40 protein-coding genes and 2 pseudogenes (1 of these 42 running past the window's edge) are annotated in these 47725 nt (G+C 40.5%); 19 read left to right on the top strand and 23 right to left on the bottom strand.

The genetic code is table 11. From position 1 onward, the window contains the following. Both H5182_RS12380 and H5182_RS12375 read right to left on the bottom strand, forming a co-directional pair. Window positions 1-185: pseudogene (locus H5182_RS12380) on the bottom strand (hypothetical protein); the annotation flags it as partial. Window positions 186-209: 24 nt separating this feature from the next. After that, window positions 210-1202 (bottom strand): hypothetical protein, encoded by a 993-nt coding sequence (locus tag H5182_RS12375; protein ID WP_182760113.1) that lies wholly within the window; start codon window positions 1200-1202, stop codon window positions 210-212. Window positions 1203-1753: 551 nt separating this feature from the next. On the opposite strand from H5182_RS12375, the gene H5182_RS12370 reads away from it, so the two are divergent. Both H5182_RS12370 and H5182_RS12365 read left to right on the top strand, forming a co-directional pair. After that, complete coding sequence (locus H5182_RS12370; protein WP_182735284.1) at window positions 1754-2134, top strand: VOC family protein; 381 nt, start codon at window positions 1754-1756, stop codon at window positions 2132-2134. A 106-nt stretch (window positions 2135-2240) separates the two neighbouring features. Continuing rightward, entirely contained in the window at window positions 2241-2477 is a 237-nt protein-coding gene (locus H5182_RS12365) for a hypothetical protein (protein WP_182760112.1), read from the top strand. A 279-nt stretch (window positions 2478-2756) separates the two neighbouring features. Here the strand turns inward: H5182_RS12365 and H5182_RS12360 are convergent. After that, window positions 2757-3161: pseudogene (locus tag H5182_RS12360) on the bottom strand (zf-TFIIB domain-containing protein); the annotation flags it as partial. A 41-nt stretch (window positions 3162-3202) separates the two neighbouring features. Continuing rightward, window positions 3203-3796, bottom strand: coding sequence for a DUF4202 domain-containing protein (locus H5182_RS12355; protein WP_182760110.1), 594 nt, complete (start codon window positions 3794-3796; stop codon window positions 3203-3205). A 137-nt stretch (window positions 3797-3933) separates the two neighbouring features. On the opposite strand from H5182_RS12355, the gene H5182_RS12350 reads away from it, so the two are divergent. Both H5182_RS12350 and H5182_RS12345 read left to right on the top strand, forming a co-directional pair. After that, a complete protein-coding gene (locus tag H5182_RS12350) occupies window positions 3934-4665 on the top strand; it encodes a winged helix-turn-helix domain-containing protein (protein WP_182760109.1) in 732 nt (243 codons plus the stop codon). 172 nt (window positions 4666-4837) lie between these two features. Beyond that, complete coding sequence (locus tag H5182_RS12345; protein WP_182760108.1) at window positions 4838-5170, top strand: hypothetical protein; 333 nt, start codon at window positions 4838-4840, stop codon at window positions 5168-5170. A gap of 35 nt (window positions 5171-5205) precedes the next feature. On the opposite strand, the gene H5182_RS12340 is transcribed toward H5182_RS12345, so the two are convergent. From H5182_RS12340 to H5182_RS12330, 3 genes are all read right to left on the bottom strand, one after another. Continuing rightward, window positions 5206-5670, bottom strand: a complete 465-nt coding sequence (locus H5182_RS12340) for a mechanosensitive ion channel family protein (RefSeq protein ID WP_182760107.1) — start codon at window positions 5668-5670, stop codon at window positions 5206-5208. 84 nt (window positions 5671-5754) lie between these two features. Further along, the gene (locus tag H5182_RS12335) at window positions 5755-6213 is read right to left on the bottom strand and encodes a thioredoxin (protein ID WP_182732410.1); all 459 of its coding nucleotides are present in this window, start codon (window positions 6211-6213) and stop codon (window positions 5755-5757) included. A gap of 122 nt (window positions 6214-6335) precedes the next feature. Then, window positions 6336-7214, bottom strand: a complete 879-nt coding sequence (locus H5182_RS12330; RefSeq protein ID WP_182732409.1) for a LysR family transcriptional regulator — start codon at window positions 7212-7214, stop codon at window positions 6336-6338. A 285-nt stretch (window positions 7215-7499) separates the two neighbouring features. Between H5182_RS12330 and H5182_RS12325 the strand changes: the two genes are divergently transcribed. The 5 genes from H5182_RS12325 (at window position 7500) to H5182_RS12305 (ending at window position 14287) form a co-directional block, all read left to right on the top strand. Beyond that, complete coding sequence (locus tag H5182_RS12325; RefSeq protein WP_182760106.1) at window positions 7500-9071, top strand: NADH-quinone oxidoreductase subunit L; 1572 nt, start codon at window positions 7500-7502, stop codon at window positions 9069-9071. Continuing rightward, on the top strand, window positions 9068-11491 hold the full coding sequence (locus H5182_RS12320; protein ID WP_182732407.1) for a YbcC family protein: 2424 nt from the start codon (window positions 9068-9070) through the stop codon (window positions 11489-11491). The genes H5182_RS12325 and H5182_RS12320 overlap by 4 nt, the downstream gene beginning before the upstream one ends. Before the next feature lie 5 nt (window positions 11492-11496). Then, on the top strand, window positions 11497-12294 hold the full coding sequence (locus H5182_RS12315; protein ID WP_182732406.1) for a DUF6671 family protein: 798 nt from the start codon (window positions 11497-11499) through the stop codon (window positions 12292-12294). A gap of 12 nt (window positions 12295-12306) precedes the next feature. Then, window positions 12307-13314, top strand: a complete 1008-nt coding sequence (locus H5182_RS12310) for an L-threonylcarbamoyladenylate synthase (RefSeq protein WP_182735289.1) — start codon at window positions 12307-12309, stop codon at window positions 13312-13314. Between the two features lie 478 nt (window positions 13315-13792). After that, the gene (locus H5182_RS12305) at window positions 13793-14287 is read left to right on the top strand and encodes a hypothetical protein (RefSeq protein WP_182757538.1); all 495 of its coding nucleotides are present in this window, start codon (window positions 13793-13795) and stop codon (window positions 14285-14287) included. Here H5182_RS12305 and H5182_RS12300 read toward each other — a convergent pair. Then, entirely contained in the window at window positions 14284-15489 is a 1206-nt protein-coding gene (locus H5182_RS12300; RefSeq protein WP_182735291.1) for an anhydro-N-acetylmuramic acid kinase, read from the bottom strand. The two genes, H5182_RS12305 and H5182_RS12300, sit on opposite strands and share 4 nt — an antisense overlap. A gap of 201 nt (window positions 15490-15690) precedes the next feature. Between H5182_RS12300 and H5182_RS12295 the strand changes: the two genes are divergently transcribed. Further along, window positions 15691-18435 carry a TonB-dependent receptor domain-containing protein gene (locus tag H5182_RS12295; RefSeq protein ID WP_182757540.1) on the top strand — a complete coding sequence of 915 codons (2745 nt, stop codon included), beginning with the start codon at window positions 15691-15693 and terminating at the stop codon, window positions 18433-18435. A gap of 353 nt (window positions 18436-18788) precedes the next feature. On the opposite strand, the gene H5182_RS12290 is transcribed toward H5182_RS12295, so the two are convergent. Together H5182_RS12290 and H5182_RS12285 are read right to left on the bottom strand one after the other, a co-directional pair. Continuing rightward, window positions 18789-19634 carry an SMP-30/gluconolactonase/LRE family protein gene (locus H5182_RS12290; RefSeq protein ID WP_182735293.1) on the bottom strand — a complete coding sequence of 282 codons (846 nt, stop codon included), beginning with the start codon at window positions 19632-19634 and terminating at the stop codon, window positions 18789-18791. Between the two features lie 13 nt (window positions 19635-19647). Next, window positions 19648-20073 carry a hypothetical protein gene (locus tag H5182_RS12285; protein ID WP_145239758.1) on the bottom strand — a complete coding sequence of 142 codons (426 nt, stop codon included), beginning with the start codon at window positions 20071-20073 and terminating at the stop codon, window positions 19648-19650. 259 nt (window positions 20074-20332) lie between these two features. Between H5182_RS12285 and H5182_RS12280 the strand changes: the two genes are divergently transcribed. The 3 genes from H5182_RS12280 (at window position 20333) to H5182_RS12270 (ending at window position 23928) form a co-directional block, all read left to right on the top strand. Continuing rightward, on the top strand, window positions 20333-21364 hold the full coding sequence (locus H5182_RS12280; RefSeq protein WP_182760105.1) for an NADP-dependent oxidoreductase: 1032 nt from the start codon (window positions 20333-20335) through the stop codon (window positions 21362-21364). Between the two features lie 46 nt (window positions 21365-21410). Further along, the gene (locus H5182_RS12275) at window positions 21411-22028 is read left to right on the top strand and encodes a glutathione S-transferase family protein (RefSeq protein WP_145239764.1); all 618 of its coding nucleotides are present in this window, start codon (window positions 21411-21413) and stop codon (window positions 22026-22028) included. A gap of 277 nt (window positions 22029-22305) precedes the next feature. Beyond that, on the top strand, window positions 22306-23928 hold the full coding sequence (locus tag H5182_RS12270) for a methyl-accepting chemotaxis protein (protein WP_145239767.1): 1623 nt from the start codon (window positions 22306-22308) through the stop codon (window positions 23926-23928). Between the two features lie 16 nt (window positions 23929-23944). Here the strand turns inward: H5182_RS12270 and H5182_RS12265 are convergent, their stop codons facing one another. Further along, window positions 23945-24613: a response regulator gene (locus H5182_RS12265; protein WP_149981938.1), complete on the bottom strand. Its 669-nt coding sequence runs from the start codon at window positions 24611-24613 to the stop codon at window positions 23945-23947. Further along, window positions 24606-25931 carry a DUF4118 domain-containing protein gene (locus tag H5182_RS12260; protein WP_182735294.1) on the bottom strand — a complete coding sequence of 442 codons (1326 nt, stop codon included), beginning with the start codon at window positions 25929-25931 and terminating at the stop codon, window positions 24606-24608. The genes H5182_RS12265 and H5182_RS12260 overlap by 8 nt, the downstream gene beginning before the upstream one ends. Window positions 25932-26136: 205 nt before the next feature. Between H5182_RS12260 and H5182_RS12255 the strand changes: the two genes are divergently transcribed. The 3 genes from H5182_RS12255 to H5182_RS12245 are packed head-to-tail and all read left to right on the top strand — an operon-like array spanning window position 26137 to window position 29624. Then, on the top strand, window positions 26137-27591 hold the full coding sequence (locus H5182_RS12255) for a TrkH family potassium uptake protein (protein ID WP_182760104.1): 1455 nt from the start codon (window positions 26137-26139) through the stop codon (window positions 27589-27591). A gap of 12 nt (window positions 27592-27603) precedes the next feature. Then, window positions 27604-28257 (top strand): TrkA family potassium uptake protein, encoded by a 654-nt coding sequence (locus H5182_RS12250; RefSeq protein WP_145239779.1) that lies wholly within the window; start codon window positions 27604-27606, stop codon window positions 28255-28257. Between the two features lie 2 nt (window positions 28258-28259). Next, window positions 28260-29624, top strand: coding sequence for a TrkH family potassium uptake protein (locus H5182_RS12245; protein WP_182760103.1), 1365 nt, complete (start codon window positions 28260-28262; stop codon window positions 29622-29624). A 497-nt stretch (window positions 29625-30121) separates the two neighbouring features. On the opposite strand, the gene H5182_RS12240 is transcribed toward H5182_RS12245, so the two are convergent. From H5182_RS12240 to H5182_RS12230, 3 genes are all read right to left on the bottom strand, one after another. Next, on the bottom strand, window positions 30122-30502 hold the full coding sequence (locus H5182_RS12240) for a VanZ family protein (RefSeq protein WP_182732393.1): 381 nt from the start codon (window positions 30500-30502) through the stop codon (window positions 30122-30124). Between the two features lie 88 nt (window positions 30503-30590). Continuing rightward, window positions 30591-30917 (bottom strand): YkgJ family cysteine cluster protein, encoded by a 327-nt coding sequence (locus H5182_RS12235; protein ID WP_089369063.1) that lies wholly within the window; start codon window positions 30915-30917, stop codon window positions 30591-30593. A gap of 45 nt (window positions 30918-30962) precedes the next feature. Beyond that, window positions 30963-32912: an ATP-dependent DNA helicase RecQ gene (locus H5182_RS12230; RefSeq protein WP_182732392.1), complete on the bottom strand. Its 1950-nt coding sequence runs from the start codon at window positions 32910-32912 to the stop codon at window positions 30963-30965. 267 nt (window positions 32913-33179) lie between these two features. Between H5182_RS12230 and H5182_RS12225 the strand changes: the two genes are divergently transcribed. Beyond that, window positions 33180-34484 (top strand): NAD(P)/FAD-dependent oxidoreductase, encoded by a 1305-nt coding sequence (locus tag H5182_RS12225; RefSeq protein WP_145239791.1) that lies wholly within the window; start codon window positions 33180-33182, stop codon window positions 34482-34484. A gap of 424 nt (window positions 34485-34908) precedes the next feature. Here the strand turns inward: H5182_RS12225 and H5182_RS12220 are convergent, their stop codons facing one another. Both H5182_RS12220 and H5182_RS12215 read right to left on the bottom strand, forming a co-directional pair. Continuing rightward, window positions 34909-35883 (bottom strand): transposase, encoded by a 975-nt coding sequence (locus H5182_RS12220; protein WP_182732391.1) that lies wholly within the window; start codon window positions 35881-35883, stop codon window positions 34909-34911. 165 nt (window positions 35884-36048) lie between these two features. After that, on the bottom strand, window positions 36049-36798 hold the full coding sequence (locus H5182_RS12215) for an ABC transporter substrate-binding protein (RefSeq protein ID WP_182760102.1): 750 nt from the start codon (window positions 36796-36798) through the stop codon (window positions 36049-36051). 298 nt (window positions 36799-37096) lie between these two features. On the opposite strand from H5182_RS12215, the gene H5182_RS12210 reads away from it, so the two are divergent. Then, window positions 37097-38602, top strand: a complete 1506-nt coding sequence (locus tag H5182_RS12210; protein WP_182760101.1) for a DUF2235 domain-containing protein — start codon at window positions 37097-37099, stop codon at window positions 38600-38602. A 52-nt stretch (window positions 38603-38654) separates the two neighbouring features. On the opposite strand, the gene eat is transcribed toward H5182_RS12210, so the two are convergent. Genes eat through H5182_RS12195 form a run of 3 tightly spaced genes read right to left on the bottom strand, consistent with a single transcriptional unit; the run spans window position 38655 to window position 42376 of the window. After that, window positions 38655-40052 carry an ethanolamine permease gene (gene eat, locus H5182_RS12205; RefSeq protein ID WP_220497091.1) on the bottom strand — a complete coding sequence of 466 codons (1398 nt, stop codon included), beginning with the start codon at window positions 40050-40052 and terminating at the stop codon, window positions 38655-38657. 51 nt (window positions 40053-40103) lie between these two features. Further along, window positions 40104-40973, bottom strand: a complete 870-nt coding sequence (gene eutC / locus H5182_RS12200; protein WP_182735301.1) for an ethanolamine ammonia-lyase subunit EutC — start codon at window positions 40971-40973, stop codon at window positions 40104-40106. After that, window positions 40970-42376 (bottom strand): ethanolamine ammonia-lyase subunit EutB, encoded by a 1407-nt coding sequence (locus tag H5182_RS12195; protein ID WP_182735302.1) that lies wholly within the window; start codon window positions 42374-42376, stop codon window positions 40970-40972. The genes eutC and H5182_RS12195 overlap by 4 nt, the downstream gene beginning before the upstream one ends. A 245-nt stretch (window positions 42377-42621) precedes the next feature. Between H5182_RS12195 and H5182_RS12190 the strand changes: the two genes are divergently transcribed. Continuing rightward, entirely contained in the window at window positions 42622-43572 is a 951-nt protein-coding gene (locus H5182_RS12190) for a helix-turn-helix domain-containing protein (RefSeq protein ID WP_182760100.1), read from the top strand. 23 nt (window positions 43573-43595) lie between these two features. Here H5182_RS12190 and H5182_RS12185 read toward each other — a convergent pair whose 3' ends face one another. The 3 genes from H5182_RS12185 to H5182_RS12175 form a co-directional block, all read right to left on the bottom strand. After that, window positions 43596-44306 (bottom strand): ABC transporter substrate-binding protein, encoded by a 711-nt coding sequence (locus H5182_RS12185; protein ID WP_182760099.1) that lies wholly within the window; start codon window positions 44304-44306, stop codon window positions 43596-43598. 173 nt (window positions 44307-44479) lie between these two features. Beyond that, window positions 44480-47107, bottom strand: a complete 2628-nt coding sequence (locus H5182_RS12180) for a glycosyl hydrolase family 18 protein (RefSeq protein WP_182735303.1) — start codon at window positions 47105-47107, stop codon at window positions 44480-44482. A gap of 67 nt (window positions 47108-47174) precedes the next feature. Then, window positions 47175-47725 carry the end of a lytic polysaccharide monooxygenase gene (locus H5182_RS12175; RefSeq protein ID WP_182732543.1) on the bottom strand. It continues 1045 nt past the right edge of the window, so only the last 551 of its 1596 coding nucleotides appear in the window; the start codon falls outside the window, past its right edge; it ends in the stop codon at window positions 47175-47177.

The following is a 47725-nucleotide window of genomic DNA, read 5'->3' as shown; positions in this document are numbered from 1 at the left end:
TGACCACACGACTCTGAATAGGCCGACTTTATCAAAAAAGGAAATTCTGGCACTGAGCCATCTTCTGTTTCAATCGTCACAACAATGGGCCCACGATAGCCATGAGCCTTATCGAATACCGTAGTGCAACTTGTTGTCAAAAAACACGCCAGTAGCACACTCATGTACATTACTAAATTTTTCACACTATTAACCTTCTATTTTAATAATTATTTAGCGCTAATAATGGGGTTGTCGGCACTGCCACTAATTTGGTAGCCATAAATAGTGGCAAGTTGCGCCAGCTCAGGCGATAAAACAAGGCCGTTGTCTGTATCAAACAATAGCCCTAACTCTTTTAATAAATCAGCTTTATTGTTTTTTAAAATATAACCAAGCGCTTCATCTCTTTCATAGCGAGTCATGCTTTTATTAAAGGTATTGCGAATAAGCTGGCTTTTATTTGTACCGCTTGCGCGCTTAAAATTGATGTAGCGTTCGCCTAGTTCGAGTAGGCTCTTATCAAGGCCAACATTGGAAAAGTTGGCCTTTAAATAACTCATATTTGCAACCTCAGCAAGCCCCAGCAGCGTAAGTAACTGCGTATCAAAACCATAATTGTCAATAATGGACTGATTAAGTGCAGCAGTTAGCTGCGCAATTGCTGCGCTATCATCAATGCTACTTAATTTGCCAAACACCCAGCTTGCAGGCCCTCTAAAAATAGGGTGCCCTTTTTCACTGGCAAAAAAGCTAACTCTGTCTTTAACTGCATTGTTAGGATGTAATGTAAAATACATCAGCGCTTCACGTAATCTAAGCCCACCTATTTCATCACTATTTAAATAGGTAACAAAAAACGATTCAGCGCCTGCATTCGGGCCTGCTGACAAAATATTTAAACTAATACTTTTATGGACAATGGCTGTTTTATCTGTGCCCGCTGCAAGTAACTGCATTTCATTTTGCAGATAGTTATACAGTTTATATTCGTAAATATGGTTTGTTAGACCCATTTTACTATTTAATATTGTACCCAGTACTTCATCTAATTCTGTTGTATTAGGATTCGGTTTTTCACGCTCAGTATTATTACTCGTTTCAGCCGCGTTTAACTGCTCAACTAAATTGGGGATTTGACTAAGCCCGTTATCGGACTGGCTGGAAAGTTGCTTGATTTGAGAGTCAACAGCACCAATATCTGACACTGTGACAGCTGCCAAATTGATACTTGTAATTAAAAGAAGAAGTGAAGTTAATTTTAAAATAAAACTAACACGAAATTGACTATTAAAACCAATCATCCTGAATGTACCATATTATTATTTCCGTATAATTAAAGAATAAAAAATATACTCGGTTAAATTTAGAGTAACAGTTCAATGTTACAATGAAAAACTATTCATTCACATAAAAACAAACAAACAAACAAAAAACCAACCTTAAATACTAGGTACATTCTAAAAAGAAATACTCAATCCGAATAGAATAAAAAACAAATCGATTAAAAAACTTTTCTAACAAATGAAGTGTGCTTAATTACCAAGAATATTAACCTAAGAGTTGAAGCCAGTTATTATTCTAAACTTATTAGTAAAAAAGTGTGATTATGAATAAATAGCAGCAGTACTAAATAGTACAGCTGTGTTGCAAATTGACCTAAATGATGGCTATTTTATTGACAACCCATTTTAAGTGTTTAGTTTTACCTGATGTCGCAAATCTCAGGAAACTGTGCTTTATTTAAAAGATGTAAACTTAAATAGAATCATCAATGGAATTAATCAATCAGGTTATCTATGTTGATAACGTTGAAGAAACCTTAGACTTTTATTATCAAGCGTTTGGTTTTGGCACCCATACTCTCAGCGATGATGCCGAATATGGTGAGCTTGCCACAGGCGATATAAAAATTGCTTTTGCGAATCACCCATCTGCTCAAGCCCATTTTAAACAAGGTTATATACGCGCTCACCCAAAGCAACCAGCGCTAGGTTTTGAGCTGCGCTTTAGCTGTACTAATCTCAGTGAAAGTTACGATAAAGCGGTGCTTGCTGGCGCAGAGCCTCTTTGCCCCCCTAGCTGTAGAGGAACTCAATATTATGCCTACGTAAGAGCCATTGAAGGTACTTTGATCTGCTTAGTACAAGCCTAGCCCTTCATCAAAACAGCATTAAAGTTTAACTTTGTAGCAATATAAGCCACACGCAACTGTCATCTAATTTCCTTATCTTAGCGGTAATTTAAATAAGGAGATTAATATGAATACATTACTACTAACATTGATGCTACTAAGCCCAACTGAAGCGCTAGTGACTGAACAAATCAAACTGCAAACCACTGAAACACTAAAAGTTATGCAAATTGAACAGCAGACACAGTTGAAAACACAAGTCATCGCCACATTAGAAAATATAGAATTGGTATTGCCTGTGGTTGTTGATAAGCAAACTTTAGCGAAAGTACAAAACGTAAAACAGCAACTTAATCAAGACTAAGTTGCTCTGCAGAGTTAGTCCAAAAACGAAGCTAAAGCGATTTCAACTAAACTCTCGGTATTTTTGTTGTGGTTTTTCTTAATACCTCGCTGGCTAAATCGATTAGTCGGTATTTCAAAATGTATAATACCAATCGACTTAAATATTTAACCATTCTAGTGAGCTAAATAAAGCGCTAACTGCGTTATAATTTTTTCAAGTAGAACAACTACATGTCAAAATTTACGCCTTGTTATCACTCCATTTATCTGTCGCTATAAATGGTCAGTAACTTAACACGATTGGTATAAAACCATGATTATTGGCTTGCTGGTTCACTAGTAATTGTTTTTCTTTCGCTGTTAAGTGATTGTCGTGAATTTTATTAAGTTCTTTTGGATCTAGCCAAATACCCGCACAACTTGGGCACTCATCAATTTCGACCAAATGAAGAGGTGTAAAAAAGCGCCGCATCATCACGATACTCGGGCACTTAGGGCAATTAATTCGTGCCGTTAAATCAACGTCTGTGTCAGGTAAAGCAGCCAAGTGCTCAGCAAGCACCAGCGCTCTTTTTAAAGATGGATCACTAAAATTAAAAATCTGGCGATTATCAAAAAATACCCCACCATTGGCGGATGAGAAAACCTCGATCCCCCCGACCATTAGTTTAGTGAGTTCTATATTTGTCCTTGGGCAGCGCATATCCAGCTCCTTTGCATTTTATTACTCATCGCAGTGAGATATTAACTCGGTGCAAGCGCCTTTTCAATTAGCGGTACTAACGGCGCTGGTAAAGTAATATTACCCGCCAACACAAAGTCATGTGCCTCAGTTGACATTTTTTGCCACGTACGTTGTAAAATACCGATCCATTTTTGCTCATCATAATCTGGTTTTGTTTGCGCAAATGCCAACATATAATGCTCAATAAACACCAGACTTGCGATATCTTCCACCAATTGGCTATCAAGGTTACGCTTGATTTGTTTTTTAGCAACAGCATCATAGACACGCTGCTGATCTTCGTCAGAATAACCAGCTTGTTGCATTAACTCAACAACCATTGACGCGTGAAAAACATACAACGCACTGCGCCACTGATGATAGCCTTGCTTATCCATAGGGAAATCACTACGCGGCGAACACCAACGCTTTATGTGCTGTGCTCTAACAGCAATATGCATTAGCTCATCTGCATCAGGTTTAAAACGGTTTAACATCTGCGTCATACGCTCTGAATATAAACGCTCTTTAGGCCAAACCGTATCTGCGAAATGTTCTTGATTTGGATCTTGGCTGTTTGCTTCATCAATTAACGCTATTACATGCTCAAACATTTGGGTAGCCACTACAATTAAATTTATAAGCTATTTTAATCAGCTCAATAGTAATTAGCTAGTTGAAAGAAAGACAAAAGCAAACCTAACTTGATACAATTAGCCAAAAATGCTCTCATAATAATAAAAGGACTTTTATGCTATACGCCCTTATAACTTTGCTACTCTTTTTTGGTTTTAGTTTTAACGCTGATGCCACCTGTTTTGACCTTGCATATTTCGTTGAAGGGGTTCGTATTGGCTCGTGCAGTGAAGATAACGCAAAGGATGTGCCCGTTACTCTTTACCTGCTAATATGGCTATTAATAAACACGGCTTTCGCTCAGCTAATATTAGCGCCGCGATGTCACCTTGTCGTGAAGTGTGTGCTTTTCATTTTAGCGCTTCCATTAAGCCCACTTGTGCTAGGGGTGACCTACCTAGGACTGGGTATTAATAAAGGAGTAGAAACGTTACGCGAACGCAATAAACCGGCGATACCCACTGCAGACACAACCACAGCGTTACCACCAACAATTGCATCAGCGCAAACATCGGCAGCATTACCACAATTATTCATCGGTCAATTTCAATTTAATCAAACAGAACACAGTTTGTGTAATGGCCAACACAGCACCATTTTAGAGCCCAAGTGCTTACAAGTTTTAAGCTATTTAATTGAGCAACAACCGCGCATTGTTAGCTTAGAGGAATTACACAACAATATTTGGCAAAATCAGATAGTAACTGATACGGCAGTGCGCCGGGTGATCAGCAAACTGCGTCTAGCGTTTGATGATACTGATACAAAAAACCCTAAATATATAAAATCAATTATGAAACGCGGTTATCAGCTTATTGCCGATGTTAAACAACAAGGCACTGAATAATAACAAATTATATTTTACACATTTAGTTATAATCATAGTTATAACCATGATTATAACTAAGTCATGATTAATGAATGACTTAGTTATCGTGCTTTTTCTCACTTAAACGTACTTTGAATTGGTCAGGTGCAAAGCGCCCTATTCAAACTTACAAACTTAAAAAGGAAAAACCATGAAACAATTAATTCTGATCAGCGTCGTTTTAATTTTAGTTATTTGTAGTGTATTACTGAGCCTAAATGAGCAGTGTATGATACTGGGTGAACAATTGGCATTTAGTTTACAAGTAGGACACTGTGATTTATCAACCGCAACTAATGTGCCTGTCCCATCTATAGCACTGATCTTTTGGATAATAATGAATGTGCTCTTTGCCTACCTTTACCCAAAACAAAATGTGGCAAATGGCTATAAAGTTGCCACGTTTGTACTTGGGTTTCCGGGCACTTTATTTGTTTATTTAATTGCGCAAGTAGCTCGTTCAACCCAAAAGCAAAAAGGTTAAAGGGCGCCCGTAGCGGGGTAATAATAATGAAACCGCTACGGGTTATTTATTGTGACTTTATTACTCAGGATTAACGAATTAGGTACTAAATGACGACAGCCTTCGGTCTGTAAAGTAATGTATCTGAGGTTTAAATCAACCACCTCACCTTTACAGCTAGCGACTTCGATGTTATCACCTAACTTAATAGGCCGATAAAGCACAATCATAATACCTGCTACTAAGTTAGATATTGCATCTTTAAGCGCAAACCCCAATGCAAAGCCCGTTAAGCCTAGACCTGCCACCAACCCTGTTACATCAAAGTCAAGTTTACCTAAAGCTAAAACCGTACCAATAAAAATCAAAATGGCTTTTTGCGAATTTGAAATCAGCCTAAATGATTCCGCGGCATGGCCATCAAAACGACGTTCAACCTTTTTCAGTGCAAAGTGAAAAACTAAGCTTAAAACAAAACAGCCAACAAATACCAAAATAGCAGCAATAATTTTTTCATTCATAGATAAGCGCCATATTAAATAAACCAGCTCTTTAGTTAATAGATTTACTAACAGATTAATTCATTGAGCAAAGCTGTGTCTAAATTAGTTAAACTGAGTGAGATCAACTGCTAATGAATGCTTGGGCTTTTCAATCATGCGGGCAAGTTCTATATCACCCTCTTTTACTATAATTGTCGCGGTGTACTTTAACTGATGTGCTTTTGCAATGCCTTTATCATCTTGCTTATCGAATCCTACCGCCACTAATTTTAAACTTTTTAATGTTAACTGAGATTGCTTAATCAGCTTTAACAATCTTGGTACTTCACGTTCGCTGTCATGGCACCAAGTACCAAACAGCACTAGTATATCTTTACCAGCTAGTTTCTTGATTGTATTTAATTCGTGTTGAGACGGTTTAAAACTATCGTACTGCTGCTCGAAGCCGTTGTAATTTTTTAATAAATTAGCAGCGCTGATCTGCCCGACCAAAGGCTCTTGTGCGGCAAAACTAACACTGCATAGCAACAAAAACCCTATCATTACAACCTGTTTCAACATACTTTTCTCTTATTGATTGAGCACTTAAAAATTGACTAAATTTTCAGAGATGTGGATAAATTAGCAACTAAGATGCCGTTATTGAAAACCTAATCACGCAGCATAACGATGCTTGAGTAATATTAGCACTTTACTGCGAGTAATTGCTTTAAACTATCGGGAACAAATTTACGCTGTGCTGTAATGGCATAAAAATGCTCGTAAGCATCAGGTAAGCGCTGGTACTCAATTAATACCCCTTGCTCTATTTCATCTTTTACGACCACCGATGGTAATACCGATAATGCCCCACTATCACGTGCCAGTAATCGCAGCATCGCCATATCATCGGCTTCTGCTTTAATTTCTGGTTTGTATTGCCAGCGAGCACACAATGCATTAAATGAGTCCCTTATTGCCGATGTTTTACTGGGTAATACCCATTGTGCGTTTTCATAGCCAATTGGAAACTCACTACTGATTTTACCATCAGCAGGCCCTACGATAGCCAACGGTTGACGCGAAACTAACTGGCTTTGCCATAACTCATTATGATGCTCTGTTCCTACGGGTTTATTTGTCAGTACTAAATCTAATTCATGCTCCGCCAAACCATTTAGCAAACCATCCATACGCCGTGCGGTTAAAGAAAAAGTGACCGAGGAAGAGCTTAACAATGGATTGATAAATTCTTCAATAAAATTTCGCGATAGCGTATTTAAGACTCCAATAGAAAGGTGTTGTTTTTCAGCAATTGCACCTTTGCTCAAAAACGAAGATAACTCTTCACCAGTGCTAAAAATGTCGTTGGCATAGGCTAATACACGTTTACCCATATCTGTAAGCTCTAAGCTTCGGCCTTTTCGCTCAAACAAATTAACGTTAATCGTGTGCTCAAGTTGCTTTATTTGGGTTGATAGAGCCGATTGCGAAATATGCAGCTCTTTAGCAGCTTGCGTTAGATTACCTAGCAACGCGACTCGCCAAAAATAATAAAGATGATGATAATTAAGTCGGCTCATGAATAGTTAACTTAAATAGAACGTTTAGATAGATTATATCTATTTTTTTTCGCCTTTCAACTTTGTCATACTAGGTCCTGTTGACCTTTCAGGATTGAAATTTGTTCTATCTGGGCAGAATCCTTCGGGCAGCGGGTGTTTGGCATTTACGCTGCGTTATCACCTATTTATGGGGAATAACCACACGAGATAGGTTCTGCCTTGCCTAAAAGTTAAACATACGGCTGCAAAAGTAGCCTCGAAAAATAAACAGCCCCTAATTGCATCAATTAAAAGGAGCAGTAAATGAGTGAGTTAATTATTTCACTGTTAATGTTGGCTATCCCCCTTAGCATGCTGCTAACGGCTTACATTATCGGTAACAAAACCACGGCCAATAATGGCAAGGCCATCTTTTATGTACTTATCGCAAATGCTCTGTTACTTATAGGTGCGTTAACTGCTCAGACTACTTTCTCCCTGTCGTTAATATCAGCCCTTTCTTTCACAACCACTCGAATCATTATGCTGGCGCTAATCGTGTTTATCGGCATTTGCTTGGTAAGGTTTTGTCAAAACTATATGGCTGGTGAGCCACGTATTAATTACTTTTGGCGATGGTTATTGACGACCTTATCGGCTGTTACTCTGGTTGTATTAAGTAATCATTTAATTCTATTTTGGCTGGGCTGGCTATCAATTAGTCTCGCGCTACATAAGTTATTAATGTTTTATCCTAACAGGCCACGTGCAGCACTGGCCGCACATAAAAAATTCATTGTCGCCCGTTTAGCTGAAACATGTTTGTTCATCGCTTTTGCACTGCTATATAACGTACACGATACCTGGTTGATCACTGAGATCACTGCGGCCTACATAAATAATACCGCCGAGCTAACATTGAGTGAGCAACTCGCAGGCAGTCTTATTGCACTGGCTGCGCTGATCAAGTGCGCACAGCTTCCGTTACATGGTTGGCTTATCCAAGTTGTTGAAGCGCCAACTCCTGTCAGTGCGCTTTTACATGCAGGGGTGATTAACCTAGGTGGTTTTTTATTAATTTTATTTGCGCCACTGTTTATGCAAGCAACAATTGCCCAGTGGTTAGTGCTGGTCGTAGCAGGGTTAACCACTGTAATTAGCGCCTTAGTCATGACGACTCGGGTCAGTGTTAAAGTTCGACTCGCATGGTCAACCAGCGCACAAATGGGTTTAATGCTCTTAGAATGTGCATTAGGACTTTTCGAACTGGCGCTCATGCATCTAGTGACACATTCTATGTATAAAGCATACGCATTTTTAAATGCAGGTAACGCAATTAATGAAGATATTAATCGCCGTCATGCACCAAAACATACTCCCTCATTAGCTGATTGGCTCAGAGGCATGATTATTTCAACAGTTATTGTTTCTTCGGCATGGTTTATCAGTGGTTACAGTGGCGCTATCAGTGTTTGGTTACTACTAACATTAGCACTCACAATACTGATTGCTACAAAGCACGGTATTGCAGGGAGGAGTATGCTAATACCCATCACTTTTATCGCTCTTATTGCGACCTTAAGCTACGTCGGATTAAAAACACTATTTGGCTTAGCTGTCGATACCACAGCATGGCGTGAAGCGGCATTTAGCATCGCTGATATCTGGGCTATCGTACTGATTACAACATTAATGGCATTAAGTTACTTTCTTCGCAATCAAAGCCAACACCCTAAAGTAAAAGCACTCTCAACCATGTTATTTGCAGGGCTGTATCTTGATGAATGGTTCACTCGGTTAACCTTAAAACTTTGGCCTATTCGCCTTCCCGTTGATAAGCAAACAAATACGAAGCACCACAACCAGACGTTTATTGCAAAGGAGTCACAATTATGAATACCGCTACCTCCTGTAACACTGAGCAAGCACTTAACAATACAGAAAAAGCGATATTAGCAAAAGTATGTGGCTACATTGCACCCAGTTGGCCACTTGATCAAATGATTGCTGTGAATCCCTTTTGGCACATGCGCGATATGCCCATCGAGCAAGTCAGTGCTCGCATAAGCGTATTGACCAATGCCAAACTACAAATGCCTAAAGCTTATTATCAAGCAAAATATCAACAACAAGCAATCACCGATGAAAACTTACGTGATGCAACCCATATATTAGGAGTTGTTTTAACACTTGAACAGCTAAAAGAGTCACTGAAAATTGATTTACCACTGATGCACTGGCATAACATTTCTGACTTGCTTGATACTCAACGAGATCCACATAAGATGGCTTGGCACGATGAAATTATTCATCAAATCAGTCAATTTTGTGCGGCACATTATCAACAGCTTGGCCCTATGCTACATCGTAACGATATTTCTCAAGTCAGTGATCTCTACCATCATTGGTTAACAGTGATCAAAGCAGACAAAGGGGTTAGTATCATCATGGATGAAAAACACCTCAACAGCTATTTTGCTCAGTTACCTGACTCAGCTGACCAATTAATTGTAGAAACAATCAATACGTTAGGAATTGACGAGGACTGCTTAGAGTATTATGCCCATGCCCTGTTACTCGATATTAATGGCTGGGCTTCGTGGCTGGCGTATTTACGTTGGCAAGGGGACTTATATCAACAGCCCCACGATGAAATGTACCAATTATTAGCGATACGTATGGCGTGGGATTTAGTTATTTGGCGTTACCTTAAGGACCATGATAAGCCAAGTTATGCGTTGTTAAGCAGTCAATGGCAGCAAGAAAAAGCACAAATATCCGAGCGTTTAAATAACCATAAAATTGCTCAGCGTCCAATATGGGTGTGGGCTAAAGCAGCAGAACTAAATTATCAACAAACACTGCAACAAAAGCTCATTAATGCTGATAAAAAAACCGTTACTAAGACACAATTACAGGCGATATTTTGTATTGATGTTCGCTCAGAAGTGATGCGCCGAGCATTAGAATCACAAAGCCAAACCATTGAAACATTCGGCTTTGCAGGCTTTTTTGGCCTGCCTATTGAATACCAAGCCCATTCTAGTGCCCTTAAGCGGCCACAACTTCCTGGGTTATTAAAACCGATAATTCAGGTCAGTGAACAACATACAAACAATAAAACGTTATCAAAGCGAAAGCTTACAGCGGCTTGGCAGAGCTGGTCTAAAGCCGCACCAGCTGCGTTTTCAATGGTTGAATCCGCGGGTTGGTTATACGCGTTTAAACTGCTAAAAAATACTTTTTTAGCAAGCCGTGATGGCATACAGTCAAGCCATAACGAGCAATGGCAATTAAACAAAAATGATCAGCAACTTAATGTTCAAGATAAAGCAGAACTTGCATATACGGTATTAAATGCCATGGCGATAGAACACTATGCTGAGACTATATTGTTGGTCGGTCACGGTAGCCATACTACCAATAATTTACATGCAGCTGGCCTTGATTGCGGAGCCTGCGGAGGACAAACAGGTGAAGTTAATGTGCGTGTGTTAGCGTCATTACTAAATGATCAGCAGGTTCGCCAAGCATTAAAAAAACGCGGATCCACTGTCCCCACAAACTGCCAATTTGTTGCCGCGCTACACAACACCACAACCGACCACATTACAATTTTTGATGAACCACTGAACGACACAACTAAGCAATGGTTATCAGCGGCGACTCAACAAGCTCAGCGCGAAAGAATACAGCATATCGAACCAAGCCTAGCATTGAAGTCACACCAAGAAATAAACAAAGCCTATCAGCAGCGAGCAAATGACTGGTCACAAGTTCGTCCTGAGTGGGGGTTAGCTAATAATGCCGCATTTATTGTTGCTCCGCGAAGCTGGACTCGCGAGGTGGATCTACAAGGCCGCAGCTTTTTACATGATTACCAGTGGCAACATGATACTGATTTTAGTTTATTAGAGCTCATTATGACTGCACCGATGATCGTCACCAACTGGATTAATACCCAATACAATATCTCGGTCACAGATAACTTTAAATATGGTAGTGGTAACAAAGTACTGCATAATGCAGTGGGAGGAAATATAGGCATCTTTGAAGGTAATGGCGGTGATTTGCGCATTGGCCTTGCTATGCAATCATTACATAATGGTGAAAAATGGATGCATGAACCACTAAGATTAAGCGTCTATATTGCCGCTCCACAACAGGCAATTGCATCGATATATGAAAAACATAGCATGATCAAAAACCTGGTAGATAACGACTGGCTAAGCTTATTTCGGTGGGGTGATAACAATGAAATCGAGCGCTTTTTTAAAGGAAGGTGGCATAACTGTATTCATGCCAATGAAGGTTAACAACAATGCCACACATCGTTCTTGCGACTAAGCATCAAAAATCACGCTGGATTGCTCCTTATCTTGAGCCTTTAGGCTATCAGATTAGAGAGTCTGACGCATTTGATACCGATTCATTGGGCACCTTTAGTGGTGAAATTGCTCGTACATGCTCACCTGAACAAGCAGCATTAACTAAAGCAAAACAAGCGTGTGAATACAGTAATGCTGCATTTGGCTTAGGCAGCGAAGGAAGTTTTGGTGGTGGTCCTTATTTTGGCTTAGTTAACTTCAATACTGAATTACTTTGCCTGTATCAGCGTGATACAAACACAGCTATTTATGGCCATGCTGCTGGGCCATTTTCACCCATTAGCTTACCCATTGAACATCATACAACCGCACAAACAATAGCCGAAAAGCTAGCCAAGTTTGAACAGCAACATTGGATATTAACATTGCCGCATACGCTTGAAAAAGGCCTAAGCCTAGATGAATTGCTAGCAAGGTTTACTTATCATTTACCATCTTCGGGGAAAATCATCCCCGATTTAAGAGCCATGCATAGCCCTGAACGGCAAACTATGATCGCAAACGCAGCGAAAGATTTAGCAAGACGCTTAACGTCATTTTGCCCCCAGTGTAAGGCAGCTAATTTTGTGATTAAAAAGGCAATAGCCGGGCTAATTTGTAGCCAATGTTCATTACCAACCAAGCAAGTTAAGCATCATCTAATCGCTTGTGATCATTGCCAACATAGCTGTGTTGTTCCAAGCAACAACGCGTTGGCTGATCCAACTTATTGTCAAATTTGTAACCCATGAGACTAACACTAAATGACACCATTTAATTCAACTAAAATGTTATCAGGCGAGCAAGGTATCGTAGATGCGATCAGCTTGCTTAAGTCGGGGCAATGTGTCGCACTGCCAACCGAAACAGTATATGGGCTTGCCGCAGATGCAACAATTCCTAGTGCCGTATTAAAAATTTTTGCTGCTAAAAAACGACCTGAAAGCCATCCCCTGATTGTACATATTCCTGATCAAAGTCATTTAACCCGATGGGCAGAGCAATTACCGGCCTGTGTAAAACCACTTGCAGATGCATTTTGGCCAGGCCCCTTAACGATGATCCTTAAAGCAAAAACAGGATTAAATAATCCTGTTACAGGTGGTTTGCATACTATTGGTTTACGAGTACCAGCAAATGCTTTATTTTTAAAAATATTAACCGAACTTGATACCGGTTTAGCCGCGCCGTCAGCAAATAGCTACAAACAATTGAGTCCAATAGCACCAGAGCAAGTTATCAACGACCTAAATGGTCGTATTGCGGCGGTGTTAGATGGCGGGAAATGTTCCTATGGCATTGAATCAACCATACTGGAAGTTACTGATCAAACTCTGCGTATTTTGAGGCCAGGTCCTATTAGCGCAGTAGAAATTGAGCAGGTAACAGGACTAACCGTGGCAGTACCTTTAAAACATAACGAAATAGTGCCAGGCAATGTCAGCGCCCACTATCAACCGAATACTCCTACAACATTGATATCGCTTGAACAATTAATCACTGAGATTAATGAGCATGACAACGATAAAACACATTATTTAGTGTATTCAAAAACTGCCATCGATGCGCTGCTATTTAAACATGTGCCTATTAACAACATCACATGTTTAGCAGAAGAACCTCATGATTACGCAAAAAATCTCTATGATTCGCTGCATCAAATCGATAAACACTCATGTTTAACTATTCTGGTAGAGCAACCACCACAAGAGCAAGCATGGTCAGCAGTAAACGACAGACTCTCACGTGCAGCATCGACGTATATCGGCTAAGTAAATATTTAACTTAAAACTTTGCAAGTCATTTGATTTAACCCTAGGCTTGCAAATCACAGTCACTATCCATTGTTTTATCCTATTTATGAGACCCAAAACCTTGCTTAAATTATGATAAATATCGATAACACTGAACATGTAGAATCACAATATATTATTTTTAATCACACCTAAGATTTCGCCACAGTAGCAAGACTATTTGATCAGTAAATGTTTGATAGCAAGTTGAGCCGCCAAAAAATTAGTTAAGAGTAAAATACCAAGCCAAAAACTTAACATCCTCCCATCTAAGCACATATGACTCTCTATCCCTTATGAATGGGGAAACAATTTGAAACGAAATGAGAAAGTACATTGTTTTAGCACGGCTAAGTTGAAAATGATGAAAATACGTTCAATTAGTCATAAATCTGCAATTAAACTATAGGATAATTTCCATTCGATTTAATTAACCTAGAAAAGACGACAGACCTCAATGACCACTCCTTTAGTGCGCTTGAACTTTGCACTGCAATCTTTTGAAGATCCGCTATCAGCTGCCATGGCACATACTATGGAGTACGATACGCTGCATCTAAATGCAAACGCAGAGCATGAAATTAGACTGCTTTGTGTATTACCAGAAGATGCGCATGAAGGCGACACTATTTCGTTAAGTGCAACACATATAGCAGCGCGTGATGCACGTTACTTTATGCAATACACACTGCGTCTGAGCGATATAGAAGCCGGTACGGTAACGCTGACACTTGAAAAAATAACTCTCAGTGATGAAAGTGACGAATATGTGCTGCAATTAATGTTGCATGGTTTACATGCCACCCTCAAAGACAGTGCTGAATTTGATGTCGCAATCAAGGAATATGGCGCAGGTTATATACCACAATACGAGCCGGCCCTAGTTTCTAAAAGTCATTCACTGCGCCAATATATGACAAGTTTTAGTAGTTCATTTTTATCATTATTTTAATCCGCAAAGCTGACTTTACCCATAGTAATGGTGGGTATGCCCTGCGCTTGATTACCAAAACGTTGCTGGCCACCTGCTAAACATTCGTTCGCTAAAATCGCAAACAAAACTGCTTCTTTCGCATCTGGGTCGATACCTAGAGCATGGGTATTTTTAATCTCATGTAACTGTGGACACAAAGATAAAATATGCTTCATCAACAGTGGATTATGTATTCCCCCACCACTGGCATAAACTGTAACATCGGCTAATTTTTCACTGCATTGATTAATAGCCTGTGCAATCATCATCGCCGAAAATCGATTTAGTGTTGCCATTACATCTTCGTGGCTTAGCTCTAGGGTGTTGGTTGTCGTTTGTGCTTGGTGTAAATAAGCCAAATTGAAAACTTCAGGGCCTGTCGTCTTAGGAAAGTCCAAATTAAAAAATTCATCTTGGCATAACTCATCCAACAGCGGCTGATTTATCTGGCCTCGGTTGGCAATTAAACTATCTTTGTCATAATGAAGCGGCGCAAAATAACGTTGTATATAAGCGTCCATGATTGTATTACCTGGTCCAATATCAGAGCTAAATACAGCGCTCGCATCAGCAGATTGTGGTAAAAAAGTCAGGTTAGCAATGCCGCCCATATTCAGTAATATACGATTTTCAGTTAAGCTGCTAAAAAATAAATAGTCGCCATATACTGCAAGTGGTGCGCCTTCTCCGCCCGCTGCAATGTGCTTTTGTCTAAAATCGCCAATCGTGGTAATACCAGTCGTAACCGCTAAATGGTCGCTATCACCTATTTGCAAAGTACCATGATTAAAATCGCTCTGGTTATGCTGACTTTTAGGGCAGTGATAAATAGTTTGCCCGTGACTTGCAATCACATCAATATCAGCTGCAGCAACTTCCCATTTAGCTAAACACTGCAATACCATTTTGCCATGTAATTGCCCCACCCAAGGATGAAGTAAAGTAACTAACTCCAAATCACATTCGCGTTTGGCAAATACTGTTTTTATTTTTTGTTTATAGTCATCATCATAATCAACAGTGTCAAAGGCTAACACATCAATTTGGGTGTTCATGCCATGACCTGAGACTTTGCACAATGCAACATCTAACCCATCTAATGACGTTCCACTCATCAGACCAATTATTAATCTGTGTTGTTTTTTAGCGCTGTTATACAGTTGTAATATATGCTGATGCATTCTTTTTACCCTTAAAAATCAAAATACTAATTAATGTATATGCATTTCAAACTCAAGAATACTTTATACCTTAACTTTAAATATTGAAAGAATAATTATTGCAAACAAGTTAAAAATGCTTTAAAACTTACCAACACACTGAGTGTACCGACAACGATAAAATTCATAATAGCAAAAAATACATAACCACGGGAACTGACCATGAAACACTGCAAACCTAACTCAATGCGCCCACTCCACCTGCTATCTCCAATTGCACTGGCAATTATTGCTACTACTAGCCCTGTTTTATTGGCCGCTGAACAGCAAGAAGTGCAGCAAAAAAAACCTGAAGTAATTACTGTTACTGGCTCTCGAATTCAGCGAACGGAATTAGTTTCAAGTAGCCCAGTAGTGAGTGTTGACGAAGCACAAATACACCTAGATCGCGCGGTGAATGTAGAAGATATTACCGCAAAGTTACCACAAGCTGCAGCGGGAGCTAATAGTACAGGTGCAACGGTAGGTGACTCATTTGGCTCATCGACTATTGATTTACGTGGCCTTGGTCAAAACCGAACTTTGGTATTAATTGACGGTACGCGCGCTGTGCCATTTAGTTTTCGTAACTCAGTTGATGTCAATACAATTCCTGCCGGTTTGATCAAACGTGTTGATGTTTTAACAGGCGGTGCAGCTGCTGTTTATGGCGCCGATGCAGTAGCTGGCGTGGTTAACTTTGTGCTTGATGATGACTTTACCGGCGCTGAGTTTTCAAGTAGTTATGAAACAGCTGATGGTGGCAATGAAAAACTTAATTTTGAAGCCATTTTTGGTGGCGATATAGCTGATGGTAGTGGCCATATTACTGGCTACCTTGGTTATTCTGAACGTAAAGAGTTACTTGCTGGTGAACGTGATTATGCCTTAGAGAATGGCGCGACTATGATTAATAGCGGCGGGTTATACACCGATGTTGCCAGTGGTAATAGTTTAGCGATTAATGATGCAGGCCAAGTCGTGAGCGATCGTCAAACCAATGACTTTACCGGCGACCGCTATTTAACTCAGCCTATGGACAGATTTTCTGCTGGTTTATTATTTGATGTGGATGCCAGCGACAGCGCAATCATTTATGGCCGTGCGATGTATTCTAAAGTAACCGTTAATGGCGCCGGAGCCAGCGGCCAAACACCTATTTTTGTTAATGAGCAAGTAACTCTCACACAAGATAACCAATACATTCCTGATGAACTTCGCCAACAACTCACCTTTGATGCTGATGGTAATGCGCTAGTCAATGTTGAACGTAATTTAGGCCTTGGCGTACAGCATACTGAAGCCGTGCGAGATTCATTGCAATTTCAACTGGGTTTAAAAGGCGATATTAACGATTATTTACGTTACGATATTTATGGTCAGTATGGTCAAACCGATGAAGTAGCAACGATCTATAAAAATGCTTACAAAACCGATAAAAGTGGCAATAGTCGCTTTGCCAGTATAGCCAATACCATGGATATTTTTGATCCTAATTTAGATCTAGGCGAATTTAGCGACCCACTACTTTATACCACTCGCGAGCGAACGCAGAGCGTGTTTGCTGCCACCTTATCAGGTGATTCAAGTGCCATATTTGAACTACCTGCCGGTTATGTCGATTTTGCAATTGGTTATGAATACCGCAAAGAAACGGGCAAGCAAACACCGGGAGATGCATTTAGAAATGGCACTAGTTTTGCCGCTGTTAGCGCCTTTGATATGGATGCCAGTTTTGACAGTAGTGAGTTCTATGCAGAACTATTAGTGCCGATCTTAGTTGATATGCCATTTGCAAAAGAGCTTAGTTTTGAGGGCGCGTATCGTATTTCTGATTACTCAAACACTGAAGCAGAAGACACCTATAAACTGGGCATAAACTGGGCAATTAACGATGATATCCGTATCCGTGCGAATAAACTTACGGCATTTAGAGCACCTAACTTAGGTGAATTTGCCAGCCCAATCACCTCTCTTTCACTGGCATTGTTTGATCAAGATAGCGACCAATTCGTGCCACGTTTAGCAGGTCGTTTTAATGGTGATCCATGTTTGCTAGGTACGGGTGACGCAGCACAATGTGCCGCATTTGGCGCACCTGCAGTTGGTACTGAATTTGATAGCAGCTCTGCCGCTTATACTTACGGTGGTAACCCAGATATAAAACCAGAACAAGCTGAATCAGATACTTTAGGCGTGGTTTACACACCCAGTTATATCGATGGCTTCGATGTATCTATAGATTATTACAGCATTCGCGTAACTGATGCAGTAAGCCAAATCCAGCCAGGTGCAGCATTACAGAGCTGTTATATTGACGATCCAAATCCTAATAACCCATTGTGTGGCGCAGTATTACGCGATCCAAACACAGGCTTTATTAGCACCGCGATCGTAAATGACTTTAACCTTGCAGCGATTGAACAAGCTGGTATCGATTTAGCAGCCAACTATGTATTTGATGCACCAATGGATTTAGGCGGTCGCTTTAGGCTCTCATACCAAGGTAACTTTGTAACAAAACAAACTCGCCAAAATAATAGCACCGTAGCAGAAGTTGATTGTAAAGGTACTTATGGTAGTGCTTGTTCAGGCGATTTTGCGAGTATCTTACAAGCCGATTATAAACACCGCGCCACCTTTGATTGGCAGCTAGATACCATGAACTTCCAATTAGGCTGGCGCAGAATCGGTGAAGTAGACTACGCTGTAGATAGAACAGAAACAATTTCAGCACAAGACTACATGGACTTTGCTGCATCGTGGCAAGCAACCGAGACTATCGCGGTTAACTTTGGCATCGATAACCTGTTTGACAAAGCACCACCAACACCTGACATTGGCGCTAATCACTTTAATACTGTGAGTGATTACAGCGTTATTGGCCGTACACTAGGGGTTGCAGTTCGTTACTCACCGAGTTTTTAGTTAATCCCCTATTGCCTATAGCAGCACAGGATTAAACCCTTAAAGCGCACCCTGCCCGGTGCGCTTTTCATATTAGATTAGTTGAATCAAAACATTTGCTACTCATCTTGCAGATGGACTCTAAGTAACTTATTCACAAATAAGTCATGAGACGCTGCGCTGATGAGGAAATGTTGACGCCATAAATAGCGACCTACATGGGTAAAGGTTCTAAAAAGTAACTAGGTGCTAGGATTAATCCGTTGCCCGTCGTATTTCTGGGTGTCTCATTTACCCTCATTCACTTCTCTTTGTGCAAATTAGGGTCTTTAAACAATCACAACTAAGTCAATTCCCACTGAATGCCCGCAGTTTTACTCCAAATTTATCACTTCAATCGCACCGCGTTTTTGCATAGTTACAAACAGCTTGGTTTGCTGGTCATTAAATGCCACATTGGTTGGATGCTGCCCTGTTAAAGTATAGGTTTGCAATATCTTACCTGCGGGGCTAATTTTTAAAATAACACCTGCGCCATAACGGGCAACATACAGGTTACCTTGGTTATCAACACGCATGCCGTCCATACCATGGTCGTCAAATGTGATCAGCGGCTGCTTATTGCTGATGTTTAGCTCACTATCAAGATCATACTGCCAAATAACCCGCTGCACGCTTTCGTTTACGTAGAGTTTACTATTGCTGTTATTAACCGCCACACCATTGGTGGTGCCCATATTATCTTCTAATAATTGAGTACTGCCATCTGTATTTATACGCCATAATTTGCCGGTAGCATCAGCCCAATTAGGGTCGCTGGCAAATAATACACCGCGTTTGGTAATCGCAATATCGTTTGGTTGATTCATGGTTTTATTATGAGCAAAAACCTCAACGCTTTTACTATTAGCAGGCACTTTTAAAATATTATGATTTACATAATCCGCAATATAGAGATTACCTTGGCTATCAAATTGCAAACCATTACCAACGCTGTCATTTGGCAGCTTTAAAAATAAGCTGGCTTTACCATTGTTATCAACCTTACCAATGGTGCCCTGCTCAGCAAAATTAACTGCGTATAAATGCTGCTTATAAAAAACAGGTCCTTCAACGCCTTGAGTAAACACATTATCAGGCACAAACTCCTTACTGTGCTGCGCAATACTGGTGGCACTAAAAAGTGCTGCACAGCTCAATCCACAGATCATCGCTTTCATTTTATTATTATTCCTAATTTAAATTATTACTGGTGAAGATGCTCAAAATAGGGAAATTGTCTTCGCCAAACGACAGCGTTAATGAGCGTTGCTCGCCATCCTCTAGTTTAATGTTTTCAGCCAAGGAAATCGGGGCAACTCGCCGCCCATCAGCAAATAACGCCATAATATGTTCCGCTTGTAAAATGCGTGAACCTGACGCGTCATTACGAATTGTCACCACTGCGACTCGTCGGCCTTGCTCACTACTCATAAAAACGGAATTAACCACTGTAAAATCACTTTTTTTTGGAGTAATTTTCGCATCATTTTCAAAACTAAACTGCATTCCCTGTAACGCAACTTGATCGACCGACAATACTTCATCATTTGCCTTTACCAAACCGCTAACAAAAGCACTGACTAGCAGTGGCAGTAAAACCAACAGTTGTATTTTCATTTCATTCCCTCGCTAACAACATCTATCTAAAGGTTATTTTTAACATAACTTGTTCTTAAATGGCAGAGCAAATCACCACTATTGCACTGCTGCAAAAATGATTCTCTGCACAGCGATAAACTAATCCATACGCAGCATTGAATTTGCTCACCTTAGCCCTAAGTTCATACGTTAAGCATTTAACTCGCTGCAGACAACTAAGCATTTAGATTTACAGTACTTATACGCAGCTCTTTTTAACTGGATACGGAAAACAATTATGCAATCTATTACCAATAAACAGCTTACGCTTAAATCTCGTCCTCATGGTGCGCCAACACTTGATAATTTTGCTATTAAAAGCGTACAAATGCCTGAATTACAACAAGGCGAAGTATTACTACGTACCATTTATTTATCACTTGACCCTTACATGCGTGGCCGCATGAGTGATGCGAAATCATATGCTGATCCGGTAGAAATTGGCGATGTCATGGTTGGCGCAACCGTATGTCAAATTGAGCAATCAAATAACGACAAGTTTGCAAAAGGCGATTGGGTACTAGCCTATACAGGCTGGCAGGAATATGCGATTTCAAATGGCGAAGGATTAATGCCATTAGGCAAAGAGCCAAGTAATCCATCGTATGCATTAGGTATTATGGGTATGCCTGGCTTTACTGCTTATATGGGGCTGCTGGATATTGGCGCACCGAAAGAAGGTGAAACAGTGGTCGTAGCTGCTGCAACAGGCCCAGTAGGTGCAACTGTTGGGCAAATTGCTAAACTCAAAGGTTGTAAAGTAGTCGGTGTGGCAGGCGGCAGTGAAAAATGCCAATACGCAGTCGAAAAGCTTGGTTTTGATGCCTGTATTGATCACCATAGCGATGACTTTGCCAAGCAGTTAGCTGAGGCATGTGATACGGGGATTGATGTTTATTATGAAAATGTGGGCGGAAAAGTCTTTGACGCCGTATTACCATTATTAAATACCGCTGCGCGCGTACCATTATGTGGCTTAGTGTCGCAATATAATGCGACTGAGTTACCACAAGGACCCGATCGCATGGGGGCTCTGATGGGGCAAATTCTCTCTAAGCGCATTCGTATGCAAGGCTTTATTATTTTTGATGATTATGGTCATCGTTATGATGAGTTCGCCACAGATATGCAAAAATGGCTCAGCGAAGGGAAAATTCAATACCGTGAACATTTAATAACCGGGCTTGATAATACAGTGTCTGCTTTTAACGATATGCTGGATGGCAAAAACTTTGGCAAAACTGTAATACAAGTTAACCAGCCACTATAAACTTTATTTTTCAAGCGCAGTTATTACTGCGCTTACAAGGAACACTATGATCAAGTTACATCATTTAAATAAATCACGCTCTAAACGTATTATTTGGTTACTCGAAGAGCTAGACGTTGACTACGAAATTGTGGCTTATCAACGCAACCGTGAAACCTTTTTAGCTCCTGATGAGCTTAAAGCGATTCATCCACTGGGCAAATCACCAGTGATTGAGGACAATGGCCAAATAATTGCTGAATCAGGTGCGATCACAGACTATTTGATCAGTAAATACGGTAACGGTAAGTTTGCGCCAAGCAGTGACAGTAAAGACTATATTGACTACCAGCAATGGCTGCACTTCGCTGAAAGCTCAGCAATTTTACCGCTATTATTAAAAATGTTTGTGCAAAAAGATGGCGCTAAAACGCAATTTTTAGAAGGCTATGCCGATGCAGAAACCGCAAAAGTTATTAGTTACTTTAATGACCGCTTAGAAGGGAAGCGTTACTTAGTAGGTGACTCTCTAACCGGTGCTGATTTTATGATGTCATTTATTGTTGAAATTGTTAAAAATGCAGGCCAACTAGCACATTTTAAAAATCTCGTTAAATACGATGAGCAATTACAAACTCACGAGAAATTTCATTCCGCTAATGAGTTAGAAGCAAAGTACGACTAAATTAGTTTTGTTTTGGCTGTTTAAGGTGGTTTTACAGCCAAGCGATGCACCCATTCCGATTCGGTCTATCGAGATAGATTTTTTAAAGCATTATAATTCAAAAAGTGCAGTTGCTCATTAATTTGACTACTGCACATTAATTGCTAAGCATTAACATTATTTATACATAACTGATTATTAAAAAAGTAAATTCGTTTTATAAGTCATTCCACTTAACGAATTACGTTGAGTTATAATCAGCCAATATAAAATCGCACCAAATAATACTGGAAAACATATGACCATAAATATGCGCCTCGCCACTGGTTTTGGAGTGATCTTATTAATGATGCTCACATTAACCATTATTGGCACATCTCAAGTAAATCAAATTGACAATAATATAACTGAAATTAACGATATAAATTCTGTTAAGCAGCGTTATGCTATTGATTTTAGGGGCGCAGTACATGATAGGGCAATAGCAATACGGGATGTGGTGATATTAACAAATGCTAGTGATTTAAGCGATACGATTAGCTTAATAAATGAGCTCAATAACAATTACCAAATATCGCATGAAAAAATGGCGAGCTTGGTTGATCAAATGACTGATCACGAGCGCTCCCTAATGAAAAAAATTGATAAAATAGAAGAGCATACCCTCCCCTTAGTGGAAAATATTATCGCCGCTAAACGTGCTAATAATATAAAGCACGCAACTATGCTATTATTAACCGATGCGCGTCCCTCATTTGTAGAATGGTTGGACAGCATTAATCAATTCATCAATCTGCAAGAGCAAACAAATCATAATTTAACGGATAAAACACGTGAGATAACCAGCTCATTTGAGCTATGGATGATTTCATTAACTGCACTGGCTGTTATTATTGGCGCCGTAATTGCCTATATTATTAGTTCAAAAATTAAAAATGCAGTAGGCGGTGAACCACAAGAAGCGGCAGAAGTAATTGCACGTATCGCTAAAGGTGATTTAACCACTGAAATAAATTCCTGCTGCCCTAATAGTATGATGGCATCAGTTCAAGTAATGCAAAAAGAATTGAAAGCTATCGTCAATAGCATTATTGATTCTTCACAAGAGCTTTCATCTCATTCAGCAAGTGTCGCCTCAGGCTCACAACAAGCACTTTATGCTGCAGATAATCAAGTTACGCTAACTAACTCTGCCGTCACCAATTTAGCCAATATGAGCCATAGCATTCACTCAGTTGCCAGCGCAGTAAAACAAACTGAAGATAATTCAAAAATTACCGCACAATTATCACAACAAGGTAGTCAATCGGTGCAAAAAGTAGCAACCGAAATTGGCGGCATATCAACCACAGTGAAAGCAACAGTCAAACAAGTAAACATACTACAAAATCATGTTAAAAACATTGGTGATATATTAAGTGTGATACGTAGTATTTCAGATCAAACTAACTTGCTAGCGCTAAATGCAGCTATTGAAGCCGCTCGTGCAGGCGAATCTGGACGTGGTTTTGCCGTTGTAGCTGATGAAGTTAGGCAACTCGCCCAACGTACAGGTGATGCGACCGGTGATATTGAGAAAATGATTTTACAGATCCAAGATAATACCCAAGCATCTGTCACTGCGATGGAAACCACAGTACCACAAGTAGAAAGTGGTTTATTATTGATGGATGAAGCCAATCAACTACTGCAAGAGATACAACAACAAGCCAATGATTCCTTGGAAAAAGTACTTGAAATTGTCGACTCAACATCAGTGCAAGTTGCCACAGTGTCAGAAATTAGTTCTGGTGTAGAGGAAATCGCTAACATGTCCAAGGAAACCAGTTTATCCTTAAAAAACAATGCACAAGAAGCAGTCGCATTGGCTGAGTTATCAAAAACACTGAAGCAGTACATTAGCTATTTCAAAGTGAACTAAAGAGCGCTTTAATACTTTAATCTACTAATCTATATCCTACCGCAGGCTCAGTAAGTAAATACTTTGGGCTTGCGGGATTTGCCTCTAATTTTTGCCTTAGCTGCGCTACATGCACACGCACATATTCAGGGCGGTTTATATATTGCTCTCCCCATATATGGCTTAATATTGCATTATGAGTCAATACCTTATCTTTATTTTGAAATAATAACAGTAAGATTGCATATTCCTTTTTAGTCAGCTTAACCTCATTGTCACCAACACGTACAATATGCTTATTTGGGTCGATACAAATGTCGCCACATTGCAACGCAAAACTGACTTGATTATTAGTACGCAGTAACACCCGAATACGCGCTAATAGTTCATTGGCGCTAAAAGGTTTAGTCAGGAAGTCATTGGCCCCATTATCAAGCGCCGTGACTTTTTCCACTTCACCATCACGGGCTGAGAGTACTAATACCGGTAACTGGCTCCATTGCCTAAACTCCACTAGCCAGTCTTGACCATCCATATCCAAAAGCCCTAAATCTAATAATACAAGGTCATAACTTTGCTCACTTAAAAGTGCAAAACCATCCAGCCCTTTATCACAAATACTCAGCTCATAGCCACTGGCTTGCAGTAAGGTTTTTAAAAAGCTTTGCAACGGCGGAGAATCTTCAAGTATTAAGATTTTAGTCATTATTTTTTATCCAGATTAATTTTGCCAAGGCCATTTCTGTATCGTTATCTATCGTCAGTGAAAATGTGCCTTGATGAAACTTAGCAACCACATCACAAATTACACTGCCAAGCCCTACACCTTCATCAGCACTTGCTTGTGGCTTGCTAATTAATTTATTGCTCAATAGTAATTGATAACTCACCGCTGACTCGTAACGGCTTTGGGTAAATTCAACAACCACCTCACCATCACCATAACGCCATGCATTTTCGAGCATATTTGCCAGTGCTATTTCTAACAGTGTCACATCGCCTTGGCAGCTCGAATTGGCATCAATATTTGTTGTTACCACAAAATGCGCTAATTGCTGCTGCCTACGTGCTTTTGCTTCGCTTAGCAAAGCTTGCAAGTTAATTGTTTGCCAGCACAGGTTTTCGCCCATTTTATTTACTCGGCTAAGCTCCATCACCTTGTCAAAATGCTGATTAAGAATTTTACTTTGCTCATAAATATTACCGGCCTGCTCTTTTATTATCGCTTCACTGAGTGTGATCTCATCATCGGCCAACATGCTTGAGGCGCCCATAATAGTTGCCAGTGGCGTGCGCAAGTCATGAGATAAACTGCGTAATAATGCATTTTTAGCACGCTCGAGTTCAGCTTGAACCGAAATAGCCGCCGACTGCTGCCTCAGTAATGTTTTCTCATGTACCTGATACAACAATGAAATTGCGGTATTTACGAAGCTCTTTTGTCCTTCAGACAGTAACGTTGCAAAAGCAAACCCCCCCATACTTTGCTCTTTATCACTTAATAGCATAAATTCACCTGCCACTTGCTGACGCATTTGTTGAAATTGGCAAGTAATGGCCAAATGCTCGCTAATAAGCTGCTGAAAGTACTGCTTTTGCTCATCCAGTGTGTCTAAACTATTTAATCCTTTAGCCAGCTCGTACAGTGTTCGACTATTACTCGCGTGTAATTGTACATCTCGCACCTTAGTGTTTAATTCGCCCGCTAACTGGCTGATCATCAATCCCACAATGAGCATCACGATAAAAGTAACTAGATACTCAATATTTTCAATATGAAAAGTAAAATACGGGGTAACAAAAAACCAATCGGTACACGCTACACTGACCAAGGTGGTAATGGCTGCAACGCGTCGGTTACTGCGAACTGCAACCCAGGCGACCCATAACAGCTGTAGCATCACGATGTCGGTGGTCGAAAACCAATCTCGTAACGGATAAATCGCCATAACCACAATGATCGGCATTATCACCGCCAAAAAAAATGCTTTATATTTGCTTGGTTTGCCCTGCACTTGATTCATTAACGATTCCTCTGACAATTAACTACATAGGTTACTGCCTTTTCAATATTGCCTCTATAAAGTTTTTATAAAGTTTTTTATCTCATTTATAAAATCTTTATAAAGCTTTGCAGTGCAGCGCTGACTTTACTATTTGATCCCGTATATTCAACTCAACTTTAGTGATTGCGTGTTACCTGCTATAGGTATTTGATAAGGCGTATTGATGATAAATTGGAAAATCACCTTAAGACTACTCGCCTTTCCTATTATTTGGATGGGAGTGGTACAACTGGTCTTTGCAGCGCTTTCATTATTTATTTTTAAAGACCGAGTTATTAGCGCGTTTCTTATTCCTGGCGCAACGATGATCTCTGTCGCTTTAGTGCTACTTATCAATTTACGTAAAACTGATCTAACCGCCGCAACATTTAGAGATGCACTTATTTACGCCACAGTAACGTGGATTATAGCCGGTGTGTTAGGCGCCATTCCTATTCTAGTCGTCACTGGCGTTAACTTTAGCGACGCGGTATTTGAGTCAATCAGCGCCTTAACTACCACTGGTGCAACCGTGTTATCCGGGCTCGATAACATGCCTGCTAGCTTTTTATTGTATCGACAGTTCTTACAATGGATGGGCGGTTTAGGCATTGTAATTTTTGTAGTGGCTATTTTACCTATGTTGAATATTGGTGGCATGAAATTATTAAAAGCAGAAACACCAGGCCCCATTAAAGACGAAAAATTAACTCCGCGCGTTGCCAGTACCGCTCATTATTTATGGGGCGTTTATTTAGCAATCACCGTACTTTGTACTTTAGCCTATTATGCTGGCGGAATGAGTTTTTACGATGCGATCGCACATGCCTTTACCACGGTTTCAACTGGGGGCTTTTCAACCCATGATGCCAGTATGTGGTATTACCACAGCCACTTACTGCTGTGGATAGCTAATGTATTTATGCTTGCAGGAGCGATTAACTTTGCCTTGCACTTCAAAGTAGCGCACAAAAGAGCCATTACTAGTTATTATCATGATGAAGAGACGCGTTATTTTATTTATATAGTCGTGCTTTTATCGGTTCTTTTAACCACCATGCTACTGCTTAAAGACAGCTACTCAAATGTACTTGAAGCATTTAGTTTCTCTACATTTCATATTATTTCTTTTATTACCAGCACCGGTTATGGCGCAGCAGGCTTTACTGACTGGCCAGCTGATGCTGGGTTTTTACTGGTTATTGCCGGCTATCTTGGTGGTTGTGCAGGTTCAACGGCTGGCGGAAATAAAATAATTCGTAACATTATTGTTGGCAAAATGATTAATAACAATATTAAACAGCTGCTTCACCCAAGAGCGATATTTACACTTAAATATCAAGGCTCGCCCGTTAAAGAAGATGTACGCCATGCAATTATGGCATTTATGACCTTTGCTGTTGGTTCAAGCTTACTATTTACAATGTTGCTTATGGCAACGGGTCTGGATTTTTGGAGCGCATTTACTGCAGTAGCTGCATGCGTCAATGTACTTGGCCCTGGATTTGGTGAAGTTGGCGCTAACTTTCAACCCGTTTCAGACACCGGTATTTGGATACTCTCGGTCGCTATGATCGTGGGTCGGTTAGAATATTTTACTGTTTTTGCACTTTTTACTCATAGCTTTTGGAAAAAATAACGAAGGAATAATATGGCACATTTTACAGTTATTGGTTTAGGCCGCTTTGGCATTGCAGCAAGTCTTGAGTTGATCCATTTAGGGCACACAGTGACTGGCGTTGATAGCAACCCAAAACTCGCCGAAAAGTATGTTGAGCACTTATCAGAGACAGTGGTATGCGATTCAACGGATGAAGCGGCGTTAAAGGAGCTCGATTTAGCAAATAGTGAAGCGGTCTTAGTCGCAATTGGTGAAGATATGCAGTCCAGCATATTATGTACCTTAGCACTAAAAAATTTAGCGGTTAAACAAATATGGGTTAAAGCCAGCACCAAAGCGCATCATACGATTATATCAAAGTTGGGTGTCTCGCGTATTATTCACCCAGAAGAAGAAATGGGAGTGCGCGTTGCACAAGCGCTAAACTACCCAATAGTGAATGATTATATTTCCTTAGGTAATGGTTTATACGTGGTAGAAGTGAGTATCAAAGCGCATTTACATCAAACACAATTAGGCCATTTACTAAAAGAAATCAAAGCGTCAATTGACCCGCTACTGGTTAAACGAGGCAAACAAACATTTGTAAAATTAACGGATGACTTTGAATTGCTCGAATACGACACGCTGCTGTTATCTGGTAACCGTGTGCAATTAAACTATCTTGCGCCAAGGCTGTTATAACCATGGTTTTATGGCATCCACTAAAAACTGCTATCGAACGCAGCCCTAGCGGCAATAAAAAAATCAATGCTGCACCGCCGCTTATTTTGTGCTGCAGCTTTTTGATATTAATCGCACTAGGGGCTTTAGCATTAAAGCTGCCTTTTTCCACCAATGAACCTATTTCGTGGATACAAAGTGCCTTTACTGCAACATCGGCGGTAACCGTCACCGGATTAGTTGTGGTAGACACAGGCTCCACATTTACCCCTTTTGGCCAAGGGGTGATCGCGCTATTAATTCAACTTGGTGGCTTGGGTTTGATGACATTTGCAGTGGTAACCTTGCTGGCACTGGGTAACAAAGTTGGCTTTATTCAAAAAACAGTGACTAAAGCCGCTTTTAATCAAACAGATACATCAACACTTTTGAGTACGGCAAAATCAGTGTTGCTTTTTGCCATCATTGTTGAGTCACTCGGTGTTGTTATTTTAACGCTTTACTGGCTCCCTGAGCTGGGCTTACAAACCAGCTTTTTTCATGCGTTGTTTTATACCATTAGTGCATTTAATAATGCGGGATTTGCGCTTAGCCCCAACAGCCTGATGCAGTATGTTGACGATCCTGTGATCAATCTTACCATTACTGGTTTGTTTATTATCGGTGGCCTAGGTTTTACGGTACTTATGGATGTGTATAAATCAAAACGTTGGGCAGCCCTTAGCACCTATAGTAAGTTAATGCTGATCAGCACGGTTATCATCAATATTGTAGCGCTGGTGCTGATTTACGTTATTGAATATGACAATCCAAAAACACTGCAACCCTTGTCAGAAGTCGGTAAATGGCTAGCTGCTTGGTTTCAAGCCGTAACACCGCGTACGGCTGGATTTAATACCATTGCTATAGAAGAGCTGAGAAATGCCAGTACCGCATTAACAATGATGTTAATGTTTATTGGTGGCGGCTCACTCAGTACCGCAAGTGGTATAAAAGTAGTAACTTTTGTGGTGTTGATTTTAGCAACTTACAGCTACTTACGCCGCGATAAAGGCGTTACTGTGTTACGCCGAGAAATCGACAAAGAATCTGTTTATAAAGCACTGGCTTTAACCCTTGTTTCAGCGGGTATAACATGGCTGGCTATTTTTACGTTACTGATTGTTGAAGATGCGCCTTTTTTAGATGTCGCCTTTGAGGCTGTGTCCGCACTTGGCACTGTAGGATTGTCGCGGGGTTTAACTGCTTCTCTTTCTCCGCTGGGCGAATTTATCATTATGTTTTTAATGTTTATGGGAAGGATTGGCCCCTTAACCATTGCCTACTTTTTAGCGAGTCCTCGCAGTAGGAAACTAAGATATCCAAGCGCACAATTATCGATTGGCTAAATAGCAGAGCTGGGAGAATCTCAAACTAAATCCCAGCTAATACTCGCTCAGTGACGTACTAGCTTGATGCCATTTAAAATTCGCCACATACTAACAGACGATTTTCATAGGTTAAAAACACAGATAATAACGCAGACACCCATTGTTAATTTATGGAATACAGCCAAAAATTAACCATAATGGTTTAAGAGCTTGCATAAAGATAATAACACAGACACCCATCTTAATTTCGTAATGTGTAAACTAAAAATTGATTGGAAAATAACAAAGACACCCATTATTAATTTATGGAATACAGCCAAAAATTAACCATGATGGTTTAAGAGCTTGCATAACGAATATGAGGTTGGTTAATGGTTCTGAATTGAATTGAATAAAATTTAACTATCGATACATTAATAAACTAACGACAAAAAAACCTTCAAACCAGCGCTTGCTATGCAGGAGAAAAAGCTGTTCATTTGCAGTAATCAACTAATGTAAGCTAACAAAACTCGTCATCGCGAACCTTTATTTATCAGCTTGGTTATCAAACTAAAAGTGAGGATACCTAAAGCATCAGCAAGTAGATCAGCGATGTCTAAGGTTCTACTAGGTATGAAGTATTGGCTTAGCTCTTCCAATAAAACGAATAGAAACACGACGCTCGAACCAATATACAAATTGCATGACAATACTGAATATGATTTTAGCTTAAACGCAAAATTAGCACCTAGAGTAAGCAAACCAAATAAACAAAAGTGCCCTACTTTATCGCCATAAGGGATACTTCTAACAAGCTCAAAGAAAATACTATGTTGCCCCGTATTAGCTTGGTATATGACCCATATAATAAAGCTAAGAAAAGTAACTGACACAATAGTGATTAATTTATGCATGATTGTTTAATGCTATTGTTGAGTTACCAACCATAGCCGAATAGCGATTATGATTCAATCACTTAGTAATCTACTGCTAAAGCAACCATCAGATCCCTGCAAGGTCACGCTCGGTGATGCACTCGTCCGATGCCATTTCAAATTCGCGGCATACTAACGGGCGGTTTTCGTAGATTGAACACATTAAGGTATTGCGGTCGAGTGCTTGGCACCAACCATCATCGGCGCGTTTCATCACTTCGCTGCCCCATTTATCATATTCAATATAATGAAACGGCACGCCAGTGTCGGTCACTATACGCACTTCTAACTGACAACAACATGCTTGGCAATTAGCACAAGTAACAGGCTCAGGGGCTGATGTAATATTTTTTACTGCAATGACGGTTTCATCGGGGTGAACAATCTGGGGCATAAAGGCTTACTTTTAAGAATAAGCCCCTAGCATACCTGAGTGAATTTAACGCGCCAGTAATTTCGTTTTTATTTCACTGTAACGCTGCTGCTCACACAAACCAAAACCACTGAGTTGACGCACTTTGTTACGCGCAAATAACGGTACGCTCATTCCCGCTAAAAAGCGGCATTGGGTTTCAATACCTATATTATGTATACCTTTACTGGCGAGGTGACTAAGTAACTCATCAACCTTTTGATAAATTACAGCATCGTTAGCAAAGCTATGAGCGAGTGAATATTCAAGTGTTACAGCTTGGCCTCTACATACTGAGCAATGGCCGCATTGCTGTGGCGCTTGATGGTCGTCAAAATAACGAGCAAGGTTATAGCTCAAACATGTTTTAAGCTCGAAAAAGCGAATAAGTGCCGCAATACGCTTAATTTCAGCTTGCTCTTTATCAACAAAATAGCTGTGTAATTGCTTAGCCAGCTCAGGGTTATTGATTACCTCATTATGTACTTGATAGACTTGGGTGATTCGCTTTGTTTCAAGTGCTATTAAATTCTTCTCTGCTAAATAATCAAGCGCTGCAACAACGCGTTTGCGATCCACCTGAGCGGCTTGGGTAAGCGTGTCAAAATTTAGTGTGCCCCAGATTTTTTTAAATTGGGTATGGCTAAATATTAACTGTAAAAATGCTTGTCTATCAGCATCAAAGTGACCAAGTAAAGCGGCTTTATCAACCAAAAACTTATATTTAAAGTCGGCGTAATAAGCATAAAGTGGTGTTATTGCACCTTGCATTTCCAATTGTACTAACAAGGTTTTAAGCGCTAATTGGCGAATATTACTATCACTTGAAAGGCTGTATTCTTGCATTTCCCATTGCTGACTTTCTTTTGAGTGATCGCTTTGGTGTTGGCGAATATCGTTGATCACATGCTCAATACCGCTAAGCTCTGGGGTATCGCCATAAACAAAGTTTTCAACCGTGTTTAAGCCATCTAAATTGGCCAATGTAAAACACTGCGATGGTTGTCCGTCTCTCCCTGCACGACCAATTTCTTGGCTGTAGTTTTCAATCGACTTTGGTAAATCATAATGAATAACAAAACGGATATCTGATTTATCAACCCCCATACCAAAAGCAATCGTGGCCACTACTACATTAATTTTACCCGCCATAAAATCATCTTGGATACCATAACGCAGAGTATCTTCAAGCCCAGCATGATAAGCCACAGCGTGTAAGCCTTTACGGCTAAGCGCTTCTGCGACTTGCTCTGCACTATGTTGTAAGGTCACATAAACAATCCCTGGGCCCGTTTGCTCGCGCACAATATTAGCCAATGTACTTGCTTTATCAGCGCTTTTCACGCTGAGTATCGATAAGTCTAAATTAGCCCGATAAAACCCAGTTTGTACAATGCATTCTGGGGTAATTGCAAAACGTTCACTCATATCACGCTTTACTTTTTTAGTGGCGGTGGCCGTTAATAATAATACCAAGGGAATATTGAGCTCATCACGATAGCGCGGCAGTTTTAAATAATCAGGCCTAAAATTATGGCCCCATTCGGAAATACAGTGAGCTTCGTCAACCACCAGCATTGAAATAGCCACTTGATTAATAAATTCACGAAATCGCTCGTTTTTAAAACGTTCTACCGACACCATTAAGATTTTCACTTTACCGGCACGCACATCGCTCATTACTGTGTGACTTTGCTCTGTAGTTTGGCTTGAATCAAGGCTTGCGGCATAAATTCCCTTGTTATTTAAAAAACCAATTTGGTCTTTCATCAGCGCAAGTAATGGCGAAACAACCAGCGTTAGATTAGGTAAATGCAATGCAGTTAACTGATAACACAATGACTTACCAGATCCAGTGGGGAAAATTGCCAATGATGATTGGTTATTTAGCAGTTGCTCTATGGTTTGCTGCTGACCTTGACGAAATTGACTAAACCCAAAGTGTTGCTCAAGTGAAGAAAGTATCGATCCGCTCATAATATTTCCCTTTATTCATATTCCCTAATAAAGGAAATCATAGTTTGAAAATGCAATGTTTGCCATGGTAACTTTTTTTTGCTCTATTTTCTTGGCTTATCTATTTGTTCCTATTAAATTTTACTGACAAATCGTGGGAAAAGGCGCATTATAAATACGTTGCTTGAAAAGGTATTTTGAACATTTTTGTTCAGCTCAATACCTAAGTGTTCTATACGTTTCATCATCATAAGAGCATTTAGGTATAATTCTTTTGAGGGCAATGAAATGATAACCACACATCCTAAAATCGTGATCATCGGTGGCGGTGCCGGCGGCCTTGAGCTCGCAACGCAATTAGGGCATAAACTAGGGAAGAAAAAACACGCCGACATTCTATTAATTGATAAAAATCGCACCCATATTTGGAAACCTTTACTGCACGAAGTAGCAACGGGTTCTATAGATGCCGATTTAGATGGGGTAGTTTACTCAGCACACGCAGCAAAACATCATTATAACTTTCAACTTGGCACTTTTTGCAACCTTGATAACGCTAATAAAACCATCACACTCAGTGCCTTTAATGACGAACTTGGCCATCAAATTTTACCACAACGCACCGTTCATTATGACTACTTGGTGATTGCCATCGGCAGCGTCAGTAACGACTTCAATACACCCGGTATTAAAGAACATTGTTTTTATCTTGATTCAAACCAACAAGCGGAACGCTTTCAGCACGCGCTACTCGATAACTTTACTCGGCTACATCAAGACGACAACCCACAGCATGCATTAAATATTGCCATTGTTGGCGGTGGCGCAACAGGCGTTGAACTCTCAGCTGAGCTGTATCATGTTTCTGACTTATTAAAACTTTATGGTTTGACAAATATGTCGGCAAAGCGCTTACACATTCACTTAATCGAAGCAGGCCCGCGTATTTTACCCGCCCTACCAGAGCGTATAGCAAACTCAGCGAAAAGAGAGCTACTAAAGCTTGGTGTTAACGTTAGAGAAAACACCCAAGTAAAGCAGGCAACAAATCAAGGATTCATCACTAAAGATGATGAACAAATCGATGCCGACATTATGGTATGGGCAGCGGGTGTAAAAGCCCCCGATTTTATAAAAGATCTCGGGATTTTTGAACTAACTCGTAATAACCAAATCATGGTGAACGACTATTTGCAAAGTAATAGCGATGACACCATTTTTGTATTAGGTGACTGTTGCGCGTTTACACAAAAAGATGGCAAATTAGTACCGCCTCGTGCGCAATCAGCCCATCAAATGGCACAATGTGTTGAAAAAAACCTAATTGCGACACTGCGCCAACAGCCGTTAACTGGCTTTGAATACAGCGATCATGGTTCGCTCGTCAATTTGTCACGCTACAGTACCGTGGGGAGCTTAATGGGCAACCTCACTAGTAATAGCTTTTTTATTGAAGGCAAGATAGCCCGCTTTATGTATATTTCGCTCTATCGCATGCACCAACGCGCTATCCACGGCAGCGCCAAAACCTTTGCATTATGGATCAGCGAAAAAGTGCTCCGGGTCGTTAGACCAAAGATGAAATTACATTAAGCAACTAACAAGAGTAAGTGGAGCCGCCGCTTCACTTACACACCTAGAAATAAAATAAAAAATGACACCCATCTAGAAATTATAATGACACCCATCTATATATATCTAAAAACAATGAAATTAAAATTGACACCCATCCATATATATCTAAAAAAAATGCAAACTTACATTTTAAAACAATGGATTGAAGGTAAATAAAAAAGACACCCATCAAAAAATTGCAATGCTAAAAATTGCAATGACACCCATTCTAAATAAAAATGAAATTACAAACATCCAGGTTAAGGCAATAAACGAAACAATTAAAAACCGTAGTTATTTTCAAAAAGGACTTTTATACAAATGGCAGATAAATATCAGGCGTTTGCATTTTTAGGCGTCAAAAAAACCTGAATTAACAAGTTATGTATTATTGGCTACGTTATCACGCTAGTAATTTTTCGCAATTCGTTAGATTCGTTCGTCGCTTAAAGTGTTGATGTTCACAAAACATATTTAACGACTCAGGTCTTCCAACAGCACCGTGAAAAACGGTGGTAAATTTGCTGGTAACTTTCAACCAGTTTTCGGGGGTTATTTGCAACCTTTCAAGCAAAGGGGTTAGATCGGCGGCTATATAACCTATTTTATCAGGACGAATACAGCGCCCAGTCGCATCAACAAGAGAAAGGTAGGAAGTTAGCTCAAAAGGTAAACCTTTCACCATATGCTGTGTTGCCATTCCTGAAAAACGTTGTAATGATTTGGGCTGTTTACCTGCTGCGATCGAAATAATACGCTTTTTGACACTCGTAAAATCTGAATTTTCTGGTTTGTCAGCAATACCTGCACGAACTGGGTTTAAATCAACATACGCCATACATGCTAATAATGCGGCTTCATCAAGTAAGGCTTGGGATTTGAACCGTCCCTCCCAAAATCGCCCTTTACAGTCATCTTCTTTATTTGCTTTTCGCGCTATATATTCATTTAAAGAGCGCATGAACCAGCTAATATCCATTAACCTTGAACGATATTGCGCAATATTATCTGTAACTATTTTCATCTCAAAAGACGCTAGCTTTTCACCTTTAGCAAAACGTCGTGTTAATTCAGAACCTTTAAAGGCTTTATGCCAGCGAATTGCAACTGCTCTATCATTTACTCTTTCCGCCTTTTTACTATCTACGTACACTACAATATGAGTATGATTACTCATTACTGCATAAGCGCACACATCTATAAAAAAGAGAGATGCCAAACTCATTAGCTTATCTTCAACCCATTTTCTGCGGTGTTCATAACATTGCCCCGTATATTCATCCACACCACATAAATAGGCACGTCTTACACATCGTGATATACAATGGTAGTAACGAGTGTCCGTTAAACTGATTTGTCGATTTCTTGCAGTAGCCATAAATATCTCAGATATCACGTTCCTTATAAAATACTAGTTCCTCATGGTAATACTGCAAATATAGTCATTATTATGGGTGTCATTTAAGTTTGAATTACTACAATCGCCATTTATTAGGTGGGTGTCTTTATTTATTTAAGTGGGTGTCTTTATTTTTTTTATTAGTTACTCTGGCTGTGCTGAGGCTAGATGTTCGTAACGGGCTAATATTTCATCATATTCACCTGAGCGCTTTATTTGCTCTAGCCCTTTGTTGAAGGAGGTTATTATATATTCAGCATCGGGATGCTCTTTACTGATTCCAATATGAAGAGGGTGCTTAATTAAAGCTGGTTGCCAAATTGTTAGCTCTGTTGAGTAACCATTTTTTTTCATTTCGAACCATGCTGCGTATTTATCAACCAGAGCAATATCAGCGCGATGCTTTTTTACATGCTCAAGACAACTATGGACATTAAGTAAAGGAACGATTGTAAGCCTATCAATAGACTGTAAATACTCATGATATCCGTAACCTCTAATTGTACTGATTGTTAAGCTTTCTAGGCTGTGAGGGCCTTGATAATCAAGCTGCGACTTAGTATTACTAATTATGCTAAGTTCATTAGTAAAGTAGGGCTGGCTAAATAAAATTGTTTTAGCACGATTTTCTGTCCACCATAATGCAGGGATCAAATCTATTTCATTATTTTCTAACATTCGCATTGCACGACTAAATGGCGCTATTTTAATATCGAATGCAATATTCTGGCTAAAAAATGCAGCACGTACAAGCTCAGTAGTCATACCCGTTCCATCAGCAAATATGTAGGGAGGCCATTCATTATGAGATCCTACTAAAGGCTGTGTTATTGAATTAGAAAGCGCAGCAGTACTTTGTATGCATAACAGCAAAATAATAAAAAATTTAGTCATAGCAACACGATACCTTTTATCATGCCTACCTAAAGATACACAATAATACATTTGCTCTAGGCAAATCTGCGTAACTTAACTATTTAACCTAAGGCTTAATGGCAACTTGAACTTTGTTACTAAACCAGAGCTTCAACTGTTTAAGCTTAGACTACATTTGACTATATTATTTTCAATCTATAAAAAAGTATTACCTAAAATAAATAACAAAAATCCTTATTGCATATTTGAGTGGATTGTCTTCAAATTTAAATAATTTACCTGTAAGTTATAAAAAACCACATAAAGGAATGATGCTATGACCGCGAAAACGCTGATTTTCAACTTTGATGGCACAGGTAGTGAGCCACGTGATGCTGAGCAGTTCAGCTCTGCGCATTTTAAGGAAGATGCAAGCATTTCGAATATTCTCAAACTTCATTTATTAATGGGTGGCCAGTTAAATAACGAACCCGTTACTCCTTTTACTAATCAACTTAGCTTCTATTACCAAGGTATTGGAACTCAAGGAAGTCGTTTAAAGCGATTCCTCAATCAATCTTTCGCACCACGCGATGACGATGTTGCCAGTATTTTAAATCATGCTATAAATGATTTTAAGCGCTACTACAAAACTGGCGATATACTGTTACTCACTGGCTTTAGTCGCGGCGCTGCGTTAGCACGACGTTTTGCAAAGTGCTTAGAGCCGCTCATAGATAATAACGTTTATTTATGCGTATTTGATACTGTGGCATCCATTGGTTTATCCAAAGTCACCAAGGCCACCCGAGGCGCTGAGCATGTTATTTTTGAAAACCATACTTTAGCGACCAACATAAATCAGGCTCTGCATTGTGTGGCACTGGATGAAAAGCGTCGAGCTTTTGAACCTACCCTTATAAATCATCAAAACAATGTACATGAAATATGGTTTGCAGGCGCGCATTCCGATATCGGTGGTGGCTATTATCGAGATGGGCTGGCGGATATTTGCTTACGCTTTGCAATGGAGTGGTTACTTGAACTGCCTGTGGCTTTATACTTTTTAACTAGTCAAGCAATCGATTATTCATCGTTATTTCCTGCTGATCAAAACAGTTTTATCGCCCAAGATGATATGACCATCACCCCAGATCCTCTCGCGTTAAGCCATCAACAGAATTATTTTTGGTTTAATCCTTTATTTAAACTGATTGATCGTGAATGTACCGTGCTGGTTGATGACGAACAAAGTAAGCTGTTACCCATTATCCACCACAGTGTTGCTACACGTATCAATCAATTAACCAGTTATCGTCCCGAGTCTTTAAAAAACCTTAGTTATCAACTGCTGTATGCAGATCAAACTACGCTTAGTTTTAACGGTTTGTCTGCCCATATAGCTTTAAAAAATCAAAACATGTCAGTGTTACAAATTGGCCAAAGCCAAGATGTGTTGGTTTATGCCGCAGAGCAATACAATGCAACAGGACTAATGCTTGAACAAGGAGCTACTTATCGCTTTAGCCCTTACCCAGAACAATTTTGGTATGACGATGGCGTAAAATGTGGGCCACAAGGTTGGCACCGAGATAACCTACAGTTGGGTGTAAAAGAGATCCCCATGGCATTGCTCGAACCATTTCGTCGTTTACCACATGCAAACTGGTTTGCCTTAATTGGTGCTATTGCCCACAGCGATAATGATGCTTTTGAGATTGCCGATGGGGGGGAATTTAAAATGACTCACTCAGGAGAATTTACGCCTTTTGCAAATGATTTGGTGCGTTTTTATGGCGCTAATGCAGGGCGTATAAAAATAAACGTGACTCGCCTTGGTTAATTGCATTATTAATAGGCCGTGCAAACGGCCTATTAATAACATTAAACTATCGCTATTTTGCACTTAAAGCGGCTTCAGCTTCAGCCAACATAGCAAACTCTTCATCGGCACTGTGTGCGACTAAGTGCTTACTACTGTATGCAAAGTAATAAATCGCTCCGATCACAAATAGCACCACAGTAAACAAGAATGCACGAGGATCAAACGCGTATACCCCAGTTAAAGCCACCAAAGATAAGACCAGCGCAATTGCTGAGGTTATCATGCCACCTGGCGTTTTATAAGGTCGTGCGAGTTCAGGCTGTTTAATACGCAGTAAAATATGGCTCAATGCCATCAATGCATACGAAACCGTAGCGCCTACCACGGCCATCGCCAGCATTAAATCACCTTCACCACTTAATGATGCTACGAAGCCAAAAATACCCGGCACAATTAAGGCACGTGCCGGCACTTTTCGTGAAGTTGTAACCGACAAACTTTTCGGAAAGTAGCCCGCTCTAGAGAGCGCAAACACTAACCGACTATACCCATAGATAATCGAGAAAAACGATGCCACTAAACCCGCTAAACCTAATATATTAACGATTGTTGCTAAGCTTGCATTCCCTGTTACGTTTAGCGCATCAACTAACGGCACGGCACTAGCGCTCATTGCGCTGGCACCACCGGCACCAGGGATCAATACTACGACTAACAGAGCAGTAAACAATAAAAACAACATTGCACCTATAATTCCTTTTGGCACGTCTTTAGCTGGATCTTTGGCTTCTTCTGCCGCTAATGGTACGCCTTCAACGGCTAAAAATAACCACATTGCAAACGGCAATGCAGCCCACACGCCATACCAACCAAAGGGCAAAAACTCGGAGGCTCCTGCAGCATCGGTGATGGCAATATCAAACAATCGCGATACATCAAAATGTGTAAATAATGCGATCGCAGTGGCTATAATGGCAAAAACCGCTAAGCCACTTATCACCATCATCACTTTTAACGCTTCACCCACTCCCGCTAAATGAATACTGATAAACACAATATAGAACAGCGCATACACCCATGGACCATTAAAACCCAGTAGCGCTTCGACCGCCGAGCCAATAAAAATAACAATCGCAGCGGGTGCTAATGCATACTCGATTAACACTGCCAAGCCGGTCAAATAACCACCAGCAGGGCCCATTGCCTGACGCGCAAAACTATAGCCACCACCCGATGCCGGAATGGCCGCCGACATTTCTGCTAATGACAAAACCAAAGTTAAATACATCACCGCCATTAATACTGTGGCGACAGCAAAGCCTCCCCAACCAGCTTCTGCAATACCAAAATTCCAACCAGCAAAATCCCCAGAAATAACATACGACACTCCTAATCCCGCCAATAAAATCCATCCCGCGGAGCCTCGTTTTAACTGTCTTTTTGCAAGGTACTCTTTATTATCTAACATTATCTTCTCCTGCTATTTATTGTTGTAATTACATTATGTTTTCGTTGTTGATTATTCTGATAGTAAAAAGTTTGTTGTTTGCGTTTGATGCTCTATCACATCGTCTTGACTGCGATCTTTTAACCCCACCCCTGACAGGTTTAAACGTTTCGCTTCTTGTAAAAGATATAAAGTCCGTTGTGCTGCATCCTGATATGACAGCCCCGCAGGACGAATATTAGAGATACAATTACGACAAGCATCATTCAGCCCTGTTTTTGGCTGCCAAGTTAAATACAGCCCTAAACTATCTGGAGAACTTAGCCCTGGCCGTTCACCAATTAATACCAACACCACCTTGGCATTAAGGAGCTCACCTATGTCGTCGCCTATCGCCACTCTACCTTGCTCAACTAAGCTGATCGGTGCCAAACGCCATGGCTCTGGTTGTTCACGCAGTATCGTCAGTAACTGAACAAGAAAAGGATGGGCATTTTTTTGTACTGCTAAAGACGATAAACCATCAACGATAACGATTGCGATATCATGGTGTAACTCAGTGGCTATAGCCGCTTTCCTCATATAGTTGCTTAGCTGATCGCGCGATGCTTGATCCAGTTTTCGACCTAGATCAGGGCGTTGTAAATAATGATTGCGATCCACGGCTTGGCTATGTAAATGCAGTGGTGACGCGCAAAAATCCTCTAGCTGTTCACTTAACGCAGCTAAATCCAATGGAAAATTAACCGCATCTCGTGCTTGCGCATGGGAGAGTTGAAACGCCAACATTTCAGCCGTCGGAAGACTGATCCCAGCGCGCCCTAAACCAATGCGTGCATCGGTAAAGCTGCGTAGTTGCCGCCATGGGTTATGCACCACTTTGCCATTATCTTGATGTTGTTGCTGTATTTGCTGTGCCGTTTTGGAAGATGAGTTTTTCATGGCTGTCCACCACTTAAAGCTTTCAAAGAACGCGCAAATTGTGACGGTAACGTGTCAGACAAAATATGCTGCTGGGTATCTGTCATAATGTTCATTTTTGCCAGCCAAAGTTCGAATTCAGGTGCTGGACGCAAACCTAATACCCGCCTTGCATACAGAGCATCATGAAATGAGGTGGTTTGATAGTTAAGCATAATATCGTCAGATCCGGGGATCCCCATTACAAACGAACACCCCGCTACACCGAGTAAGGTCAGTAAGTTGTCCATATCATTTTGATCTGCCTCAGCATGATTGGTGTAGCACACATCACAGCCCATAGGCACACCCAGTAATTTGGCACAAAAATGGTCTTCAAGCCCTGCTCGAGTAATTTCTTTGCCATCAAATAGATATTCCGGGCCAATAAAACCCACTACGGTATTGACCAGTAACGGTTTGAATTTTCGCGCTACGGCATAAGCACGGGTTTCACACGTTTGTTGATCAAGCCCATGGTGGGCATTTGCTGATAGCGAGCTGCCCTGCCCCGTTTCAAAATACATCACATTATTGCCTACTGTTCCGCGTTTTAAACTTTGTGCTGCATCTTGCGCCTCAGCAAGTGTATTTAAATTAAAACCAAAACTTGAGTTAGTCGCCTCAGTCCCCCCTATAGACTGAAACACTAAGTCAACCGGCGCACCGGCCTCAATACATTCAATAGTGTTAGTTACATGCGTAAGAACACAGCTTTGAGTCGGGATCTGGTATTTTTCAATCACATCATCCATTAACCGCATTAATTTAATCGCTTGTGCAACATTATCAGTAGCGGGGTTAATACCAATTACGGCATCGCCACTGCCATACAGCAGCCCATCTAAAATACTCGCGGCAATGCCATTTACATTATCTGTTGGATGATTAGGCTGTAAGCGTGTTGATAAGTGGCCAGGTAAACCAATGGTATTTCTAAATGCAGTCGTGACATGGCACTTTTTGGCAACTAAGATCAGATCTTGATTACGCATTATTTTACTAACCGCAGCAGCCATTTCGGGGGTAATACCCGCTCTGATTGTCGCTAAAACATTGCTTGTTGCGTGATCACTCAGCAGCCAATTACGAAAATCACCTACCGTTAAATGTGCGATTGCTGCAAATGCGTTAGTGTCATGTTCATCTATGATTAGCCGAGTAATTTCATCGTCTTCATAAGGGATCAAGGCATCGTTCAAGAATGTTTTTAAAGGGACTTCTGCCAGCGTCATTTGTGCCACGGCTCGCTCTTCGGCAGAACTGGCAATAACACCTGCCAAGCTATCACCAGAGCGCTGCGGGGTCGCTTTAGCCATTAACTGTGCGAGATTGTTAAATTGGTAGGTTTTACTTCCTAACGTGTATCGATACGATTGACTCATAAACTTACCTTGCTGACAAAATGTGTGTTAAAAAGGATAGGCACAGCTATTGCTTCCACTACAATAAAAAGCAATAAAAAAACAATAAACAGTGCAACGATTCTTTTAAGGTAGCTTATAGCGTACCAAGCAACTATCAAGTTTTGGCAAATGTTATTTAAACAATAAAAATCAAATAGTTAAAATTAAAAATCGGACAACTACTGTTTGCTTGTAATAATTAGCCTGGGGTGTAATACGCAACTATGCAACATAATTTACCGACAAATGCACCAAGTAAGTGCACTTTAGCTACGACCGATGTGGACCAGCAGGCGGGAAACCTAACAAACTGGCAACAAAAATATGATCAAGTCAGTGATGGCCGCTTTTATGGCTGTATTGATGAAGTGGCTTATGATGGTTTGCAAGTGTTTAAAGAATATACCCAGTGCGCATTACGACAACAGTGTAAAGTATGGCCAAATGCGTTATGGCTTGGTATTCCGGTAAACGCACAAAACAGTAAAATTAACGGTCTCACCATCGCTGATAATCAATTAATGTGCCGCCCAAGTGATTGCAACTTTGAGCTGATCACCCCTGAGCAATTTAATATTTATGGCATGGTGATCAATCAAGATACGCTTCATCAAATTGCTCAGCGACAAGGGTTGTCGCTTCAGGGCATTTGTGAACATGGATCACCGCGTATTACAACATCACCACAAACACTGCAACGTGCTCGTGAATGCATTGAACAAATCATTTATGCTAATGGCGGTGGAGCAAGTGCGGCTTTACAACACGATATTTTATTAAGTTTAGTGCTGCATTTACTGCAATCACAACTCCCCCAGCAAAAAGTAACCCCAAGTTATAAACACCGTAAAAAAGTTGTTGATAAAGCGAAAGAATTTATTCACGATCACCCAGACAACATAGTGACTATCACCCAATTATGTGAGTTTACCTACGTTTGTCGACGGACTTTACAATACAGCTTTGAAAGTATTTTAGGCATCAATCCGCTGCGTTTTTTACGCATGACCCGGCTTAACCAAATACGCCGTGAACTCAGTGATCCGCAACAAAATAAACCCATTTCAATGATTGCCGCCAATTGGGGCTTTTGGCATCCGGGCCAGTTTGCTAAAGACTATAAACAACTATTTGGCGAAAACCCTTCAGACACAGTAAAACGTGCGCAGCTTTAGTGGTATCAATTATAGCTAGTTAATTAATAGGTATAGCTGGCAATTATTTGCTTGATATTCGATTGCATATCAATGATCGCTGCATTAATGGAGCGCACATTGTCCATCGTGACCGTTTTTTTACTGAGCATAAAATGGATTGGATTATCATGAATAACATAAGGATGCATTGTAATACCGGTGATTTTTTCTTGGCTTATGAGGTATAACCCAGATATTTCATCATCAATCATAAAATCGACGCGTTTAGCTTTTAACATATATAGCCGATGCTTGAGCAAAGGTACTCGTACAAGTAAATCTTTATTGTTTGTGACTTTGCTTAGCTGCTCAAATTCTTTACCATAATAACCACCATTATTTACGGCTATGGTTTTTTGTTGCGCCAACAGGCTGGCTAAATCGTGTGTTAGATACTTAGTATCTTCATACCAGAACAGCCGCATTTTCTCACGTCTATATGGGGTTGAAAAGTGACTATATTGGGCACGTTGTTGATTGAAACTCGCAGCAGTTAATATATCCACGCGGCCATTTTCAAGCTCGACCAAACCGCGCTTTGATGACGGCAAAGGCATAAACTTACTACAGAATCCAGCATGCTTTAACACCAAACGGCTGATCTCTACATCTATTCCTGTAAGAGCCTGCTCACCATCAAAGACAAATGGTGGCCAAGGTAATATCACCCCTACTTGCAGAGTTTTTTCGCAGCTGTTACTAATTGGACTCAATAATATCAGAAATAAATAAATGTATTTGATAACTACAGCCTAGTTAAATTACAGACGCTTTTTACAGTATGGTGCATCTGACTCGAAAAACCAAAAAAAGCAGCCCGAAAGCTGCTTTAAGTAAATTACATATTAACCTTATTACCTCAAAGTAGGCTTGGGTAATAGGCTAATTAAAGTAATTTCCATACGCCTGCTACGCCTGGCTCATTTCCTTGAGTCCACCACTTAGCTTGGTATTTATTGCCTTGGTGCATTACTTCATCACCGCTATTATAAACAGCCGCAGATTGCCAAACTACTGAACCAGTATCATCTACTGGTGGAGTTGTTGCTTCCCAAACGCCACCTAAATCAGGACGATTACCTTGAGTCCACCATTTAGCTTTGTATGTAATACCGTTATAAACAACAATATCGCCGCCAACATATACCTTACTGACATCCCACGTATCACCTGTAGGAGGCGTTGTATCGGTGTTAGTTACCGTTACAGTAAAGCTTTGAGTGGTAGCAACTTGGCCGTCACTTACTGCCACAGATACTGTCAAATTAGTATCAGCATCGACTGCGCCCGCCGTAAGATTAACACTGGCACCACTGCCAACTAATGTAAGACCTGCAGGGACATTCCATGTATAAGTCAGTGCGTCGTTTTGCGCATCAGAGGCAACAACCGTTACTGCTGCAGAAGCGCCTTCTTCAACAGTGATATCAGCAATCGCATCAACTGTCGGTGCAGTGTTGTCACCAGTTGTTGGCGCGATGACATTAACCACAACACTTTGGCTTACCGTTGCTTTGCCATCAGTTACACTGACGGTTGCCGTAAACTGGCTGTCTTGGGTTACGTCAGGTGCAGTAATTGCTAATGTATTTGTAGCACTACCAGATACCGTTAATTCAGATGATGCAGTCCAACTAAAAGTTAGTGGATCATTATCGGCATCTGTTGCTGAAGCACTGACAGAAACACTTTCGCCAGCGTTCACGGTTACAGTGCTTGATACTGATAACACTGGTTTTTTATTACTTGGTGGTGTAACAACTCCACCTAAGCCATCGTGCATAGCATTGAGAATATCGCCATTATCGGCATCAATTTCCCATGCAAATAACCCACCTAAGTTATATTGATTAACATAAGCACCTTTAGCTATCACTGACTCACGGCTATCGTAAGTAATTAGTTTACCTGTGGCGCGATTCCACACATACGCAGCTTGCGCTTGGTCATCGTAGCCTACTTCAAAGCCATTAACACCAGTGCCTGCAGCACCAATCATATGAGTTTTGATGCCTTTATAATCAATAACGCCATCTTCCCACACGCCTTGTGCTGTTGAGCCTTTTAATGGACCGGAGCCTGTTGCTGTCATAGGGTTACCATCAATAGTGGTGCCTGTTGGATAAACACCTTCCCAACCACGGCCATACATAGCAGTACCAACAACAATTTTTTTCGAGTTTACATTTTGTGCTAATAATAACTGTACTGCGTTATCTGTTGTATAAGCAGGGCCTTTACGTGGCTCACCGTTTTCATCTACGCCCGTACCATTACATTGCCCTACGCTCATATGCTCACCACAATAAAGCGCAGTTTGATGGCCAGTTACGCCACTCCATGCTCCATAAAAGTCATAAGTCATAGCGAAAATATAATCCATGTATTGGCTAGCGGCTTGGTAGTCAACGTCTTCAATTTTATCGTAACCAGCGCCAATTGCTGACGTAAGCTCATAAGTACGGCCTGTTTCAGCTTCAAGCTTATCAAGCATAGCGCGCAGCTCTTGCATTAACGCAACGTATGCAGGACCATCATTTATCGGATCGCCAATATCTGGGTTAGGGCCGTCACCACCAGGAAATTCCCAGTCAATATCAACACCATCGTAAAACTTCCAGGTTCTTAAAAACTCTTCCATTGATGCTACAAAGGTGTCGCGGTTAGCTTTATTAGTAAAACCACCAAATGGATCAGAAAGCGTCCAGCCACCTACTGATGGTAAGATTTTAAGATCCGGATAACGCTGCTTAAGTGCCATTAACTGTGAATAAGTACCACGGATTGGATCTTTTGCATCCACACCTGGCAATGCTTTTTGCACAGCGGCCCATGGATCGTGGATAACCACTTCATAATCAGCAGAGCCAGCACAGGCTGTTTCAAGTGCTTGTTTAGGGCTGCCAGTTAATGATGCATTTTCACCACAAATTGGAATAAAGCCATATAAAATGTGACTTAAGTTTTGTGCCGGGATATTTGTAACATCATAATCTCGTCCGTAAATACCCCACTCAACAAAATAAGCACCGGTCACTAACCCTGCTTTGGTACCAATATCACGGTTATTAGGATCAACATCCATCGGCAGTGGCGCTAAGTGCCCGCCGTCGGTATCTGCAATCACGATTGGCTTACCAGCACTGCGTGCACAAGTAGTACCGCCTTCGCATAGCTCTACATATAATGTATGGCGACCAGCTTTGTCATAAGGGAAAGAAATAGTCCCGGTCTTAGAACCTGCAGCAAGTGTACCTTCATTTACCAACATATCATCAAAGTAAACTTTGTAGCTGTCACCACCGTCACCGCTCCATGCACTCCATTGAATGTTGATAGCAACTTCATCAACACGAGTAACAAGTTGTTTATATGATCCATTACCTTCTAGATCCACTTCAACAAAAGAATACTGTTGCGGTTCCCAATTAATACTTGGTGTAGACGGTGCTGCAACGGCTGTACTTGCAAATAGAGCAACGCCAATGGCTGCTGTTAACTGTTTAATATTCATATTTCTCTCTTATCCATTATTTATTTAATTATTTAATAAGTTTGAACTACAAAACTTAGGCTTCTGATTAAAGTTTGGTCCATACATTGGCTTGTCCAGGTGTATCACCTTGAGTCCACCACTTAGCGCTATAGCGCTGTCCTTGATAGGTTACTTCAGCACCACTTTGATAGGCTTTACTTACATTCCAATCGTTATTCATACCCGGTTGTGAATCGCTTTGCCATGCATTAGAACTATCAGGTTGCTGACCCTGACTCCACCATTTCGCGGTATAAACAACACCTTGAAAACTGGCTTTGTCACCGGCTTGATAAACTGCACTACTGCTCCAAGCAGCAACATCAGGATCAGTGATAACGCTGTCATTTACAGTGACTTTAAAGCTAGTTTGAGTACTTAATTGACCATCCGAAACCGAAACCGACACGGTATAATCTGTGCTTGTTGATACCTCTGGCGCACTAATCACCACGTTTGCGTCACCACCGGTAAAGCTCAGTGGTGCTGGCACTGACCAGCTGTAGTTCAATTGCGTTTGTTCATCATCAAAAGCATGAAGGTGTACGGCTGTGCTGGTGTTTTCATCGACAACTAAATCATCCAAAGTATGTACAA

The organism is Pseudoalteromonas sp. SG44-17 (assembly GCF_014164235.1).
In the GTDB taxonomy this organism is placed as follows: domain Bacteria; phylum Pseudomonadota; class Gammaproteobacteria; order Enterobacterales; family Alteromonadaceae; genus Pseudoalteromonas; species Pseudoalteromonas rhizosphaerae.
Note: the sequence above shows the minus strand (reverse complement) of the source record. Positions and strands in the feature narration are given on the sequence as shown.

Bases quoted from the DNA above. Each gene is read 5' to 3' on its own strand.
- H5182_RS12370 (WP_182735284.1), top strand. From the start codon at position 1,754: ATGGAATTAATCAATCAGGTTATCTATGTTGATAACGTTGAAGAAACC.
- H5182_RS12365 (WP_182760112.1), top strand. From the start codon at position 2,241: ATGAATACATTACTACTAACATTGATGCTACTAAGCCCAACTGAAGCG.
- H5182_RS12355 (WP_182760110.1), bottom strand. From the start codon at position 3,796: ATGTTTGAGCATGTAATAGCGTTAATTGATGAAGCAAACAGCCAAGAT.
- H5182_RS12350 (WP_182760109.1), top strand. From the start codon at position 3,934: ATGCTATACGCCCTTATAACTTTGCTACTCTTTTTTGGTTTTAGTTTT.
- H5182_RS12345 (WP_182760108.1), top strand. From the start codon at position 4,838: ATGAAACAATTAATTCTGATCAGCGTCGTTTTAATTTTAGTTATTTGT.
- H5182_RS12340 (WP_182760107.1), bottom strand. From the start codon at position 5,670: ATGAATGAAAAAATTATTGCTGCTATTTTGGTATTTGTTGGCTGTTTT.
- H5182_RS12335 (WP_182732410.1), bottom strand. From the start codon at position 6,213: ATGTTGAAACAGGTTGTAATGATAGGGTTTTTGTTGCTATGCAGTGTT.
- H5182_RS12330 (WP_182732409.1), bottom strand. From the start codon at position 7,214: ATGAGCCGACTTAATTATCATCATCTTTATTATTTTTGGCGAGTCGCG.
- H5182_RS12325 (WP_182760106.1), top strand. From the start codon at position 7,500: ATGAGTGAGTTAATTATTTCACTGTTAATGTTGGCTATCCCCCTTAGC.
- H5182_RS12320 (WP_182732407.1), top strand. From the start codon at position 9,068: ATGAATACCGCTACCTCCTGTAACACTGAGCAAGCACTTAACAATACA.
- H5182_RS12315 (WP_182732406.1), top strand. From the start codon at position 11,497: ATGCCACACATCGTTCTTGCGACTAAGCATCAAAAATCACGCTGGATT.
- H5182_RS12310 (WP_182735289.1), top strand. From the start codon at position 12,307: ATGACACCATTTAATTCAACTAAAATGTTATCAGGCGAGCAAGGTATC.
- H5182_RS12305 (WP_182757538.1), top strand. From the start codon at position 13,793: ATGACCACTCCTTTAGTGCGCTTGAACTTTGCACTGCAATCTTTTGAA.
- H5182_RS12300 (WP_182735291.1), bottom strand. From the start codon at position 15,489: ATGCATCAGCATATATTACAACTGTATAACAGCGCTAAAAAACAACAC.
- H5182_RS12295 (WP_182757540.1), top strand. From the start codon at position 15,691: ATGAAACACTGCAAACCTAACTCAATGCGCCCACTCCACCTGCTATCT.
- H5182_RS12290 (WP_182735293.1), bottom strand. From the start codon at position 19,634: ATGAAAGCGATGATCTGTGGATTGAGCTGTGCAGCACTTTTTAGTGCC.
- H5182_RS12285 (WP_145239758.1), bottom strand. From the start codon at position 20,073: ATGAAAATACAACTGTTGGTTTTACTGCCACTGCTAGTCAGTGCTTTT.
- H5182_RS12280 (WP_182760105.1), top strand. From the start codon at position 20,333: ATGCAATCTATTACCAATAAACAGCTTACGCTTAAATCTCGTCCTCAT.
- H5182_RS12275 (WP_145239764.1), top strand. From the start codon at position 21,411: ATGATCAAGTTACATCATTTAAATAAATCACGCTCTAAACGTATTATT.
- H5182_RS12270 (WP_145239767.1), top strand. From the start codon at position 22,306: ATGACCATAAATATGCGCCTCGCCACTGGTTTTGGAGTGATCTTATTA.
- H5182_RS12265 (WP_149981938.1), bottom strand. From the start codon at position 24,613: ATGACTAAAATCTTAATACTTGAAGATTCTCCGCCGTTGCAAAGCTTT.
- H5182_RS12260 (WP_182735294.1), bottom strand. From the start codon at position 25,931: ATGAATCAAGTGCAGGGCAAACCAAGCAAATATAAAGCATTTTTTTTG.
- H5182_RS12255 (WP_182760104.1), top strand. From the start codon at position 26,137: ATGATAAATTGGAAAATCACCTTAAGACTACTCGCCTTTCCTATTATT.
- H5182_RS12250 (WP_145239779.1), top strand. From the start codon at position 27,604: ATGGCACATTTTACAGTTATTGGTTTAGGCCGCTTTGGCATTGCAGCA.
- H5182_RS12245 (WP_182760103.1), top strand. From the start codon at position 28,260: ATGGTTTTATGGCATCCACTAAAAACTGCTATCGAACGCAGCCCTAGC.
- H5182_RS12240 (WP_182732393.1), bottom strand. From the start codon at position 30,502: ATGCATAAATTAATCACTATTGTGTCAGTTACTTTTCTTAGCTTTATT.
- H5182_RS12235 (WP_089369063.1), bottom strand. From the start codon at position 30,917: ATGCCCCAGATTGTTCACCCCGATGAAACCGTCATTGCAGTAAAAAAT.
- H5182_RS12230 (WP_182732392.1), bottom strand. From the start codon at position 32,912: ATGAGCGGATCGATACTTTCTTCACTTGAGCAACACTTTGGGTTTAGT.
- H5182_RS12225 (WP_145239791.1), top strand. From the start codon at position 33,180: ATGATAACCACACATCCTAAAATCGTGATCATCGGTGGCGGTGCCGGC.
- H5182_RS12220 (WP_182732391.1), bottom strand. From the start codon at position 35,883: ATGGCTACTGCAAGAAATCGACAAATCAGTTTAACGGACACTCGTTAC.
- H5182_RS12215 (WP_182760102.1), bottom strand. From the start codon at position 36,798: ATGACTAAATTTTTTATTATTTTGCTGTTATGCATACAAAGTACTGCT.
- H5182_RS12210 (WP_182760101.1), top strand. From the start codon at position 37,097: ATGACCGCGAAAACGCTGATTTTCAACTTTGATGGCACAGGTAGTGAG.
- eat (WP_220497091.1), bottom strand. From the start codon at position 40,052: ATGTTAGATAATAAAGAGTACCTTGCAAAAAGACAGTTAAAACGAGGC.
- eutC (WP_182735301.1), bottom strand. From the start codon at position 40,973: ATGAAAAACTCATCTTCCAAAACGGCACAGCAAATACAGCAACAACAT.
- H5182_RS12195 (WP_182735302.1), bottom strand. From the start codon at position 42,376: ATGAGTCAATCGTATCGATACACGTTAGGAAGTAAAACCTACCAATTT.
- H5182_RS12190 (WP_182760100.1), top strand. From the start codon at position 42,622: ATGCAACATAATTTACCGACAAATGCACCAAGTAAGTGCACTTTAGCT.
- H5182_RS12180 (WP_182735303.1), bottom strand. From the start codon at position 47,107: ATGAATATTAAACAGTTAACAGCAGCCATTGGCGTTGCTCTATTTGCA.